This is a genomic window from Parabacteroides goldsteinii DSM 19448 = WAL 12034, from assembly GCF_000969835.1.
GTDB classification, from domain to species: Bacteria; Bacteroidota; Bacteroidia; order Bacteroidales; family Tannerellaceae; genus Parabacteroides; species Parabacteroides goldsteinii.
Genome location: NZ_KQ033912.1, coordinates 1,249,558 through 1,307,228, shown reverse-complemented (window position 1 = coordinate 1,307,228; position 57,671 = coordinate 1,249,558). Strand labels below are relative to the sequence as shown.

The following is a 57,671-nucleotide window of genomic DNA, read 5'->3' as shown; positions in this document are numbered from 1 at the left end:
AAAGAAGGTAAGATCAAGCGTACAAACAAGATTCGCCTGATCCGCGACGGTATCGTTATCTATGCCGGCGAACTCGGATCGTTGAAACGCTTCAAGGACGACGTAAAAGAGGTTGTGGCCGGATTGGATTGCGGTTTGAACATTACGAACTTTAATGATATCCAGGTAGGCGATGTGATCGAGTCGTACGAAGAAACTGAAATAAAGAAAACTTTATAAACATGAACTGGTTAGACATTATACTAGTATGTCTGGCAGGAATTGGATTTGTGAAAGGCCTGTTTGATGGAGTCATCAAACAGGTTGTTTCGCTTATAGCCCTGGTTGTTGCCATCTTTTTTTGTTCGAAGGCGGCAGCCTGGTTGAAGGGATATATCGTTGCCCTGAACTGGTTTCCGCCTGAAGGGGTGACCATACTTAGTTATGTGGCCGGTTTCCTGCTGATCGTGGGAGTGATCATGCTGGCAGGTGAAATCATGAGCCGGGTTGTCGGAGTTACGCCCCTCAGTGTGCTGAACCATCTGGGAGGAGGAGTGGTCGGGCTTTGTTTTATGTTAGGATTTGTCAGTCTTATACTGAATGCACTCGAAGGCATAGATAGGGGATCCGTGCTGATCCCGCGTCAGGCTAAGGTGGAATCCCATTATTATAACCCGGTTAAAGAGATTATTCCAACCATTTACTTCGATAAATTGTTTTGGGGAAAAGAGTAAATATCTTGAAGGTTTGTTATCCGGCAAGATGTATAATATATATAAATGTATATGGAAGATTCGAATAAGATAATAAATGAGGTAACGAGCAGCGACTATAAGTATGGTTTTGTTACTGATATAGATACGGAGATGATCCATCGCGGTCTGGATGAGGAGACCGTCCGTATCATCTCGGCCAAGAAGAATGAGCCTGACTGGCTGCTTCAATTCCGCCTGAAGGCTTTTCGCCACTGGCAGACGCTGGAGATGCCCACATGGCCTCATCTGACGATTCCGCCGATCGATTATCAGGATATAATCTATTACGCCGCTCCGAAGAAAAAGGAAGGCCCGAAAAGCCTGGACGAAGTAGACCCGGAGTTATTGAAGACTTTCGATAAGCTGGGTATTCCTTTGCACGAACGTGCCCAACTGGCCGGTATGGCGGTCGATGCCGTTATGGACAGTGTTTCTGTAAAGACAACCTTTAAGGAAACGCTGGCAGAGAAAGGGATCATCTTCTGTTCGTTCAGTGAAGCGGTGTTGCATCATCCGGATCTGGTACAACAGTATCTGGGAAGTGTAGTGAGCTATCGTGATAATTTCTTTGCGGCATTGAACTCGGCAGTCTTTTCTGACGGTTCGTTCGTTTATATACCGAAAGGCGTACGTTGCCCGATGGAGTTGTCCACCTATTTCCGTATCAATGCGGCCAATACGGGACAGTTCGAACGTACACTGATCGTGGCCGACGATGAGGCATATGTAAGTTATCTGGAAGGATGTACCGCCCCGATGCGCGACGAGAACCAGTTGCATGCCGCTATCGTTGAGATTGTAGCCAAAGAACGTGCGGAGGTGAAATACTCGACCGTACAAAACTGGTATCCGGGTGATAAAGAAGGTAAAGGCGGTATCTATAACTTCGTGACCAAGCGCGGCCTGTGCAAAGGCGAAGGCAGCAAGATTTCGTGGACACAGGTGGAAACCGGTTCGGCCATTACCTGGAAATACCCGAGTTGTATCCTGGCCGGCGATAATTCTGTCGGTGAGTTCTATTCGGTTGCTGTAACCAACAATTACCAGCAGGCGGATACCGGAACGAAGATGATCCACCTGGGTAAGAATACGAAAAGTACGATTGTGTCGAAAGGTATTTCGGCCGGTCATAGCCAGAACAGTTACCGTGGCCTGGTGAAAGTATCTCCGCGTGCGGAAGGTGCCCGTAACCATAGCCAGTGCGACAGTCTGCTGCTGAGTTCTACCTGTGGCGCCCATACGTTCCCTTATGCCGATATACAGAATGAAACGGCCGTGGTGGAGCACGAAGCTACAACAAGCAAAATCAGCGAAGAACAATTGTTCTATTGCCAGCAACGCGGTATCTCTGTCGAAGAGGCCGTCGGCCTGATCGTAAACGGCTATGCCCGTGAGGTAATGAACAAGCTCCCGATGGAGTTTGCCGTCGAAGCACAGAAGCTGCTGACTATCTCGCTTGAAGGTAGCGTTGGCTAGGTGCCTGTGATCCTTAGGCAGAGGTGCCTGCGATGTGTAGGCAGAAGTGTCTACAGCGATGAGTATTGGATGAATATAAAGAAAAAGAAATAATATATGTTAGATATAAAGAACTTACATGCTAATATCAATGGCAAAGAGATATTGAAAGGTATCAACCTTTCTGTAAAGGCCGGTGAGGTACATGCCATCATGGGGCCGAACGGTTCGGGAAAGAGTACACTTAGCAGTGTGCTGGTAGGTAATCCGGCTTTTGAGGTAACTCAGGGCGAGGTGATCTTCAATGGAAAGAACCTGCTGGAGTTGGAACCCGAAGACCGCAGCCGTGAAGGTATTTTCCTGAGTTTCCAGTATCCGGTGGAGATCCCGGGCGTAAGCATGGTGAATTTTATGCGTGCCGCCTTGAATGAGCACCGTAAATATAACGGTCTTGAACCGGTTTCCGCAACCGATTTCCTGAAACTGATGCGTGAGAAACGTGCTATCGTTGAACTGGATAACAAACTGGCGAGTCGTAGCGTGAACGAGGGTTTCTCCGGTGGTGAAAAGAAACGCAACGAGATTTTCCAGATGGCTATGCTCGAACCGAAACTGGCTATCCTGGATGAAACGGACAGCGGTTTGGATATCGATGCCCTCCGTATCGTGGCAAACGGTGTGAACCAATTGCGTACGCCTGAAAATGCAGCGATCGTAATTACTCACTACCAGCGTTTGCTGGATTATATCAAACCCGATGTGGTACATGTATTATACAAAGGGCGTATCGTAAAAACAGCCGGTCCGGAACTGGCCCTCGAACTGGAAGAAAAAGGCTACGACTGGATCAAGAAAGAAATGGGAGATGAGTGAGATGAGAGCCGAACAACAATATATCGATCTTTTTACCAGATATGAGGACCTGGTGTGTCGTCATAGCGCAGCGGTGATGAATGCTCCGCGTGCTGAGGCACTGGTCGATTTCGATCGCCTGGGTTTTCCTTCGGTAAAGAGTGAAGATTATAAATATACAGATGTAGCGCAGGCTTTTGCCCCCGACTATGGGGTGAATATCAATCGCTTGGCTATTCCGGTCAATCCGTATGACGTGTTCCGTTGCGATGTCCCGAACCTGAGTACTTCCCTCTATTTTGTCGTGAACGACACGTTCTACGATAAGATGATGCCGAAAGCGCATCTGCCGGAAGGAGTATACGCCGGTGGCTTGAAAAACTTTGCGGAGCAATATCCGGAAGTGGCAGCCCGTTATTATGGTAAAGCGGCAAAAAGCAACCATGACGGTATCATCGCATTGAATACGATGCTGGCGCAGGACGGTTTCGTGCTTTATGTGCCGGAAGGTGTGGCTGTGGAACGTCCTATCCAGCTGATTAATATATTCCGCAGTGACGTGGATGCTATGGCAAACCGCCGTATCCTGGTTATTATGGAACCGCGTTCGGAAGCCAAATTGCTCATCTGCGATCATAGCATCGACGATGTGAAATTCCTGGCTACCCAGGTCGTTGAGATATTTGCCGGCGAAGGTGCTTATTTCGATTACTATGATCTGGAAGAAAGCAGCATTTCCACTTCCCGCTTTGCTTCGGTCCATGTGAAACAGGAGGCTTCCAGCAATGTCCTGGTAAACGGTATAACCTTGAACAACGGTCTTACGCGTAACAACTATTATATTGAACTGAACGGCGAATATGCAGAAACAACCCTTTGCGGAATGTCCGTTATGGACCGTGAGCAACAGGTGGATACGTATAGCCATATTACGCATGCCGTGCCGAATTGTACGAGCAATGAGTTATTCAAGAATGTTCTGGATGACCATGCAGTCGGTGCATTCAGCGGCCGTATCCTGGTAAAGGAAGGTGCCCAGAAAACGGCTGCTTTTCAGACAAATCGCAACCTCTGTGCTACCCGTGAAGCCCGTATGTACAGTAAGCCGCAATTGGAGATTTATGCGGATGATGTGAAATGTTCGCACGGTATGACGACCGGGCAGTTGGATGAGAATGCTTTGTTCTATATGCGTAGCCGTGGTATTCCATTGAGCGAAGCCCGTATGATGCTGAGTGTGGCATTTACGTCGGATGTGATCGACCATGTGCGTCTGGATGCCTTGAAAGACCGTTTACATAAACTAGTGGAAAAACGTTTTCGTGGAGAACTGGCACGTTGTGCCAATTGCCGTATCTGCAAATAAGATATTATCTGATTTTAGAAAGGCCCGGATGGAGATTATGTCTGTCCGGGCTTTTTGTTTATCTTTGCATTTCACCAATCATTTATTTAATTATGCAGTTGACTCATATTGCTATCTGGACCAATGAACTTGAACGTTCCAGAGATTTTTATGTGAAGTATTTCGGTGGGAAGAGTAATGAAAAGTATGTAAACCCGAAGAAGGGATTCGCCTCTTATTTTGTTACCTTCGAGGGTGCTGCTTCTCTGGAGATCATGCAGCGGACAGATATTACCGTTGAAAATGACGGAGTATATATCGGTCTGGCCCATTTCGCTTTTTCTGCCGGATCAAAAGAGGGAGTGGATCAAAAGATTGAACAATTCCGCCGGGATGGTTACACGATCCTGGGTGAGCCTCGTACTACCGGAGACGGTTTTTATGAAGGTTCTGTAGCAGATCCGGATGGCAATATCATAGAAATAGTTGCCTGATATGGAAATACGCATCGAACATACAACAGACTACCCCTGGGATCTGCTCTTGCTGGCAGATCCCAGCCGTGAACTGGTTGACTGCTATCTGAAGACTTCGGATTGTTTCGCCGCTTTTTCAGGAGACAAACCGGTTGGGGTGATCGTGGTGCAGAAGGAAACGGAGGAAATGGCAGAGGTGATGAACCTGGCAGTAGACGAGTCTTTCCAGCGGAGGGGGATCGCCCGCCTTCTGCTTCGTTTTGTCTCGGATGAATGGGCGGTAACCAATCATATCACCCGTTTGAAAGTCTGTACCGGCACTTCTGCTCCGGGTCCGTTGATGCTTTACCAGCAGGAAGGCTTCGATCTGAAGGTATTGGATCGTGATTATTTTGTCCGTAATTATCCTGAACCGATCTGGGAAAACGGTGTCCAGTGCCGGCACCGGCTGATTCTGGAAAAAGAATTATCCTGAAAGAAGCTCTATTTTAGTTAGAAAAGTCTATTTTTGTGCAACCTTGAATCACAAGAATGGACTAATAATGGAGTTAATCAGCGAACAAAGAGAGAAAATATTACTTTCACGTTTAAAAGAGGGCGATCCTTTCGCTTTCAAGGAATTATATTCTCTTTACAGTTCTCCTATCTATTATTTTGTTTATGCTATCTTATCTGATAAGTCGTTGGCTGAAGATATAACTCAAAGTTGTTTTGTGAAAGTGTGGGAGAGAAGGACTGAGTTGGATCTTTCGAAGAAGTTTTCCGCCTATTTATATACGATCGCTAAAAATTTGGTTTATCGTGAGTCTGAGCGGCAGGTACGGGATGCTCGATACCTGGAATTTGTAAAGGGAGCGGGAGGGGAAAAATCACAGACCGTAGAGGAAGCCATTCATCTGAAATTTATACAAGAGGAAATTAATAACATGATTAATGAACTGCCTCCGGCCCGAAAAAAGATATTTGTCCTGAGTAGGTTCAAAGGATATTCTAATAAAAAAATTGCTGAAGAATTATCGGTCTCGGAAAGAACAGTCGAGACACAGATTTACCGGACTTTACTTTATTTGAAAGAAAGGTTGAAGCATTATTTATTACTGTTTGTATTGGTCTTTATTTCTTGAAAGGTTAATGACTGTTAAACATGCTTTTGGTTGTAAGTACTAAAAACGAGTTACTGATATTATTAATACAGTTATGGAAGAGACAAATTATATACAGTTGTTGGAACGTTTCCTAAAAGGTGAGGCTTCGGAAGCAGAAGAAGCAATCCTTTTCAGTTGGTTCGGGACCGAAGTCGCGAAGGAGGAAATTTATGCTTCGTATGATGAGAAACTGAATCATATTACAAACCGTTTACCGGAAGATATTCAGCAGAAAATATACTGGAGGATTGAAGAAGAGGCGAACCTGAAGCTGGTTGCAGGGAAAAAGCATTTCTTTTTGCAAGGAATATCTCGTTATGTCGCTGTTGCATGCGTCTGTGTTTTTCTAGGGATAGCACTGGCATTTTGGGGGAGTAGGTATTTTTTGAGTACAGACTTTGTCGTTTCTGCCGGTGAAGGAATGAAGTCTACTGTTGAGTTGCCTGATGGTACGATTGTGTGGCTTAACTCTGGTTCCAGGTTACAATACAGCAATGCTTACAATCTGTGGAACCGTACCGTCATTTTGGAAGGAGAAGGCTATTTTGAGGTGAAACCGAATCAGCGCAAAAAGTTTATTGTCCAGGCAAACGGAGTGGAGGTGAAAGCCTTGGGTACCAAATTTAATGTGAAAGCTTATAGTGAGGAAGGAAAGATAACTACAACTTTGCTAGAGGGGAAAGTCAGTGTAAAGAACGATAAGCAGGAACAACTTCTGACCTCTGACCAGCAACTGGAGTTTAACTGTTGCTCCGGTTTATTCTCGGAAGTAAAAAGTTGCGATGCCAGCCGGTATATGCTTTGGAAGAACAATGAGTTGTATTTTAATTGTGAATCGTTGGATGAAATCGGAAAAACACTGGAACGGCTTTATTCGGTAGATGTCGTATTTATGTCTGAATCGGCAAAGAAATATACATTCTGCGGGGCGATCAGTAATACCAACCTGATCAATGTGCTTGAATGCATCAGCCTGACGGCTCCTGTTACGTACAACATGAAAAATAATGTATTGTATTTTAGTGATAGTGATAAAGAAAAGTAAGTTAAATCATCTAATTTGTTAGCCTATGGATAGAAAAAGAAGATAAACTGATCAATGAATGAAGTGAAAATAAAAATGGGATAAGTTTGCGACCCCATCCCATTTTATAAACAAGTTGTTCAAATATTCCAAAGACAAATTACTAAATCCTTTGCAGAGGATAGAATGTAATATCCTGTCTTTATGATTATTTGGGCGTGAAGTTACAAAAACTTTGTATCATTTTAATACTAAGAATATGAAAAAAATAATAATGGTATCACGCGTCCTGTTTGTGCTTATCGCCTTGTTATGTAACGGGGTGTTACTCTCTGCACAAATAAGTATTTCTGTGAAAAATCAAACGATTCGTGAGATTATTCCCCAACTGGAAAAGGCTAGTGGACATAATTTCTTTTTCGGCAATGACTTGCCTGACCTGAATACGAAGAAAGACTTGTCGGTGAAAAATGCTTCTTTGAAAAATGTATTGGATAATTTATTAGAGAATACCTCTATTTCCTATCAGATAAAAGGTAATAACCAGGTTGTATTGATTCGTGGTCATAATCAAAAGACGGCAAATGCTTTTTCGATGGAAGCAAAAAGAGTAACCGGAGTTGTTTTAGATGAAACCGGCGGACCGGTTATCGGTGCCAACATTGTAGTAAGGGGCTTTAATAATGGCGTTATTACTGATATGGAAGGACATTTTATGATAGATGTTCCTGAAGGTGCTGTTTTACAAATCTCTTATATCGGGTATGTGGATAAAATACTCCCGATAGGCAAGGATTCGAATTACAAGGTTGTCTTGTCCGAAAATGTGGAAACATTGAATGAAGTGGTGGTTACAGCTTTAGGTATTACCCGCGAAAAGAAAGGGTTGGGTTATGCTACCCAGCAGATAAAGTCGGAAGCCTTAGATAACCCGAACAGTAACCTGGTCAGCATGCTGAGCGGAAAGGTGGCTGGTTTGAATATTAATTCGGGAGCTGTAGTCGGTGGAGGTAGCCGTATTTCTATTCGTGGTGACAGGGCATTGAGTTCCGGTCCTTCTTCCCCATTATTTGTGATAGATGGTATTCCTATCGGTTCAGGGGCCGGTTCGCAGACCGGTAGTGCAGGAATCAATGAACTGAGTTCGAACGATATTGAGAGTATGAACGTTTTGAAAGGGGCGGCTGCTTCTGCTTTATATGGTTCAAGAGCGGCTAACGGTGCTATCATTATTACAACAAAGACCGGTAAAAAAGCGAATGGACTGGGAGTTTCTTATAGTGGAACATTCTCCAGGGAAACTCCGCTGATTTTACCGCAATTGCAGGATCAATTCGGCCAGGGTAAAGACGGTATTTATGAAGGAGGAAACTTCGGTAGCTCCAGTGGTTATTATCCTTCCGGATTGAATGATAATTATGATGAGAGTTGGGGACCTCGTTTCATGGGACAGAAAATGGTACAATTCGATTCCCCTACGACAAACGGTTATCGTGCCGGCGATACTTATTTACCCCCTGAAATTCGAGGTGAAGCTATACCAAGCGAGTGGATAGGGCATCCGGATAATATGCGTGACTTCTTTGATCATGGTAGTACACGTATTAATAATGTGGCATTGAGTAACAGTGTGAACAGATTAAATTTCCGTGTTTCCTATACGAATACGAAGCAGGAAGGTCTGACTCCGAATAATGATATAAACAGGCACGTGTTCAATCTGAACAATTCGATTGATCTGAATAAATGGATCAGTGTGGATGTCGTAGCCAATTATACGAAAACCAAACGTTCCAATGTCCCTAATCTAGGGTATGGAGGTATTTCTCCTATTTACTTTTTTTGTTGGATGCCCCTAAGCCATAATATTAACAGTTTGAAAGAATACTGGCAAAGGGGGGGATTGGAAGGAACCCGTCAGTTCCAGAATATGGCTTCCTATAACAATCTCTATTTTGTCATGCATGAGATGACTACACAGGATGATATGAACCGTTTCTTTGGAAAGTTGGCAGTGAACATAAAGCCCGTTGAAGGGGTAACAGTCATGTTACGTGGTGGTTCTGATAATAGTTGGGGGACATCTACCCGCAATGAGAGTTACTATAAGAATGGAGGAAACGGTTATTTCAGGCAGGGAACAACCAACTATCAGGAAAATAACTTCGACTTTCTGGTAAGCTATAATCCGGATTTAGGAAAGATATTCGGACTGACAGCAAACTTTGGCGGAAATCGGATGGAACAGTTCAGTAAAGCAATGACCGGTGAGACGAACAGTCTGGTAGTACCTAATATTTACTCTTTCGCTAATGCAAAAGAAAAACCGTCGGTCACTAATTCAACCAGTAAAAAAATTGTGAATAGTTTATTCGGCAGTGTGTTGTTGGATTATAAACGTATGCTGTTCGCTGAGTTTACCGGTCGTAACGATTGGTCGAGTACATTACCTGAATCTACGAATTCTTATTTTTATCCGTCGGTAACATTAAGTGCTTTATTCAGTGAAATGTTCAAATTACCACCTGTTATCAGCTATGCAAAATTAAGAGGTAGTTATGCTTCTGTAGGTAATGATACAGATCCGTACAGTTTACTCAATACCTATTCGTTGGGTGGTTATTGGAATGGGATACCCATGTTGCAGAATTCTCCAGATTTACTTAACAGTGGATTAAAACCTGCGATGTCAGATACTTGGGAAATAGGGGCAGAACTGAACTTCTTTAAGAATCGGTTGAGTATAGATTTCAGCTATTATAATACAAAAACAAAAGATCAGATCATCAGTTTACAGAATGCTTTAACTTCCGGTTATGGTAGCAGAAAGATCAATTCCGGCAAGACGGAAAATAAAGGTTTCGAACTGATGGTGAATGCTACGCCCATTCAATTAGCTAACAGTTTTAAATGGGATATCGGGTTCAATTTCTCCCGTTCGAGAACGAATGTGCTCTATTTGGCTGAGGGAATGGAAGAGTTGATTCTGACCAACCAAAACCTGGAAGATGCCAAAGTGGTTGCCCGTGTAGGTGAAAGAATGGGGCAGTTGTATGGTACAGCTTATCAACGCGTAGAAGAAGGTCCGTTAAAAGGACAACCAATTCTGAATAGTTCCGGTCAATATGTCGCGGAGAGTGATGTGTATCTGGGTAATGTAAATCCGGACTGGACGGCGGGTGTACATACCGGATTATCATTCAAAGGATTCAGTATTAATGTGTTGTTCGATATTCGTCAGGGCGGTTATTTCATATCCAGAACATTGAATAAGTTCGTGGGAGCCGGTATGACAATTGAATCTTTAGAGGGACGCGGTACCCGTGAACCGGGAAAAGAATATGAAGGTCTTTATTACAGGGAAGGAGCTATTATGGTTGACGGCGAATATCAACAAAATCTGCAGATCTTTGATGGAACATTCAGCCAAGGTATAGTAGGAAACGATGCACGGCGCTTCATAAAAACAAAATATGATCATATTTCCGAGGCGCAGTTGACAGATGCTTCTTTTGTGAAACTTCGTGAATTACGGGTCGGTTACTCTCTACCGGCTAAATGGGCCAGAAAAATTTATCTGCAGAATATCAATGTCGCATTTGTAGGTCGTGATTTGTTCTTATGGACAAAAAATCCTCATGTGGATCCTGAGAGTGGCGGAATGGATAACCTGAATCTGGGTATCGATGCATTTTCCGTACCAGCATCAAAGAGTCTTGGTTTTCAGGTAAATGTCAGTTTCTAACCTTTAAATCTACGAATCGTATGAAGAAAATAAATAAATTAATATGGGTAACAGGTCTAATCGTTTTAACTTTTATTGGTTGTACCCATAATTTTGAAGAGATCAATACGAATCCGGATAGACCGGATAAGATCGATCAACCGAAGTTATTGCTGGGAGGAGTAATAAAGAATATCTCTTATCTGGCTTTATCAAGAGGAACAGCTGCGGTTTTGGGCGATTATTATGTGGATCAATATGTCAGTATGTTTAATGATGCATTTAATAATACACAGACTAAGGAATTTTATTATGATGGACGAGATGTGCAGGATATGATTAATCTGGCAGAAGAACAGAACCAACCTCATATTCAAGGTATGGGACTTATCATAAAATCTTTCATGTTCCAGCAAATGACGGATGCTTTTGGAGATTTTCCTTACTCAGAAGCTTTAAAAGGAAAAACGGATGAGATGTTTACCCCTCGTTATGATACGCAGGAAGATATTTATGCGGATTTGCTGGTTCAACTGGAAAAAGCGAATGACTTGCTGAGTCAGAGTAGTGTCGAAGATATCGGTTCGTACGATAATCTTTATGGAGGAGATGTTTTGAAGTGGCGTAAATTTGCAAATAGCTTGAGACTTCGTTTGTTGATGCGTATATCCGGTAAAACCGATGTCTCATCAAGGATCATGGCAATGTTGAACCAGTCGGATAAATATCCGCTGATGACGAATAATGATGACAATGCTTTATTCTCTTATTCGGATGATCAGCAGAGCAGTTGGTCGCCGCTCTATACAGCATCCCAGGAAAAATATGATGGGACGGAGTTTATGTCGACGACTATAGGAATGCACTTCAAGGCAATGAATGATCCGCGTATGAAAGTATATTTCAGTCCGACGGTGAAAGGAGTGGAGGATGGCGAATTTATTTATGCAGCTGTACCTAATTGTATCCGTGATGCGGACGAGTCTGCCTATAATGGTGGGGACAGTTACAATTCCCGCAAAGGCTATATTTTTGTTCCACAGAAAATCGATGTAAAATATGCATCGCCAACAGTGGCCCAGGGAATTTTATTAACTTATGCAGAAGTACAATTCAATCTGGCAGAAGCTCGCGAGAAAGGGATTATCTCTGTGGGAGATGCCGGTACTTACTATAAAAACGGTATTATTGCTAGTTTTGATTACTGGGCAAGCCGAATTCCTGCAAATTTCATAGAGATGAAGTCGATGACAAATCCTCCGACAGAGGTATTCGAAGCTGCCGATGTGATTCCTGATCCCGCTTATTATGAACAGGAAAAAGTGGCTTATACCGGGACACAGGCTGAAAAGTTGGAAAAGATAGGAGTTCAGAAATGGATTGCTTTATATTTATGTGGTATTGAAGGTTGGTCGGAATGGCGACGGACCGGTTTCCCAAAAGAAATATCTGTGATACCTCCGAATGGATTACCCTCTTCGAGTAATATAAATGAATGGCCTCGTCGTATTCCTTATCCTCAGAACGAGCAGGTTTATAATGTCGATCAATATCAGATAGCTGTTGGTCGTCAAGGCGCAGATAATTTATTGACAAGGGTGTGGTGGAATAAATAAACAAAAATAAAATGGAAAATAGATTGAATAAAATAGTTATATTGTTGTGTGCTTCCCTATTTCTGTTTGCTTGTCGGCAAGGAAATGATAGGACACCAACAGGTATCAAACATATTTTTGTAGTAGGTATCGATGCAATGAGTACGCAAGGTTTGGAGAAAGCCAATACCCCGAATATGGACTATATGATAAAAAATGGAGCAGTCTGTCGTAGTGTACGGACTGTAATTCCTTCGAGTAGCTCATCAAACTGGGCTTCCATGTTGGCAGGTGCCGGTGTAGAGGTTCATGGAGTTACTTCCAACGATTGGGAGCCTGATAATTACTCAGTAAAACCGGTTGGTATAACTGAGTATGGCATTTTCCCGACAGTTGTAAATGTAGTCCATAAACAACTGCCGGATGCTAAAATAGGAATGATTTACCATTGGAGTGGTTTCGGACGTTTGTTTGAGAAGAATGTCGCAACCGTTGATAAGTCTTATGAAACGGAAATAAAAACGGCCGAAGCGTTAGCAGAGTATATCCGTACAGAGAAACCCGCGTTTACATTTACCCAGTTGGATGATGTGGATCATTACGGGCATGCATACGGGCATATGACAGAAAAATACCTGGAAAGTATCCATAATGCAGATAAATGTGTCGGGATGGTTTTGCAGGCAGTGAAAGACGCCGGAATAGAAAATGAATCTGTGGTCATGGTCGTAGCCGATCATGGTGGTATCGGTTATGGACATGGCGGACAATCTTGGGAGGAAATGACTGTTCCTTTTATTTTGTATGGAAAAGGTATCAAGAAAGGATATGAGATACAAGAACAAACATATATGTACGATGTAGGGCCGACAATTGTATTTGCATTAGGTTTGGAAGCTCCGTATGCATGGACCGGACGTCCGATGAAGACTGCTTTTGAAGGTTTTGAGAGTAAGCCGGATCCGGTTATCGTAAAAAAACTGTCTTATGGGCCGTTGATTAATGGGGGACGACATCTGTTTGCGCAAGCCGGAGGTTTATTTATCGATAAGGATGTGGAAGTGGTTATCGAACCTTACAATGCCGGTGATAGAGTGTATTATACATTAGACGGTTCTATGCCAACAAAACAATCTACCTTATATGAAACTCCTTTTAATCTGAACAAAACAACAGTGGTCAGGGCAAAATCATATAGTGACGGTGGTAATGAAAGTCTGATCTCAGATGGTTATTTCCGTATCTTGAAGAAGAATCCGGATAATGGGATTAACGTTTCTTTCTATCGGGGCAAAAACTGGAGTGTTTTGCCGATCTTTAAGAATGAAAAAGTAGTGAGCCAATGGGTCACAGATGAAATACAGGCAGATACAGAACAGATACAGAAGTTGTTGATACCAGGGGAGCGTCCTACTTTTGGTTTGGTTTATACGACTTATTTACAGATTGATAAGATTGGAAAATATAGTTTTTATCTTCAATCGGATGATGGAAGTAAATTATATGTTGATGGTCAAAAAGTCGTAGATAACGATGGTGGACATGGTGTAATAGAAAAAGAAGGTAGTATAGAGTTAACTGAGGGACGTCATATCCTGACTGTCGAATTCTTTAATAATGGAGGTGGTTTTTGGATTGATGCATTCTATAAAGGTCCGGGTATTCCCAAGCAGATTATACCGGCAGATAAGTTATTCAGGAAAGCAAATTAAACTTGTTTTTAATTGATATAAAATAAATACAGAAAGACCGGGTAATAATCTTTCAGACTGGTATGTAGCTTTTTCAAGGCTTTGGAAATGTGATACTCGACACCTTTGGTGGTTATTCCTAATGTTTCTGCAATATCTTTATGAGATTTGTTTTCGTAACGGCTCATAATAAATACAGCCCTGGTCTGTTCCGGTAAACCGGCCAGGGTTTTATTTACTATTTCCTGTGCTTCGGCTGTGAATAGTTCGCCTGGATCACAGGCCTCCAAAGTAGATATACGGGTATTCAACTCCCATTCGGCATGATTCAGTAATTGTTCGTTCACATCTTCCCTTACCTGAAGATGCTGAAGGTAATTGAGACATTTGTTTTTTATGACGGTAAGAATATAGGCCGGTACATTCGAATCCTCTTCCAGTGAATGGCGGTTTTCCCAGTAATACATCAGTGCTTCGATCGTAAAATCTTCGGCGACAGCAACATCTCTTACATACGTATTCGCAAAGCGGATAAATCGGCCTTGATAATCAGTAAATAGTTGATTGAATGCTTTTAAATCTGTTGTATTCTCCATATCCTCCCTAGGCATAACAGGTTGTAAATATAATAATATTTATACAATACTGTCATTTATTTAACACAATAGTGTTACTTATTATAGGACTATTGTATCACTATAGGTAGCACTATTGTGCTGGAGAGGTAATACTACTGTGTCATTCAAGCTGTTTTACATACTTGGCGGCAGAGAGGCGGGGGAGGATGCCCATTCTTTATTGGGAGTATTGCCCATTATAAAAGAAAGTTTCCCTCCATTCATGATATCTTCGTGCAGAATATAGCTTTTATCATATGGTTTGCCGTTGAGGTTTGCCGACTGGATATAGATATTCTCACTGGAAATATCTTTTGCTTCAATAATGAACTTTTTGCCGTTTTCAAGTGTAATGACGCATTCTTCAAAAGCCGGACTTCCGATCACATAATAAGGCATTCCCGGACATACCGGATAAAAACCTACCATACTGAATACCAGCCACGCCGACATCTGTCCGGCGTCGTCATTTCCGGAAAGTCCGTCGGGAGTTGTAAAATATTCATGGTTGATGATGTTGTGGACCCATTTCTGTGTTTTCCAGGGTTCACCGGCATAGGCATACATATAGGCGATGTGATGTCCCGGTTCATTACCGTGCCAGTAATAGGCCCCTTCGAAGAATGTATCCAGACGTGAGATAAATATCTCTTTGCCTCCCATCTGATCTATCAGTCCAGACACATCTTGGGGTACATACCAAGTATAATGATAGGGAGTCCCTTCACAAATGAACGGGGTGAAAGCAAACGGATCGAACGGTTCTGCCCAGCTACCGTCGGTATACCGTCCACGAGCATAACCTGTTTCCGGGTCGATTACATACCGATAGTTTTCAGCGCGTTTGATCAGGGCGTTGTAATCATCCGTCTTGTTCAGCTTTTTAGCCACTTGTGCAAGGACAAAATCGTCGTATGCATATTCTAATGTGCGTGAGACCTGCTCTCGACGATGAAATGCCTCCATGACCGGGTCCTCCAGTGGAATATAGTTATATTTCAGATAAGATTCCATAGCCCGGCGTCCTTTGCCATCCCGGTAGCTGACCGAATCAGTATTCATTTCAAATGCATTTTTACGCATTAGTGCGTATGCCTCCTCATAATCGAATCCCGGTATGTTCTTTATGATCGCATCCCCTATCATGGCGATGCAATGGTCACCGATCATGGCTGCCGTATAACTGTTCCAGGATGGAAAAATCGGTAGCCAGCCGCCTTGTTGCCCTTTTAACACAAGCGAGTGAACCATATCGCCATTGTGTGACGGATTGAGTATGGTAAACAGGGGATGGACGGCCCGGTAAGTATCCCATTGGGAAAAGTCACAATAGTAGGTTCCTTGTTCCATTTTCATGATTCTTTCGCCTCCGTCAAATTTAGGGTATGATCCGTCTGTGTCGCTGAAGGCACGCGGCAGGAAATGTGCGTTGTACAAGGCCGAATAGAATTTGATCTTATCTTCTTCATTCTTTCCTTTTACAGCCATCTGCCCCAGTGCTTCATTCCAGATGGAAGAAGATTGCTTGTGCACGGCCTCGAAATCCCAACCGGGAATTTCAGCTTGGAGATTTTTGCGTGCATTCTCTATGCTGGTGAAAGATGTTCCTATTTTTATCAGTTTATCTCCTGCTTTACTAGAAGATAGCCTGATCCATGCAACCGGATGATTCAGACTGGTACTGTCGATGCCGAACCGGGTAAATTCCTCGTTCAATTGGATAACAAAATGGCCGCTGAAACCTGCTTCTTTTCCATGTCCTTGGTAGATGCGGTGGACCGGATTGTATCCTGTGATCTCTTTTTTTTCCGGGTCGATCCGGAGAGAGGCTTTTCCTTCATCGCTGTTCGGTTCGATCACGATGTAATGCTCACCATCCTGTTGGAAACCAAATCTCATAATTCCGGCGCGGGACAGACCGGTGATTTCTGCTTGGATGTTATAATCTTTTAGTAAGACGTTGTAATAAGATGGGGTGGAAGTCTCTTCTGTATGGCTATAGGCTGAGGCCCGTTTTTGGGGATCAACTTCCAGCTTGTTGTTTAGGGGCATGATTGTCACACTTCCGTAATCCTGTGTGCAAGAGCCGTTCATCCAATGGCTGGCACGGAATCCCTGGATTGCATCCTGAAAATAGTAATAAGGAGGGAGACATTTTTGCTCTGTTGCTTGTGTCTGGGCTACCCAGCTGGTCATTCCGTGAGGTACACCTACAGCCGGCATGATCTGTCCACGTTCTTCTGTTGAATTTTTATCCTTCCCCTGTACGATACGGATATCCGTACCGATGAGCGGGTTTACATATTTCTCAAAATTCTTTTCTTGTTGACTGCATGAGAATAAACACAACAAACTTAATAAGACGGTCCAGGCTTTCATTCGGTATTATTTTATTTAATAATATTACAAAGTTAATTATAAATTGTTACTTATTACATAAGCTGGTGATGTTCATTGGATTCTGGCAGAAAACCAGTCCAATGAACACCCCAAAGGAATCAATTATCTGGGTTCGATAATATATTGATTTTGTGTCAGATCTGGATTTACATCTATTTGTTTCTGCGGTATTGGGCAGGTCAGGTTTGTCTCATTCAAGGAAAATCCCTTGCCTTTCATGACTTCAACTGCACGACCTGTACGGATTAGGTCAAACCACCGATGATTTTCGAAGGCCAGTTCAACTCTGCGTTCCTGTTCTACCATCAGGGCGAATGTAGCTTTATCCGTAGTATGGAGATCGACGGGTGTTGTTTCTGTGGTCTGATAGCCAAAGCCACGGCGACGTGTCATATTCAGGTATTTACAGGCTTCTGACGTTTTCCCGTTCTGATTTAATGCTTCGGCATACATAAGAAGTATGTCTGCATAACGGAATACGGGATAGTTGTTGCTGGCATCGTTACTTTGATATGGAACATCCATGAACTTACAGATATAACGTGATTCTATCCATTCTCCGTTTTTTCGGTTGTCGTAATATCCCAGTGACATGGAGAAATCTCTGCGAAGATCGCCTTCTTCGTAAGCATTGTAAATATCCATTTCCGGAATATTGTTTCCGCCGGTACTACCGACAGTGACAACATTAGTTCCGGAATTTTCAGGTGCGAAATTGTTGGCAAAGTTCGACCCTTCGCCGTATCCTCCTTTTAGGAATTGGATTTCAAAGATTCCTTCTTTGTTGTTATGGTTGACAGGACTGAATACATTTTTGTAGCCGTCAATGTTGAGAGTTCCCGCTGTATTCTCCAATAGAGAATAACGGCCACTGCTGATTATTTCTCCCAAAATGCTTTCGGCTTCTGAATACTTATGCAGTGTCATATAGATTTCTCCCAACAATGCTTTGGCTGCCCCTTTTGTTGCGCGACCGTCATCTGTTGTCGGATAGCTGTCAGGGAGACCTTCTGCAGCTTCTTTCAGGTCGGAGATGATAAGGTTATATATATTGTCTTTCGGTTCGCGGAGGATATCATATGCTTCTGAGATTGTTATTTCCTTTAATACCAGCGGAACGTCACCATAAACCCGTACAAGATTGAAATACATCAGGGAACGGATAAATTTGCATTCCAGTTTATAACGGACTGCCAGGTTTGCATCGATATCGATACCGTCAATGCGTCCCAGCACTGTGTTGGTCCTGTTTATAGTCAGGTAGGCGGCTGTCCAGAAATCTTTAATATAGCTGTTTTGCGTGTCGATGTAGAATTTATCGAATTCATCCTGACTGGTTACCGACCCGGATAATTGGTTGCGTGTATTGTCGGATGGTATTTCCGCAAATACATACCAGTTACCGAATATATTAGATTCCTGCAAGGCTGAATAAGCCCCGTTTACGGCGGAAGTAAAATCATCAGCCGTTTTATAGAAATCATTTTCACTCAAATCTGTTTGCGGATTCTGATTGAGAAAATCATTACAGGATGAAAAGCCGACCCCAAGCAATGCAATTGCGATTATATTATATTTTAGTCTCATAATTTGTCTGCTGTTTAAAATGTTACGTTAATACCAAATGTACAAGTACGGTACAGCGGATACATACCGTAGTCTGTTCCGGAGGCTGTCACGTTATCTTCCTTGAAACTTGTTTCAGGGTTATAGCCGCTGTAATTGCTTATCGTCAGGAGATTCTGTGTGGATACATAGATACGTGCACGCTGCATGCCACATTTTTTAGAGATAACATCGGGCAATGTATAACCGATCGTCAGGTTATTGACACGCAGGAAAGAACCGCTTTCCACCCAGCGGGAGGATATGGCATTATTCTGCCCTGTCGGTTGTGAATTAGCTCTGGGAATCCATCCTGTTCCCGGATTTTCTTCTGATTGCCAGCGCCCTAGCATTTCACGTAATTGATTTTGGTTGCCTTCACCTTGTGTATAGAAACGTCTGCCCAAGTGGAGGACATCATTACCGACAACTCCCTGAAGTGAAAAACTGGCATCGAAGTTTTTTAAAATGAAAGTATGCGTCATCCCCCAGGTGAAGTCCGGCATGTTGTTTCCGATGATCGTACGGTCGTCTGCATCAATAACTTTGTCTCCGTTTACATCTTCAAACATGACATCGCCGACTTGCGTATCTGCAAAATGAGGATAATTATCCAGTTCTTCTTTTGTTTTGAAGATACCTGTCATTTTGTATCCGTAGAAAGAACCGATCGGTTCGCCTATCATGGTTATATGGGTTGTACCTGCACCGCCATCACTGAAAATCGGGTCTCCTGTGGGACCTAATGCAAGAACTTTGTTTCGGTTGACAGAAATATTTCCTGTGGCTTCCCATGTGAATTGTTCTTTTTTGAACGGTATGCCGGTTACGGTAATTTCAAGTCCTTTGTTACGCATCTTACCAATGTTTTGCATCGCATTACTAAAACCGGTAATAGTAGGTATGTCTACATTCATCAATAAATCAGTTGTTTTGCGATAATACAAATCCAGGGAGAGTGACAGGCGGCTATCTAAAACCGATACTTCAAGTCCCAGGTCAGTTTGACGAGTTTTTTCCCAGGTCAGGTCTGCATTGGAGAAACTCTTTTGTGCAGCTCCGTTAACGATATTTCCTGTACCTGTACCTAAAACATAGTTTGCATTTTCCATGATACCTATAGATGCATAGTCACCAATATTGTTATTACCCGTAATACCGTAGCTGGCACGAATTTTCATATCTGACAGCCATTTGATATTTTTAAGGAAGTCTTCTTGGGATAAACGCCAGGCGACAGAGCCTGAAGGGAAATAGCCATATCGGTTATTTTTACCGAAACGAGATGAACCGTCTGCACGGACAGATGCAGTGAGGTAATATTTATTGTTATAACGGTAGTTTACGCGTGCCAGATAAGACAATAATGTCCATGTTTTGCGTTCAGACTTACTACTTTTTACAGTCGCATTATTGATTGTCTGGATTTTATCATTAGGAAAATCGGAGCCGCTGGCTTCCGTGTAACGGTAGATATTCTTTTGGGCGGTAAACCCGGCAACGGCATCTATTTCATGTTTATTCCAGGTGTTGAAATAGGTAACTGTATTTTCATTCAGCCAGTTGACTGTTTCGGCTGATTTCTCTGTCGCTTTTCTTTCCGTAGAAGGAAGAGGGGCGACATTTCCGTTGTTCGGGATTGTGGATGGACGGAAGTATTCATTTCTATATTCGCGGATGTCTGCACCGATCGTTGATTTTATTTTCAGGTTTTTCAGAGGTGACAATTCAATATAACCGTTACTGAACAGTCGCAGGTCTGTATCGTAATTATGGATATAGGTGCAGGCCAGTGCATTGGGTACCCCTGTCAACCCGTCACTGGCAACTGCGTACATAGATTGAGATGCCCATGTTCCGTCTTCATTGTACACCGGTGTGACAGGCGCAGTAGCCAGAGCTGCATTGATTACGCCGTCGCTGGCCCAGTGTCCCTGGGTTGTCCTGTTGGCATTCATGTAGGTCGGGGCCAGATTTACACCTATCTTCAGCCACTGATTTAGTTCGCTGTCTATTTTGGCCCTGGCCGAGAAACGTTCGTAATCACTGTTGACTATCACTCCCTGCTGGTTGAAATAACCTGCGGAGAACATATATTTGGTTCGTTCATCTCCACCTGTAACTGTCAGTTGGTAGTTCTGTACCGGGGAGGTGCGGAATATTTCATCCTGCCAGTCTGTCCCTTTACCTAAAGAGGCTACATAGTTCGCATCATCATAAAAGGCCGGGTAACGATAACGGTTTCCTGAAGGCCGTGAACTAACCGGGTCATTGACGGAGGCGCCCGAAACTTTGTCCAGATAATTGTTGTTGAATGCTTCCCGGCTAAATTCTACAAATTCCTGGGCATTCATCAGGTCTAATTTCTTGGTTACATTTTGGAAACCGGCATAAATATCCAGATTTACACTGATCTTTCCTGTTTTACCAGACTTTGTTGTGACCAGTACAACACCATTTGCAGCACGTGAACCATAGATAGCGGCAGCAGAAGCGTCTTTCAGAACTTCGATCGATTCGATGTCGTTAGGATTGATCGCGTTGAGGTTTTGTTCACCGAGCGGATATCCGTCTACCACATATAAGGGAGCACTTGATGCTGTAATGGAACCGGAGCCGCGAACCCTGATCGTTGCTGCTTGCCCTGGTTGTCCTCCTACTTGCTGAACCTGGACTCCTGCCAGTTTTCCAGCCATGGCTTCTGTAGGATGCGACACTTTCAAATCTTTTAAAGCATTGCTTCCTACCTGAGACACAGCTCCGGTCAGGTCTTTCTTTTTCATGACTCCATATCCGACTACAACCACTTCACCCAGTGATTCGGAATCTTCTTTCAGAATAACATTGATTATGGCTTGATTTCCGACAGAAATTTCTTGGGATATGTATCCGATAAAGGAGACAACAATTGTTGCGTTGGCGGACACATTGTCTATTGTAAATTTACCGTCCATATCGGTGATATTACCATTAGTCGTTCCTTTTACTATTATATTCGCTCCGGCAATAGGACCCATCGCATCTTGTACTATGCCACTGATTGTCCGTTTTTCTTGCTGTGGATTTTCCGGGAACGAAGTTAGTTTTTCTTTTGAAAGGATAATTTGCCGATCTGAGATGTAATAGCGAACATTAGTCCCGGTAAAAATTTGTTCTAGTATCTTTTCTACATTTTCTTTCTGTGCTTTCACAGATACTTTACGGTTCAAATCGATAGACTTGTCCATATAAAAGAAAATGTATTCACTTTCTTTTTCGATCTTGCTGATCACTTCCTTGATTGTCTGATTATTCGACTCAATGGTGAAAAATGTGCGTTGCGAATACATTTCAGATGCAAAGCATATTTTTATCCCCATGAATAAGAAGAACAGACATTGACTAAATCTGATGCTTTTTTTCATTTTCTGTAATGATTTAAGTTAGTAAATAATGAAGAACTTTGTAATTGCAGTTTTTGAGAATGGCATGATTTAAGGATCCATAATACAATGATTTTAATGTTTGACTTTAATTTCTATGCTCTCGTGTTTCTTTTCTATTTCAATGGGCATCGCTTTTTTCAGAGAAATCAACACATCTTCCAGATTCTCTTTTAAGTCCAGTTTGCCACTGCAACTCACAGTACTGGCTTCTTCTCCGCAATAAAGTTGTACTCCGTAATATCGGGATAGCTTTTTTAGGATAACTTTCAGTGATTGTTGTTTGAATTGGTAATATCCGTCTTTCCATGCTACATGATCGTTTATGTCTACATGGCTGATTGTCCCTTTATTTATTTCTTTATCATAACGGAACATTTCGTTTGGAGATAAGATATCCTTATGTTTGTTTCCAGATTTAACTTCAACCTTTCCGCAGACCAGTACAACTTGCATATCTTTTTCATTTTCATATGCTGTAACATTAAATTGAGTACCTAATACTTTGATATCCATCTGTCTGGTTTTAACAAAAAAGGGTCTCTTTTCGTCTTTGCTGACTTCCAGATAAATTTCACCTTCTACGAATATTTCTCTTTTCTCTTTGGAAAATGTGACCGGATAGATTACTTTGGAATCAGAGTTGACCCATATTTTTGTTCCGTCAGAGAAGGTGATGGTGGAACGCTTGCCGACAGGAACGATCAGTTGGTTAAATGTTGTTTTCTGTTCCTCCCTATCGGTTTGTTCTACTTTTTGTGAGTTTACGTTGATTGTTCCTCCCGGCTTATATTCAAGTTGGCTTTCTTCTCCGTCGATAGTCAGTTTTTCGTTGTTTGCTAGTACGAGCTGTACTTTTTGTGAGGAACTGTCGGGTTCTGGTATGGCTTCTATTATTGCCAGATAATTTGTTTCCTGTTTATTGGGTTGGTAGGATATATATTTCCCCAATGAAAGTAGAATACAAATGGATGCTGCAATTCCTGCTACAGAAAGGAGTAGTTTTTTCTGCCTTTTCTTTTTATCGGTCCATTGGTTTTTCTGTTCAATCTGTTGCCATAAAATTTTGTTTTCATTATCAGGTAGTAATGTTTTATCGATATTTGCTCGGATCGCATTCAGAAAAAGACGAGCTGTTTCGATCTCGGCTGCTAACGATTTGTTTTTAGTCATAAGATTCTGCCAAAAAAATTGATTTTCTTTTGTCGGATGTGATTCTGACAGCAAAAAGAAATCATCGTTCAGCAGTTGATCGGCTGTATATTTTGTATAATCTTTATCCATTCAGTGAGTATATTTTATAAAGAGGACATGGCAGTCCTTTTTTTCTACTCACTAAAAAAGAGTTTTTTTGTATGAATTGTTTTTATCGTACTGAAATAGATAAAAGAAGAAGAAATACTTCTACCGATCCGTATGTATCCCTGATCTTTTTCAGAGAACGCTGGATGAGATTTTGAGCAGATTGGTAATTGATATCCATGATGACACAGATTTCATCGAAACTGAGTTCCTGGATATACCGGTAATAAATGATCTCTTTCTGACGCGGGGTTAACAGGGCGAGGATCTCTCGTATTCTTTTTAATTGATTTTGGTAATGTTCATTGTTTACATACTGCTCTTCAACGGTCAGTTCTAATGAAAAAGAGATCGTTTCACTATTATAACGCTCGTAGTGGGATTCCTGACAGATTGTGTTGATCAGACAATTTTTTAGTGATATGAGCAGATATAGTTTAATATTGTCTGGAATGACAAGGTGTTTTCTGTTGTTATATAATTTGGTGAAAACTTCTTGGATACAGTCTTTTATTAGCTCAGTATCCGAAGTGAAACGTTTACCATATTGGAAAAGCATTTGTATATATACTTTATATATCCAGCTGTAGGCTTCTTTGTCTCCAGCGATAAACTGACACCACTTTATTTTACTTTCATCTTCTTGCATATTGGTGATTTGTTTCGCAAATATAGAACAAATAAAGTAAAATAAAACCTTGAAGTAAGGGATTGCTGCAGTTCTTTTATAAAAATCATTCGATGCTTATGTCTGACAGAGGTAGGTCTAAACAAATTTAGAGGTAGGTGTAAATTGATTTAGACCTACCTCTGATATCAATTACACCTACCTCTTTTGGGAAAACATTTCGATAAAGCAAAAAAAAAATGTACTGTCTCTTTCGGAGATATTATTTAAATAGTTTCAAAAACTGAAAAGTTCATGATCAGGGGATCAGCTTTTGATTCGTCTACAACTAACTTGATTGCATCGAGCGTTTGTGCCTCAAACCTGTTTATATGTTTATGGCCGATGCAGGTACCAGAAGAAAGGTCAATCCATTCATTATTCTTTTTACCTTTCAGGGTATATTTCAGAACCCGTTCTCCTTTTGAGATATCTTCCTGCAAGATGACACGGTTGATGCTGACCGGCTTGTCGAAAGATATGACAAATTCCGATCCGGTGCCCGATGTTTGTTGCAGCGGACTACCATATTGGCGTGCAATCTCTTTGCCCAGCGCTTCCACCTGGCGGACGTCGGCATCCGGAATAAGTCCCCTGTCGTCGATAACTAATCCCAGCAGCATATTCGTGTTTCTTCCTACACTGGTCTCATATTTTGTTAGTAGTTCGGGGAGAGTGAACATCATGCTATCCTGTCCGGCCGTCCAGAACCAGCCTCCCTGGAATGAACGGTTCCAGCGCAGGGTGAAATCTGATTCCCCCGGACACCAGAACGGGGCGAAAGGATCGCCGTTCAAGCCATTTATAACACGCGTGCCGTCGGCATTGGTTGTCGAATCGGCAGTAGACCAACACGGATAAGGGGCGACACCTTCCTCATTGCCTACCCATCTGATCAGGTTTGGATGACCGTACGGGCCCTGGAAAGCGATGGCATTGGGTTGTAGTTTCTGTACCAGGGATAGTACGTCTGCACCGCCCTGGTCTTTGGAGAGCACGCCGCCGTCAAACCATATTTCAAATAATTCCCCGTAATTGCTCCATAACTCGGTCAATTGCTGCGTTACGATTTTGTTGTATTCTTCCTGAGTGACCGGACCGCCTTCCTGGACAACGCCGGGATTGTCTACATACAGATAACCGTTTGCTGTTGTGCTGGCGTAGATTCCCGGTTTGATGTTATACTTTTTGCAGGAAGCGATAAAATCGGCAACAATATCACCTTCGCCGTTTTTCCAGGGGGATTGTTTGATACTGTAATCATGTGCTTCCGTTGGCCACAGGCTGAAGCCGCTGCAATGCTTGGCTACCAGTACGGCATATTGGGCTCCCAGTTTGTGCGCGGTTTCCAGCCATTGGTCAGTATTCAATTCTGTCGGGTTGAAAATGGATGCGTCCGGATGCGTTCCCCATTTCCTGAAATTGTAGTCCGGTTGGTAAACAGGCATATCAAAATGGATCAATACGCCAACTTCGGCATCGGCCCAGGCCAGTTGCCGTGCGTTTGGGGTGACAACGTTCGTCGGTTCGTTGGATGAACAGGAAACAAGAACTGACAAGGCTGCCAGTAATCCTACAAATGTTTTTTTCATGATTGAGTCAGATTATATTTCAGATGCAAGTATAGTGAAAAATAATATGCCAATATGCTAATGTGTCAATATGCCAATAAAATACCGTGGATCTAAAATTCTTAAAACTGGTACATTAGCATATTGCCTTATTGGCATATTGGCACATTAGCTCATTGGCACATTATTAGTTTGTCCAACCCGGATTCTGCGGTAACAGATTAGGATTGTAAGTAAACTCGTCTGTCGGGATCGGATACAGGTATAAACGATCGTACCATGTGCGGGTCATACCCGGATAAACAACACGATATTCACCTGTTGCCGGATCGCGCGGACCTAAATAAGTTTTTATGTTTTCCAGTAACTTCCCTGCTTTCCATCTGCACAAATCGTTCCAACGGAGGCCTTCGCAAGCCAGTTCTACACGACGTTCGCGACGAATTTCGTTTAATAGCGGAGAGATGGGAACTTCCCAGTTCGGCCAGTTCGGATCGGTAAATCCTACATCTGTTGTCAGATGTTTCATGCCTACACGGTCACGCAGTTTATTGATCGTTTTGTCCAGAACCGCCTGGTCGCATTCACCCAATTCGGCTTTTGCTTCAGCATAATTCAGAAGAACTTCACCGTATCGGTAGATCAGGTCATCCAGCGTACATTTAATAAATTCGTTATCTTCCGCTAACGGAGAATACATTTTGTATAAGCGGTAGCCTGTATTTGAGAGATTACTGAATACCGGAGAATTTTCATATTCTTCAGAACCATCTGCCAATATAGCGATAGGACGTTCTGGTGTATATATGCATTGTTTCAAACGCGGGTCACGATTTTCAAACTCATCAGTGAATTTTACGTCACCTTTATACCGGTCGCTTAGAGCAATAGGTTTACCATCATCGCATAAGAATGATTCTACAAAGTCCTTGGTCATACCAGTTTTTGCTTCACGGACTGTACGAGGTCTGTTATTCATGCGTTTATCTGTCACATAGGCAGCAAAAAAGATTGCTTCCTTATTGTTTGAATAATCTTGTTGGTTGAACAGTGCATGATAGTCATCTTCAATATTACCGGTAGAGTAAACAGTAAAATTACCACTATTGATAATTTTTTCGGCAGCATCTACACTAATACGTAGATACTTATCTGCATTTTCAAGATTTCTGTATTTTCTCCAGGTTCCTTCAAACAGACATACCCTGGATTTCAGAGTCAATGCAGCATATTTACTTAGACGTGAGTCTTGCATTGTTTCCGGCAACCATTCGCTGGCTTTGTCCAGGCAAGCACAGATAGAGTCGATAACAGCTCCGCGATCATTACGTGGATTGTATAGTTCTTCGGAAGAAGTAGTCAGGTCTGTTGTCAACCAGGGTACATCACCGAATCGAAGAACTTTTTCGTAATAGAACTTGGCTTTAAAGAAGTAAATCTCCCCTACATACTGGTTGATCTTTTCAGCATTCCCCTCAACGGTATGATAACGGCTCAAAAAATAATTACAACTTCTGATATTAGCCCAATCGCCTTTAGCCCAACCCCCTCCGGCTGTAGGGATGGTGTAATCACTCCAAACAAAGTCATCCTTAGATTGAGGTGCCTGATTGTCTGAGGCATTGTCACTGTTATATATACCGGTATTATCCAGTGTTGTATAGAACTGGTTGGCAAAGTTTTTCAAGTCGCTTTCTGTCTTCCAATAAGTCTCGTCGTTGATTTTATCTTCCGGATACAAGTCCATAAAGTCGTTATTACATGCGGAAAATCCGAGTAATAAAGACAAGCTCGCTATATAATATACTTTTTTCATTCTGTTTTTAATTTTAATTATTCTACAATGTTTCATCTTAGAATGTCAGGTTAGCACCAAAAGAGAATGACCGGATAAATGGATAAGCATTTACTGTAGCCAATTCAGGATCGAAAGTGTCAGGCATTCCGGAGAATTCAAACAAGTTGTCTGCATTGAAGTAAACTCTCAGCTTGGAGATTTTAGCCTTTTCCGTGATATATTTAGGAATAGTATAACCAAGAGCGAGCTGTTTACAACGGATATAAGCACCATTCAACATGAAACGGGTCTGGTTTTCATTTACAGCAGAACCGTTCATACGGGCACGTGGAAAGAACGCATCGCGGTTATCTTCTCTCCAATAGTCATAATTCATCTTTTGGGGAACAGACCACTCAGATGTATAATGAGACAGATAGAATGTCTTTGACGGTATAATATCACGTTTCATAGTACCCTGGAAGAATAACGTGAAATCGAAGCCTTTATACTCGGCTGTACCACGGATACCGAAGTTATAACGCGGTGTTTCATTACCGATGATCTTTAGGTCACCAGAGTTGTTGACCGTGTTTTCACCTCTTGTAACTTCTCCGTCACCATTCAGGTCGGCAAATTTGATATCACCGGCATATTGCGTATAACCGACTATTTTTGACTGGTTCCATGAAGAGGCTTCTTCGTCGGACTGGAATAAACCATCTGTTACGAATCCCCAGATTTCACCCAACTTCTTGCCTTCATAATAATTGTCTGACAAGTTCTTTGTCGGATTATCATATTTGGTGATTTCAGCCTGATAGTCTGATAAAGATAGTGTTGCACTATAGGCGAAACCATTCTGTAAGGCCGATTTCCAGGTTAAAGCTACTTCCCATCCACTGGTTCTCAAATCGGCAGCATTCATCTGAGGTTCAGAAACACCTAAAATGGAAGGTAATGTTTTTGATTTTGTCAACATGTCTTCTGTTGTTCGAACGTAATAGTCGAATTCTCCGGTCAGTTTGCTGTCAAACATTGAGAAGTTAAAACCTAAGTCCCATTGTTTAACTGTTTCCCAGGTTAGCTGGTCGCTTACCAATCCCGGAGCATATACTCCCATCTGTTTTTCACCGCTAAACAGGTAACCTACTTCACCTGTGGTATAGGTAGAAATATAGGGATAATACATGTCATTACCACCTTGCAGTAGTACCTGGTTTCCTAAAGCCCCGTAAGAACCTCTGATCTTGAAGTCATTTACGATATGGGCGATCGGTTTCCAGAATTTTTCCTGTGAAAGTCTCCAACCCAATGAGAATGTCGGGAAGAATGCAAAACGGTCATCTTTCGGGAAACGTGAAGAACCGTCGTAACGGCCATTTACCTGTACCAGATATTTGTCGTCGTAAGCGTAGAACAGACGGAAGAAAGCACCACGGATGGCCCACTGGTTCATATAATCACTGGTCGAACGGTCGCCGGTTGCCAAGTTCAGAAATGGAATATCGTTGGCGATCAGATTGTTTCTACTCAGACCCACACCTTTATAAGTCGCATTTTCCTGGTTGAAACCGATCATGCCTTCCAAAGCATGTACTTTGTTGATTTTCTTCTTATAGGTAGCATATGCATTGAATACGTCGTACTGCGATTCTCTTTTGTTATAAGAGACCTGATTCGGAGAAGTATGCGGGAAGATTGAACCCTGATTTCCGTCGGCATCATAGTCGATGTATTCACGTACATGGTTCTTGAAAGAATAGTTATAGTAGTTATATGTATAATCGAAGTTGATTTCCAATCCTTCGAACGGGTTCAGTTTAGCGAATGCCGTTGCATACATATTATTGTTTCTCATTTCGGCAGAACCTCCTTGTGATAACCAGGCAGCCTGGTTCGTAAAGTAACCGTCACCACAGTAACCGGCAAAATGTCCGTCCGGATGGTAAACCGGCATCAAGGGACGGCTGTCGCCCGGAATCGTAGCTCCCAAAGAGTTGCTACCATATTTATTTTGTGGACCGGTATTCATTTTTACCATTGACAGAGTTGCTCTCAAGCCAACCTGCAACCAGTTGTTCACCTTGTAGTTTACGTGTTGCAATACATTGAAACGTTTGTAATCTTCGTCTGTCCATTTAGAGATACCGTCCTGCTGGAACATACCGGCCGATGTCATATATTTGGCTGTTTCGCTACCGCCTTGTACACTGATGTTGTACTGTTGCATCGGATAACTTTTCTTATTCAAGGCTTCATACCAGTCGGTATTGCCGCAATAACGGTATTTGCTGGCTGCATCGTCCGGATGATGGAATACCGGAAGATTATTGACCGGATCGTTGTAATAATTTCTGACATGCTCCATGGTGATGTCATCGAAATAGTTACTACCGTTGCTTGTTGTGTTGGCATCATTCATCCATTGTGTATATTCCATGGAGTTCATATAATTGGCATGAACGGTCGGAACGTTGATGGAATAGTTTGCGCTCAGTGAAACGACCGGTTTTTGTGATACGAAACCTGTCTTAGTGGTGATCAGGATTACACCGAAAGCGGCACGTGCGCCATAGATAGACGCGGAAGCCGCATCTTTCAGTACGGTTACATCCTTCACATCCTGCGGGTTAATCAGGTTCGGGTCCATTTCGATACCGTCCACCAGTACCAGCGGACCTCCGCCGGATAAGTTTGTCGTACCACGAATATTGAAGGAAGAACCTGTTCCCGGCGCACCGCTGGAAGAAGTGATATTCAAGTTGGCGATTGCGCCCTGCAAACCGGCTCCCAGGTTGGTCAACGGGCGGTCTTCGATCACTTCCGAACCGACAGTTGCCACAGAACCTGTCAAGTCTGCTTTTTTCATGGTACCGTATCCTACGACAACGACTTCTTCCAATGTCTCGGAGTCTTCCTGTAAGATGATTTCCATTCTTCTTCCGGCGTTAGCTTTCACTTCTTCTCTGACATAGCCGATGAAAGTGATTACCAGTGTAGAGCCTGATTTTGCGTTAATAGAGAAATTCCCTTCTACGTCCGTTGTAGTTCCGTTGGTTGTCCCTTTTTCGACAATGTTGGCACCGATAACGGGGTCTCCATTGGTGTCGATTACTTTACCTCTGATTGTACTACTTTGTTGCGGAGCGGCAGCCATAGTCTGTTTGCCAAGTACGATATGGTTTCCTTCTACAGAATATGTGATACCCGAATCAGCCAACAATTCTTCCAGTACTTTGGAGACAGGCTGGTTTTTAGCCTTTAGCGACACCTTCTTGTTTACGTTTACCTGGTTGTTGTAGATAAACAGGTAATCAGTCTGGTGTTCTATCTCGTTCAGTACTGTTTCCAGTTGAACATTTTTCTTGTTAATACTGACCCTCGCATTTTGTGAATGTGTATTTTCTGCAAAAGTGCAGAACACACATACTAAGAGCAGGAATGTCGTGATTCTCATAATTCTGAAAATTTTTAAGGGTCGCGGTGCCCGATAATTACACCTCGACAAAGTGTTTTCTTTCATACTTTGTTGTGATTTGAAATTAATAAATTAATAATTTAGTTTGTGTTAATTGGATGCCTGCCGGCTATTGCCCCCCAGCTTTCACCGGCATTACGGTTAACAAATTTTTTATCCCATAAGCATTTTAATTTAGGTGAAACATATTGTTAAAATCATTTGATATAAATAATGTGATTGTCGTCATCCCGTTCATAGGCAAACTTTATATCTTTTTGTAAAACCCTCAATGCATAATCAACACCGTCGGTTTGTCTGAACTTTCCTGTATACAAGTATTTTTGTACTTGTTTGTTTGTGATATAGATGTTTATCCCATAGTATTTCTCAAAATCTTTCATGATCGATGCAAATGTCTCGTTTTTGAAACAGATCAGGCCTTCCCGCCAGCGGTAAGGCGTATAATCGTCTACCGGTTTCACCCGCAGTTTGCCATCATGCAGATAGGCTTTATTGTGTGGTGTGAGCATCAGGCTTTCGTTTGCATCGGTCAGGGAAGAAATTCTCACACTTCCTTCCATCAGGGTTGTTTCAAATATTTCTGTTTCCGAATAAGAGTCGACATCGAATTTAGTTCCCAATACCTCTACGTTATAATTATTTGTTTGCACGATGAACGGTTTGCTTTTATCTTTTGTCACATCGAAATAGGCTTCGCCGTCCAGTTTGACCAGACGTTCCTTTTCGTTAAAGGTGATTGGGTATTGAATGGTAGTCCGTGCGTTCAGCCAGACATTTGTTCCGTCAGCTAATGTAATATTGATGCGTTGTCCTGCCGGGACAGTGATTGTTTGCAATGCTATCGGAGTCTGTTCCGTTTGCATTTGCCGGTAGATAAAACTCCCGCCAAGCGTAAGGGCGATGACTGCGGCTATTTTGATTAACTCAGTTCTAAGAGAACTAAGGTTTATCTATTTCTCTAGAAAGAGTTTTAATATTTCTTTGGAAGGATTCAAAAACAGGCCCGGCAGGATAAAAAAAGAAATAAAATGTAAAGTATCATTTTATTTCAGCTCTATTGGGCGGATCGGATTTCTACCGCAGAATGTTTCTTTCGCTAAAATTCCCCACTGTTTTTGTTAATGTGGGGAATTTTCCCCATTACAAAGGGGAATAATCCCCACAGCAATGGGGAAAAATACCCACTGCAATGGGGTGAGAGTTAGACTTCACAAACAAATTTGATAAAATCAGAGCTGTCTCTCTCTCTTTATTGACACCACTGGAGACAATATCATATAAAGGAAAAATTGAGTTTGTAATATTTTTTTTATATTTTTACTAGGGATATGCAAGTCTGAACTGCTATTAGTATAGAAGGGTAATCCTAAACGATATAAAATGAACAAAGATATATTATATAAATTTTTTGAAGGCAACGCATCATTTGAGGAGGAAGCGGCTGTAAAACAGTGGATGGAAGAGTCTGCTGAGAACCGCCTGGCCTTTTTGAAAGAACGGAAATTGTTTGATGCCATGTTGCTTTTGGGGAATGAAGAAATAATTAAGAACGGTAAGAAAAGATTTTCTATAAACCTTAGTTCTCTTAGAACTGAGTTAATCAAAATAGCCGCAGTTGTCGCAATCACTTTGGGAGGAAGTTATTTTTATTATCAGTCTTCGTTGGAAAAAGAATTGATGGCGATGCAGACAATCACTGTCCCGGCAGGCCAACGTATCAATATCACATTGGTCGATGGCACAAATGTCTGGCTAAATGCCAGGACTTCACTGTCATATCCGGTGAAATTCGGTAAAAATAATCGCCAGGTGGTCTTGGATGGCGAAGCCTATTTCGATGTGACAAAAGATAAAAGCAAACCGTTCATCGTGCAAACGGATAATTATAACGTAGAGGTATTGGGTACCCAATTTGATGTAAATGCCTATTCAGAAACAGGCGAGTTTGAAACAACGTTAATGTCGGGTAGCGTAAAGGTAGCTTCAGCAAGCGACTCCACGCAAAAAATAACTCTGAAACCGAACAATAAGGTTTTTCTGCAAGACGGTAAATTGCATGTAACCGCTGTGGACGACTATAATCCTTACCGCTGGAAGGAAGGCTTGATTTGCTTTAAGAATGAAACATTTACATCCATTATGAAAGATTTTGAAAAATACTATGGATTAACAATTCAGGTAAAAAACAAGAATGTCTTTAAATACGTTTACACGGGTAAATTCCGACAGACAGACGGTATCGATTATGCGCTGAGGGTATTGCAGAAGGATATAAAGTTTACTTATCAGCGGGATGACGAGAACCAGATAATTTATATAGAATAAGATTGTAATTAATGATATTATTAACTTTAAAAGAATGCTTATGAATAATATACATGATCACTAGCTGAAAAATGCCGGCAAACGCTGGGGGGCAATTACCGGCATTCAATCAACACAATTCAATTAAAAACTGTATTAACTTCAAATCATCAACAAAGGTATGAAAAAAAACTCTTTGTCGGGTAGGTATTATCCTAAAAGCCCGAAACTTAAACAAATCTTTAGAATTATGCGAATCACCACGTTCCTACTCTTAGTATGTGTGTTCTGCTCTTTCGCAGAAAATACACATTCACAAAATGCCCGGGTGAGTATTAGTAAACGTAATGCCCAGCTGGACGAAGTATTAGGCGAAATCGAAAAACAGACCGATTATCTGTTTATCTATAATAATCAGGTAGATGTGAACCGCAAGGTCTCTGTCAAAGTTAAAAATGAGCCGGTATCGGCAGTCCTTAGAAATATCCTGAAGGATTCGGAAATCGATTTTGATATGGAAGGTACGCATATCGTACTAACCAAAGTAACAGGAAAAACGGATGCTGAAATCCAGCAACAGGTAAGAAAAATCGATGGAACGATACTCGATTCAAACGGCGAACCGGTTATCGGGGCGAATGTGATAATTAAAGGTACGACTAACGGTACCGTGACAGATATCAATGGAGAATTTTCCATCGAGGCCCAATCCGGCTCAGTTTTGGAAGTTTCTTATATCGGTTATCTGACGAAAGAAATTACAATTACCAATCAGAATACGCTTCGTGTTATATTGGTGGAAGATACCAAGACTCTGGATGAAGTGGTCGTAATCGGATATGGTACACAGAAGAAAGCCGACCTTACCGGTTCCGTGGCAAATATCAGTACCGAGAAGCTGAGTACGCAGAGTAATGTGAATATCGGGCAGGCCCTTCAGGGTAAAATTGCCGGGGTCGATATCGTATCCCAGGGGGGGGCTCCGGGACAGAGTAGCCGTATCATGGTTCGTGGTATCGGAACCTTGAACAATGCCAGTCCGCTGTATATTGTGGATGGAATGTATATGAGCAGCATGGACCATCTGAATCCGAACGATATTGAAAGTATAGATGTACTGAAAGATGCCTCTTCTGCTGCCATCTACGGTTCACGTGCTGCCAATGGCGTTATTATTGTTACCACAAAATCCGGTTCCAATACGGAAGGAAAACCGATTATCGATGCTTCGGTGAATGTCGGTGTGCAAACTCCGTCCAAATATCTGGATATGCTGGGAGCGGAAGATTGGGCGCGCCTGACAACTGTTTCCCGTCAGGCTATCGGTGCCAGTCCGCTTGAAATGGCAACCGATATGAAAGAAAGTAATGACTGGCAGGATGAAATGATGGGACCTGCCTTGATGCAGAATTATAACCTGACGGTCAGAGGCGGCACAAAGTATTTTACTTATTATACAGGTCTTGGTTATGTCAATCAGGACGGAACAATAAAAGGTACGAATTATCAACGCTATAATGCCCAGTTTAAATCGGAATATAAGCGTGGTTGGTTTACTTTTGGAAACAATGTCGTGTTCAGTTCACAACAGAATAATCCTTTGTACGGTTTTGCACGCGGTGGTTATCTGGGTATTATCCTTCAGTCTATACCGACTCTTCAAAAATATGATCCGACCAACGAAAAGGGAGGCTATGGTAAAGTGTATGGTGATGCAACCGATATTCCTAATCCGTTGGGTATCCTGGATGAAAACCTGACGCGCAGGACATGGAATGCATATAATGCTTATATCAACCTGTATGCAGAGGTTAAATTGCCTTTAGGATTTAAATACCGTCTGAATGCAACTCCTGATCTCTCCTTTGAACGGAATACATCTTATGAAAATATCTATGATTTCGGTTTGCGTAATAACGCTGTATCCAATATGACCGAATATCGTTATCAAAAGAATAATTTCCTGATTGAAAATCTGTTGACGTTTGATCAGACATTCGGCAAACATAAGATCAGTGCTTTGTTGGGATATTCTTATCAGAATTATCATACCCGTTATATACTGGCTTCCGGTAAGGGGTTGCCTGAAGGAATAACTGAAGTAGGTGCTGCTACACAGGACCGTATGAATGATACATGGTCGAAAGAGAGCGCGTTGACCTCAATCATTTCCCGTGTATTCTATTCATATGATAATCGTTATTTGATTACAGCGACTTATCGCCGGGACGGTTCTTCCAAATTTGCCAAAGAGAATCGATACGGACATTTCCCCTCCGTTTCGGTCGGTTGGAATATCGCGGAAGAACATTTTATGGAACAGTCGAAGAGCTGGATGGACCAGTTGAAGTTGAGAGCGGGATATGGTATCCTGGGTAATCAGGAAATTGACGACTATATGTACACCAGTGTTATTACATCCAATATTAATTATCCGGATGGTAACGGCGGTTTGATCAGTGGTGCATTCCCGAAAGATTTTGCGAATCCGGCAATTAAATGGGAAGAAACGGAAATGACCAATATCGGTGTAGATATGGCTTTTATGAACTCACGGTTGATGATCACGGGTGACTGGTATCGTAAGAATACTAAAGATATATTGTTGACAGTGCCTATTCCTATTTCGACAGGTGGTGCAAACGACCCCGTCCGTAATGCCGGTAAAATTAAAAATACAGGTGTGGAATGGACTGTGGGTTGGAATGATGCCCCTTCAAAAGATTTTTCTTATGGAATTACCTGGACCGGTAATGCGATGAAAAATGAAGTTGTAGAAATGGGAGATGCCAACCAGGTGATTGAAGGTGGTAAAAACCGTACCAATGTAGCTACGACCCGTACGTTGGCCGGCTATCCGATCGGTGGTTTCTGGTTGATCCCAACAGAAGGTCTGTTCCAGAACCAGGCGGAGATAGATGCATATGTAAAGGATGGTAATTTGATTCAGCCGAATGCAAAACCCGGAGATATCCGTTTCAAGGATTCTAATGGTGACGGAAAAATTACGGATGACGATCGTGTCTATTGCGGCAGTCCGTTCCCGACACTGACTATGGGATTAAATCTGAATGCAAGCTACAAGGGATTTGACCTTTTATTGGGCATGCAGGGTGTTTTTGGCAATAAAGTGTATAATGGAACCCGTTTAGAGTTGGAAGGTGTAAATAAAGGAACGAACTTCCTGGCTTCTACGCTCGATTACTGGACTCCGGACAATCCCGGTGCATCGCATCCTCGTTTAGTTTGGGATGATCCGAACCAGAACACCCGGCCTCAGAGTGATCGTTTCCTTGAAAACGGTTCATTCTTCCGTCTGCGTAATGTCCAGTTAGGATATACATTCCCGAATCGTTGGTTCCAGGATAAAATACAAAAACTGCGTGTATATGTGAATGCGGAAAATTTGTTTACAATCACAGGATATAGTGGTTACACTCCTGATATCAATAATGCAGACAATGCAACGTCCCGTGGTTTCGATAACTTTGTTTATCCGACAAACAGAGTATTCATGTTGGGACTTAATCTTACATTCTAAAAAATCATGTCATTATGAAAACATTAAAATTAATCATATTCGTTTTTATTTCCATTGCACTTAATGGTTGTGAAGGCAAACTGGATCTGACTAATCCGAATAAGCCGACCGGAGAAACTTTCTGGAAGACGGAAGCCGACTTCAGACAGGCTATGGCCTCTTGTTATACACCGCTAAAAAACTGGAATGGCGGATATTATGGAACCCGTGGACTGATGACTCGCATTTCACGTGCGGATGATATTGAGTTCCGTAATGATATTCAGGAAATATATTCAATGCATCGTTTCACGAATGATCCGAACAATGCAGTGGCAAATAATATCTTTTATCAGTTCTACAATGCTATTTACAGGGCTAATTCTATTTTGCAAGAAATAGACGGTAAAGATTTTACAGAAGAGTTCATCGACCAGATTCGTGGTGAAGCTCTTTTTATCCGCGGCATGTATTATTTTCAGTTGGCAAAGGAGTTTGGTGATGTTCCTCTGCGGTTAACAGCTTCTCAGGACCCGGCTACTTTCCAGTTGGCTAAATCGAGCCAGGCAGAAGTGTACGGGCAAGCCGAAAAAGACTTTATCGAGTCAGCTTCTCTGCTGCCTTTGGCAAATGATAAAGGGAAGCCGACACGGGGAACTTCGTATGCTTATTTAGGTAAATTGTATGTGTATATGGAAAAATGGCAGGATGCTAAAAATACCCTGGAACCATTGACTAAAGCTCCGTATACGTATAAACTGGTAGATGATTTTACCTGGAATTTCGATGAGGAGCATGAAAACAATGCAGAAAGTATTTTTGAGATCCTCTATGAGCCGGTAGGCGGATCGGACCAGTGGGATAATGGTGAAACAGCCAATTCTGCCCAGTCGACCACCATTGCTGTTGAATATGCGGCAGGTGCTGTTGGCGGATGGTTTGAGGCAAAACCGACCCAGAAGATGATGGATATTTTCAGGAAAGAAAGAGCGGCAAACGGAGAGTATGATTATCGTACATTGACATCTGTTGCCTGGGATTATCCCGGCTGTATGTATTATATGAAGCCTATTCAGGAAGTATTATCCGGTGAAGACCTGGCTTCTTACTGGATTCTTAAATATCAGAATTCCAAAACCCGTGAACAGGAAGTGGAAACAATTCCTTCCTATATCAACGAACGTGCCATGCGTTTTGCCGATGTGATCTTGTTATTGGCTGAGTGTGAACTGAATCTGAATAATACGGCACAGGCAATCGGTTACATAGACCAGATACGTACACGTGGAGGTAACTTGCTTTCTTATTCCGGCAAGACAGATGCTGCATCGGTTAAGGAAGAACTGATCCATCAGCGTGCTATCGAGTTCTTTAAAGAGGGGGAACGTTTCTATGACCTTCGCCGTTGGGGGTTGCTTGAACAGGAGTTGAAAGCGCAGGACCCAATCCGTTTTGCCAGCTTCCAGAAACGTCATTATTATTTGCCCATACCGGCTAAAGAGATACAAACCAACTTGTTGTGTACTCAGAATGGTGACTGGTAATTGAATGGAATAAGTTGACAGGATAAGGCCGTTACCGTCTGGCAACGGCCTTATTTGTCTCTGATAACAACGTAAAAACATATTTGTATGAAATCGAATAAAATAATAGTTGCTATATTTTTAAGTATCAGTTTTAGTATACAGGGACAGGCGCAATCGACGGTAGGTGTCACTCATTCCGGCCAATCTACCGGGCAAACACCTTTTCCCGTAGATACATATGCAGAATTGCCTAATCCGGCAACAACGGATCCGGCATTATGGAAAAATGTAAAAGGGACAAGCGTAAGTTGGGGTTCTACCGATATACGGTATAAAAAAGAAGAACCGGCCCCTGTCAGTCGGATAAGTAAAGAGATCGAACTGACGGCATGGAAGGGAGAACGTGTTGCTTCCCAGTGGGTTGTATGGGGTGATCAACCTTTACATAGTCTATTCTTTTCTGTAACGGAACTGGTTCATAAAAATAAGAAAAGCAAGATTGGTCAGGATCGGTTGCTGTCAGGTTTTGTTTGTTATGTAATGACAGACGAACTGAATAAGGATGGAACGGGGGGATGTGGCTCCCGTCCGGATGCTGCTGCATTTGATTCGTCATTGGTTGCCGATCCGATAGATCACCTGACAAAAGTTCTTTCTTTACCGGAGCGTACTACTCAGGGAGGATGGGTGCGCGTATGGGTTCCTCAAGATAGTCCGGCTGGTATTTATGAGGGCAAAGTGATTTTGAAAGACGGGGATAAAACACTCGGGGAACTTATTTTAAAAATCAATGTGAAAGATCGCATCTTACCTATGCCGTCCGAGTGGACTTATCATCTTGACTTATGGCAAAATCCGTTCGCAATAGCACGTTATCATCAGGTTGAACCCTGGAGTAAGGCTCATTTTGATTGTATGCGTCCCTATATGGAGATGTATCGCCAGGCAGGAGGAAAGGTCATAACTGCCTCCATCATGCATAAACCCTGGAATGGGCAAACGTACGATTATTTTGAAACGATGATTACCTGGATGAAGAAGGCAGACGGCAGCTGGTCTTTTGATTACACTGTTTTCGACCGGTGGATAGAGTTTATGATGAGTGTCGGTGTAACGCAGGAAATAAACTGTTATTCGATGGTTCCCTGGAGGTTATCTTTTCAGTATTTCGACCAGGCAACCAATAGTCTGAAGTTTATAGAGATGAAACCCGGTGATCTGGAGTATGAAGATATATGGGAAACTATGCTGAGATCGTTTGCTGCTCATTTGAAAGAAAAAGGCTGGTTCGATATTACCCATATTTCTATGGATGAACGTCCTATGGCGGTTATGCAGGAAACATTGAAAGTGATACATAAGGCCGATCCGGACTTCAAGGTTTCTTTAGCCGGTGCTTTACATGAAGAATTGTCTGACGAACTGGATGATTACTGTGTGGCATTGCGGATGAAATATTCAGAAGAGATGAAGGCTAAACGTAGGGCTGAGGGTAAAGTCACTACCTTTTATACCAGTTGTGAAGAACCTCGTCCGAATACATTTACCTTTAATCCGCCTGCCGAATGTGAATGGTTCAGTTGGTATGCGGCGAAAGAAAATCTGGATGGTTATTCCCGCTGGGCATTGAACAGCTGGGTAATCGAACCGTTGCTTGACAGCCGCTTCTATACCTGGCCGGGAGGAGATACTTATTTTATCTATCCGGGTGCAAGAACCTCCATGCGTTTTGAGCGTCTGATTGTCGGTATTCAGGCATTTGAGAAAATCAGGATTTTGAGAGAGGAATTCAATTTGTCAGGAAATCGACAGGCAAAAGCTAAAATAGATAAGGCTTTGAGCCTGTTTGATGAAAATACATTGGAAAGTGTTCCCGCTTCGGCGGTTATATCAGAAGCGAATAAGATCATAAATGGTTATTGACTTGCCGGACATAATAATGAGAACTGTAAAGGGGAAGACAACGATTTTCCCCTTTACTTATTCTATAGTATAGAAACAAAATTTGAGCCCTTAACATTATAAACAAAAAAAAATCCCTATGTTTGTAAAGAACTTTATTTAGAGAGACGGGATATTTATTACTGCCTTAGGTATGAGATCTGTGATTATGGGAATGAATGTAGAGATTGAAGAAAAATATTTGAAAGAACTTGCAGGAGGCAGTCGTAAAGCCTTTGAAGTACTTTATATGACGTACGCTCCCCGTGTCGAGTATTTTTTGCGTGGCTTGCTTAAAAACGATCTTGAAGCGGAGGATATAACACAAGACATATTTTATAAGATATGGAGTAATCGTGAAACGATTGCCCAGATCGATTCGTTTAAGTCTTACCTGTTCCGTATGGCGAAAAATGCCGTATACAATCATTATTCCCATTTGCTGGTTAAAGAAAACTATATCGAGATCGAGAAGAACAAACAAGATTATGAGGATTTGATCGAGGAGAAAATACATGCTGAAGACCTGGAACTGCTCATCGTTATGTCAATAGAGAAAATGCCGCCTCAAAGAAAGAAAATATTTAAGATGAGCCGGTTCGAACATTTATCCAATGATGAAATCGCACAACAGTTGAATATTAGCAAACGTACTGTGGAATCTCACATCTCGCAGGCAATGAGTGATTTAAGGAAGCTTTTGGTTTTGTATGTGATCACTTTCATGTAAAAAAATATTTTTTTTTCAATAAGACTCCGTGTGCATAGCTACTTGGCTGTCTTATATATGTAACACCACTAAGAATGAGAACAAATTATATATATTCCATTATTACGAAATTTTTTGGCAACGATATGCCAAAGGAAGTTCAACTCCGTTTCCAGCACTGGTTTCTTCAAACTGAAGACAGCCTGGAAAAAGAGAAGGCTCTTCATAAAATATGGGATGGGATAGAGGTAAAAGCAGATGAGAAAACACGCAGAAAATATGCGAAACTGAATGCCCGTATCGATCTGGCGGAAGGGAATAGGAAATATTTTGCAGTGAAGCGGATGGCGGTTGTCGCTGCCATGTTCCTGCTGATGTTGGGATCGGCTTGGATGGCGTGGAATATGAAAGATATGCAGGATGAAGAATCTTTCTATATCGTAGAAGCGCCGCTGGGTGAAAAAAGTAAACTAACCTTGCCCGATGGAACAGTTGTTTGGTTGAATGCCGGTTCGCAATTGCGATATTCCAGTCATTTTAATAAAAACAACCGGGATGTCACTCTGGAAGGAGAAGGTTATTTTGAGGTCACCAGGCAACAGGAAAAAGAATTTATCGTTTATTCTGCCGGATGCGGGGTGCATGTCAAGGGGACGGTATTCAATGTAAAAGCATATCCGGAAGATCCGACCATGGAAGTCCGTCTTTATGAAGGTTCGGTTTGTTTATCCACACCTTCTGTCAGAGAAGAAGACGGAATTTATATGGAACCTGGTGAAAAGGTCCATTATAATAAAAAGAATAAGACCACCAGGAAAGAAAAATTGCTCTATCAGGATGATTTGTCCTGGAAAGACGGATATTACCATTTTGCAGATAATTCACTGAAAGAGATTGCTGCCGAACTGGAACGTATATTTAATGTCCGCATCAAAATAGAAGATGACGATATTGAAAAATATAGATACCATATATCCTTTGTAAATCATGAAGTGTTGCCTGATATGCTGGATGCGATCAACAATGATAAAAAGTTGATTATAACGTATAATAAGGATACGATTGAGATAAGAAAGAGAAGATAATAACTCAATTTATTTGATAGAGATATAGGTAGTAAGCTGGAGCGTACGGTCAGCTGACGGATATTTCTATGCATGAATGTAAACTTTGTATAAACAATTAAATTAATTAACATGAGAACAAGACAGTCCTTTTATGAAAAACCGCTTCTTCTGTTTTTCCTGTTGATGATCTTTGTTTCTTCTACAGTGACGGCACAGGGTGCTGAAAAGATTTCCATGAAGTTAACAAATCTCACGATAGAACAGGCATTGGAGCAGATCACTAAACAGAATGGCTATTCGTATGTGATAAAAAGTTCAGATCTGAATATGCAGAAAAAAACGTCTGTAGATGTCACGGATGAACCGATCAGGGAGGTCCTTTACAAGGTGTTTGAAGGGCAGCCGGTTTCGATAGAGATTGTAGGGAAGAGTATCCGTATTTCAAAGGAAAACCGGAATGCTCCGACAGGAACTTCGCAGAAGAAGGTGGTGAAAGGAACCGTTACCGATGAGACGAACCAGCCGGTAGCCGGAGTGAATGTCGTTGAACAGGGAACGACAAACGGAACGATTACGGATATGAACGGGAATTATTCCCTGGAGGTAAGCGGTCCGAATGCGATACTACAATATTCTTTTATCGGTTCCAGGACGATTACGCAAAAAGTAGGTAATCAAACTTCCATTAATGTTGTTTTGCAGGAAGATTCGCAGGCTTTGAGTGAAGTGGTTGTGGTTGGTTTCGGTACGCAGAAGAAAGTGAATCTTACAGGATCGGTTTCTACGGTTGCTTCAAAAGCCTTGGAATCGAGACCTGTTGCGAATGTCAGTCAGGCGCTTCAGGGATTGGTTCCGGGATTGAATTTCTCGTATGCCGGTTCCGGAAACGGAGGAGAACTGAATAATGATATGAAACTGAATATTCGTGGTGGTGGTACGATCGGCGATGGTTCGAAATCGTCTCCACTGGTATTGATCGATGGGATGGAAGGTGATATGAATGCGCTGAATCCCCAGGATATCGAGAGTGTTTCCGTTTTGAAAGATGCTGCGGCTTCTTCAATCTACGGGTCAAGAGCGCCTTTTGGAGTGATATTGATCACCACCAAGAAAGGGAGTGCCGGAAAAATATCGGTAAACTATAACAACAGCTTCCGCTGGTCTTCGGCAATCAATACGCCCGACATTGCAGATTCGTATACTTATGCCCAATATTTTAACCGAGCCGCAGAAAATATGGGAGAAACCGGACGTTTTACGCCGGAATGGCTTGAACGCATTAAAGCATATCAGGAAGGAACGTATCTTCCGACAACCGTACCGGATCCTAATAACCCGACCCGTTGGGATTGGCAGGGAAATTCCAATAACGACTGGTACGATATCTATTTTAATAATGCCGCGTTTTCACAGGAACATGCCGTCAGTGCCAATGGGGGAAGTGAGAAATATCAATTCTATGTATCTGCCAATTATCTGGACCAGAGCGGTCTGCTCAAATTTAATACGGATAAGATGCAACGTTATACCGTTACCGGTAAAATCAATGCCAAGCCGACAGATTGGTTAAGTTTCAATTACAGTTCGAAATTTATCCGGAATGATTATAAGAAACCCTCTGCGGTGGATGATAATGTTTTCTATCACAATATCGCAAAACGCTGGCCTATGGAACCGTTCCTCGATCCTAACGGACATGGAATGAGCATGGCTGAAAGTTTGTTGCAGGGTGGAGATTATAAGACTCAGAAAGACAACCTGTACCAGCAGTTCCAGCTTATCCTGGAGCCAATTAAGGACTGGAAGATTTTTGGAGAACTGAATTACAGGACTACAACGGAGTTTCTACATAAAGATGTGAATCAGGTAACCAAATATGACGTGAACAACAACCCGTGGACAAATCCGGCTGAACAGTCTTCCGTATTGGAACAGGCAACCAAGAATAACTTTTTCAACCCGAACGTTTATACGGAGTATTTCAAGGAACTTAATGGCGGTCACGCTTTTAAAGTAATGGTCGGTTTCCAGGCGGAACTGAATAAATACCGGGAACTGGGAGCTTCCAGAACGGATATGATCACTTCCAATTTACCGACCCTGAATACTTCCACCGGAACGGACAAGATCACGAAAGGCGGATATTCACATTGGGCTACAGCCGGTTTCTTCGGTCGTATCAATTACAATTATAAAGAACGTTATTTGCTGGAAGTAAATGCCCGTTACGACGGAACGTCCCGCTTCTCCCGCGATAACAGATGGAATGTTTTCCCTTCTGTGTCTGCCGGTTGGAATATTGCACGCGAAGCATTCTGGGAACCTTATACGGATGTTGTGAACAATCTAAAGTTTAGAGGCTCATGGGGTGAATTGGGAAATCAGAATACAACCAATTTGTATCCTTATTACCAGTTACTCAAGTTCGCAGCGAACGATGCAAACAGTCATTGGTTGCTGAATGGAATGAAACCCAATACCGCTAATGCTCCTGATCTGATCTCCACATTATTATCGTGGGAAACAATGCGTTCATGGAATATCGGTATCGATGTCGGCGCTTTGCAGAACCGCCTTACGTTCAGTTTTGACTATTTCAACCGTAAAACACTGGATATGGTAGGACCGGCACCTGAATTGCCTGTTATCCTGGGTGCCACCGTCCCTAAAACGAATAATGCCGATATGGAATCGAAAGGTTTTGAATTGGATATCGCATGGAGGGACCGGATCGGTAAAGTCGATTACGGTGCACATATCTTGCTGTCGGACGACCGTCAGCGGGTAACCCGGTATTCAAATCCGACAGGAACATTAAACACCTGGTATGAAGGACAGTATTCCGGAGAAATATGGGGATATGTAACTCATGGTATTGCAAAGACGGATGAAGAAATGCAGGACTGGCTTGCCAACCATAAGCAATCATTCGGAAATAGCTGGGCAGCCGGTGATATTATGTATGAGGACTTGAATGGCGACGGTGAAGTGAATGAGGGCAGTAATACGATTACCGATTCGGGTGATAAGAAAATCATCGGTAATTCCAGTCCGCGTTATAAATTCGGTATCGACCTGGATGCTTCCTGGAATGGATTTGATATCCGTATGTTTTTCCAGGGCGTAGCAAAACGGGATTACTGGTTAGGCGATAATATGTTTTGGGGGGCCAGTGGCGGATTGTGGCAGAGTACTTGCTTCACGGACCATCTGGATTTCTTCCGTTCTGAAGGTGACGACTGGGGAGCGAACCTGAATGCTTATTTTCCTCGTCCGATATTGGATGGCGGAAAGAATCAGAAGAAACAGACCCGTTACCTTCAGAATGCGGCTTATCTGCGTTTGAAGAACCTGCAGATAGGTTATACCTTGCCTGCCAGCCTGACGAATAAGGCGGGGCTGTCAAAGTTAAGAGTCTTCCTTTCGGTGGAGAACCTGTTTACGATCAGTGGCTTGCCGGATAGCTTTGATCCTGAAACATTAGGCTCGGGATACGGAAACTGGAATGGTGCGGTAACGGAGTCTGCCAAATCATATCCTTTGTCAAGAACGGTTTCGACCGGATTAAGTGTAACATTCTAAAATTAATACATTATGAAACTAAAATATATCTTACCCATACTGATAGGAGCATTTTCCTTCACATCATGTAATGATTTTCTGGATAGGGAACCTTTGGATAACGTCACGCCCGAAGCTTTCTTCTGGAGCGAGAGCGATCTGGCTGCTTATACAATCAAACAGTATAGTTTTGCGACTCATGACGGTTGGAATCTGGGCACATGGAAAGATGACAACAATACCGATAATCAAGTAACAGGTTCTTTCAATAACCGTTGGGTGCCGGGCGAATGGCGGGTAAACGAATCATTCTCCAGCCGGGGCGATGACCCGTGGAACTTCGATAAGATAAGAAATCTGAATTATTTCCTGGAGATTGCAGTGCCCCGCTGGCAGAACGGAGAAATAAAAGGGACTGATGCCAATATTAAGCATTATATCGGAGAAGCCTATTTTATGCGCGCCTGGCAATACTTGGGTAAGCTTCAGACCTTAGGAGATTTCCCGATTGTACGTAACACATTGCCGGATGAACAGGAGGCTTTGACCGAAGCCAGCCACCGTCGTCCGAGAAATGAAGTGGCCCATTTTATTATTTCAGACCTGGATTCGGCTATTATGTTATTGAATAACAATCCGGCTGGCGGTAAAAACCGTATAACACGCAATGCCGCCTTATTGGTGAAGTCGAGAACCGCCCTGTTTGAGGCAAGCTGGGAAACATATCATAAAGGTACGAACCGTGTACCGGGAGGTCCTGGATGGCCGGGTGCTTCCGCTGCTTATTTGAAGGATTATTCGATCAACATCGATAACGAGATCAATTATTTTCTGGACGAAGCGATGAAAGCTGCTGCCGAAGTTGCTGATAATGTTTCTTTGACTGCAAATAACTTCGGGAAGAAGATGGATAATCCCTATTATGCACAGTTTGCCGCAGAAAGTATGGAAGGATATGAGGAAATACTTCTTTGGCGGACATATGATATGGAGTATAAAGAGAAGCATTCCGCCGGCTATTATTTACAGCGTGGAGGAGGTAATTCCGGTTTTACCAGAGATTTTGTAGAAACATTCCTTTGTGAGGACGGCCTTCCGATTTATGCCTCTTCCAACTATGTGAGCGATAATACGATTGCCGAAGTGAAAGCAAACCGTGATTTCCGCCTGCAACTGTTCATGAAAGAACCGGGTGAGCTGTTAAGCGAACTGTTCGACGTCGATACGTTCGGATATCCGGATATCCTGGCAAAACAGGAAGTGCGCGCCGTAACAGGTTATTGCCTGCGTAAAGGAATGCCGCATACCTGGTATCGCGACGGTGACTATTGTGTGGAGGGATCACCTGTCTTTCGTGCGGTAGAAGCCTATCTTAATTATATAGAGGCTTCTTGCATGAAAAATGGCGGAAGCAGTATCGACAGTAAAGCCGATTCTTATTGGAAAGCGATTCGCGAACGTGTCGGTCTGCCGGCAGATTACCAGATGACAGTAGCAGCCACCGATCTGGCAAAGGAAAAAGACTGGGCTGTATACTCCGGGGGCCAGCCGGTATCCAAACTGTTATACAATATCCGTCGTGAACGTCGTTGTGAACTGATGGAAGAAGGTTTCCGTATGAACGACCTGAAACGTTGGAGAGCGCTGGATCAGATTAAGAATTATCAGGTGGAAGGATTCAAGTTGTGGGGGCCGATGCAGTACAACTATGTGGATAGCCAGGGCAACTCATCTTTGATTCCGGAGGGAACCGAAGGTAAAACAGCTAACGTGTCCAGCCCCAAGAACAGTGAATATCTGCGTCCATACCAGATCGTTAAAACATCGAACCTGGTCTATGACGGATACAACTGGTGTGATGCCCATTATTTAAGTCCGATCGCCATGCAGCATTTCCGTATTACGGCAACAGATCCGGAAAACGGGGAAACCTCTGTGATATATCAGAATCCGGGATGGCCTTTGAAAGCAAATGCCGGAGCAATCGGTTATTAAACGCGTAATCCGAAAAAAATATAGTACTTTAGCCAGCCTGGAGGACACAATTGTTGTGCCGGATTTCCAGGCTGGCTTTTCATTTTAAATCTTACATGCCATGAATACATATTTAAAGAAGTCTTGCTTGATTTTCATCTCTTTGTTTGGGATGTCCCTTTCTTTGTCATTTGCCCAGTTGAGTGAGCCGTTACCTTTTATGACTCACGCTAAACCTTTCTCAGCCGAGATAGTGGATATCGGGATGCTGGATACGGTGCCTTCTGCGGCTGCATTGGTTCGTTTACCTAATCGGAAAATCGTTTATATGGTAAAGGAACAAGGAAAATGGGAACCTTTCTATGTAAAGGCGATTGAAACTGGTTATTGGGATACCCGTTATGAAAAAGATACCGATTATGATTCGGTATTTGCCGATATGCGGGAGATGGGAGCCAACACAGCCTATGTCATGTTGCATTGGGAAGATATAGAGCCGGCTGACAACCGGTTTGATTATTCTTTTGCCGATTCGGTGGTTGCGGCGGCCGGAAGACAGGGCTTGAAGGTCGGATGGGTCTTGTTCCTGCATGCTCAGAAAGAGCGGGTTCCTTCATTAAAACCTGAAACGGCCTGGACGTTTCACCTGGATGACCGTGACTCGTCAAACTATACGATGCAGTGGGTGAAGCGGGACGGTAAGTTGTATTCGAATATCAAGGATATTTTAGATTATGGGGTACGTCCGCTACATGTATATGGTCATAAGGAAATCTTTTACAGGATGAGAAGAATGCTTTATCAGTTGGCCCGGCATTATAGGTTTGACGAAACGGTTATCGGTGTCCAGCTAGGAAATGAAGAAGGATTCAGCTTTTTGGATGAAAGCGATTTTAATCCGGTAACGGCTGAACTTTATAAAGAATGGATGCATAAAACCAATAAAACAGATTATGCCCAGTTTAAAAAAGAGGCAATGGATTGGTGGTGGCAACAATTTACTTCTGCTTATCATGAGGGTGATCCGTATAAAATAATATCGTTTAACCTGGATGCAGCACAAGCGGAAGCCGGAGATCTCGAACGGGTAGCTATGACCGGAACAAGCGCCTCTACCTATGCCGACGGAAACCTGGATGTGATAGGCACTATGTTCTATAAAGGATGGGGCTATAAAGCTATTCTGGGGTTAGACCACAGGTATAATAATTCATATAACTATCAGTTGCCCATATTGATCCCTTCTGAAATAGGTATCGGCCGTTTCAACTCACCTGTCTGGTTCCGTCATTTTATAGCGCATACCCTGGAAAGGGCGGCACAGGGATTCGGCATTTATTGTTACGGGGAAGTTCGTAAAGAATTGCCGGAACTGGGGGACGTACGGAATGAACTGATCCGGATACTGAAGAATATATCTCTGAATGAAGATATCATCTGGGAAGGATTACCCGGATCGGGTGCTGTGTCCTGTCTGGTGGATGAACCGGGGGTACAGGTGAGCCATCTGAACAAAAATGGGCAGGAGACATTGATCTTGATCTATTTCCCGGAAGCAAAAGAGATGACGGATAGTAGCCGGATAGCTCGCCTTCAATCCTTGAAGTTGAATTGCAAGGCGCAGAAGAAGGGGCATTATAAAGTGGATGTTTATAAGAATGGCGAATGCATAAAAAGCAATTCACTCTCATTGAAAGCTGGCATATCCCGGTCGATACCTATAGATGGAATAAGAATGGATGATATTGTATTTGTTTCTATCCGGCAAGATATCTGTAATAAAAATAATAATAAAGGCAAAGAATTATAAAAGTTAAATTAAAAGTAATATATTTGTAACTACTAACAGTAAATTATCTTCCTTAGTATTTATATTAAACTTTAAAACCATGACACAAATTAAAGCGATCGCGCATGTTAACAACCTTACAAAAGATGATTCTACTGACTATTATCTCATTCCGCAGATTTTAGCCACTCTAGGACCCGATGGCATTATTGAACGTTTAAGAAAACGTGAAATTGCTACCAAGAATGTTGATGGTAAAAGCTTTGTTGAGACATTCTTAGAAGAATGCTCTGTAGCATCGGCTGAAGGTTATAATATTGTAACCAGTTTCTTTAAAAGCTCCATCGGCCTCCAAGGCGTAGTTTACGCTGAGGACCTAGGCCATCCTATCGCTGCCAACCGGCTTAAAGTATTGGTTAATCTAACTCAGGGTGAAGGTGCTAAAAAGGCTATCGAAGGCACTTCTATCTTTGCGTATGAACAAACCGGTGCAGTCGGTCCTATCATTCAAGCTGTAATGGATCCGACAGAGATGGTCGCTTCCCATCTGAATCCTGGTTCAATGGTTCTTATACAAGGTATGCGGCTCGCTTTGAAGGGCGACGCAGAATCGGTCGGTATCTTATTTACTAATGCTGACGATTCATCCAAGACAGTATTTATTACTCCGGCTAAGGTATATCCGAATACTTCTACCAAACTTCAATTTGTACTTCCTCCGGAAGTAACTGAAGGTACATGGTTTATTACAGTAACAACACAAGCTAGCGGTAATAGCACCATTCTGACTAAAGAACCCCGGTCATATCAGTTTAATACTATATTAAAAGTAGGAAATGCAGGTAGTGGAGGCGGTGACCGTCCGGAGATCGAATAAAGCTTCTTCCATCACATGGAATAAGTAATGTAGCAGACACGGAAGTGGTAATGTAGCAGACACGGAAGTGGTAATGTAGCAAACACGGAAGTGGTAATGTAGCAAACACGGAAGTGGTAATGTAGCAGACATGGAAGTGGTAATGTAGCAAGCATGGAACAAATTAGTTCTTAAACTAAAATTTATAAGGATATGTGGATTTATACAATATATCTATAAATAATATATATGTATTTATCCACATATCTTTTTTATCACTACATTTGAACATATATAAATTATTAACAATGAATAAACTAATTATTTATCTTATATCGATTTTTTGCTGTCTTCCTTTATGGGCAGCACATCAACCGGAGTTCTCGACTTCCGGATTCTTTCGGATGGATCATTCCGGACGTGAGGTTTTCTCGATGAATCCTGCCTGGCGTTTCTATAAAGGAGGTCTGGCTGGTGCAGAAGCCAACGGTTTTAATGATAAAGACTGGACGGTGGTTTCCTTACCACATGGCATCGAATACCTGCCGACAGAAGCCAGCGGTTGTGTCAACTATCAGGGAGAATCCTGGTATCGCAAGCATTTCACACCAGATGTCGCTTTAAAAGGGAAAAAGCTGTTCCTGCATTTCGAAGCCATCATGGGTAAGAGTAAAGTGTTTGTGAACGGAAAACAGCTGACGGAGCATTTTGGCGGTTATCTGCCTGTAGTGGTGGATGTGACAGAGGCACTGGACTGGAACGGAGATAACGTAATTGCAGTCTGGACCGACAACAGCGACGATCCTTCCTATCCTCCCGGAAAGGCACAGGATGTATTGGATTATACTTATTTCGGAGGAATTTACCGCGACTGCTGGCTGGTAGCCCATAACAACATCTTTATCACAGACCCGAATTATGAGAATGAGATTGCCGGAGGCGGCTTGTTCGTCGCTTTTGACAAGGTCTCGGATGTTTCGGCCGAAGTTTTGTTGAAAATACAGGTTCGTAACGAAACGAAGAAAGCATTTACCGGTGTGGTAGAATATGAATTGCAACAACCGGATGGCAAACAGGTCGCTTTTCTGAATGATAAGATCAGGATAAAAGCAGGTAAGGCTGTGACTAGTTCAGATAAACTGCTGGTGAAGGATCCGTTGCTATGGAGTCCTTCTTCTCCTGCTTTATATAACCTGTTGGTTCGTATCCGTGATGAAGAAGGGAATGTGATTGATGGCTATCGACGCCGTATCGGTATCCGTAGCATTGAGTTTAAAGGGAAAGACGGCTTTTGGCTGAACGGCAAACCTTATGATAAACCGTTGATCGGGGCTAACCGTCATCAGGACTTTGCCGTTGTGGGCAATGCCGTGGCAAACAGTATCCATTGGCGTGATGCTAAAAAGCTGAAAGATACTGGTATGGAAGTGATCCGTAACGCCCATTGTCCGCAAGACCCGGCCTTTATGGATGCTTGCGACGAACTGGGGTTGTTCGTTATTGTGAATACGCCCGGCTGGCAGTTCTGGAACGATGCGCCTGAGTTTGCGCAACGTGTTTACAGTGACATACGTAATCTGGTGCGTCATGACCGTAACCATCCTTCGGTATGGCTTTGGGAACCGATCCTGAATGAGACCTGGTATCCGGCAGATTTTGCCAAGAACACCAATGATATCGTGCATGCCGAATACCCTTATCCTTCCTGCTATTGCGGCAGTGACAGCGAAGCACGCGGTCATGAAGTATTTCCGGTGCTCTTTACCCATCCCCGGAATGCAGATGCGGAATGGGCTTTGAAACAATCGGATGATTCGAAGACCTATTTCACCCGTGAATGGGGAGATAACGTAGACGACTGGAATTCACATAATTCACCCAGCCGTGTTGCCCGCAATTGGGGTGAACAGGCCATGCTGGTACAGGCACAACATTATGCTTCTCCGTCTTACCCTTATACCAGCTATGATGCTTTGTTCCAGACTTCCCGCCAGCATGTAGGTGGTTGTTTGTGGCATTCGTTCGATCATCAGCGTGGTTATCATCCGGATCCTTTCTACGGAGGAATCATGGATGTATTCCGCCAGCCTAAGTTCTCTTATTATATGTTTATGGCACAACGTCCGCCAGTGAAGACTGATCTGATAGCCGAAACAGGTCCGATGGTTTTTATAGCACACGAAATGACGCCGTTCTCAGGAAAAGACGTGGTTGTTTATTCCAATTGCGATGAGGTGCGGCTGACTTACAACAAAGGAGGAAAAACATATACTTATAAGAAGGATAAGAACCGTAAGGGAATGCCTTCGCCCGTTATCACTTTCCCCGATGTTTATGATTTTATGATAGATAAAGCCTTGTCGAGAGAACGGAAACAAGCCGATGTTTATCTGTTGGCTGAAGGGCTGATAGACGGAAAAGTAGTTGCTACCCATAAAGTAACACCTGCCCGCCGTCCTGAGAAACTATTGCTTTGGGTGGATAACGAAGGGATGAACCTGGAAGCAAACGGCTCTGATTTTGTAACAGTTATTGCCGCCGTAGCCGATAAGCAAGGCAACATCAAGCGGCTGAACAATTACTTCATCAAGTTCCATATCGAAGGTGAAGGGCGTATCCTGGGAGGAAGCGATGTGATGGCAAATCCGGCTCCGGTGAAATGGGGAACTGCTCCGGTACTGGTACAGTCTACCTTGAAACCGGGGAAGATCAAAGTCATAGCCAGTGTCCTGATGGAAGGCTCCCAGATGCCGATCAGTGCAGAACTTGAACTGGAAAGTACCCCGGCCGTTTATCCGTTACTCTATAACCAATCGGAGGCCGCTCTTATTCCTCTGACTGTAACCGGCAAGACAGATATGCAAATGAGCAAATCATCCGCCGAACGCGAAGTCGAACGTCTTCAAAAAGAAGTGAATGCCTTAAAACTGAAAGAGGTGGAAAGACAGCAGACTGAGTTCGGAGAACAGAGATAAGCAATTCTAATCCAAAAGAACGAATGAAACAGAATAAGATACCGCATACTTACACAATTATATCTGTTGTAATCCTGATCTGTGCCGCTCTTTCCTGGATCATTCCTGCCGGCGAATACTCCAGGGAGGTACGGGTTGTCAATGGTACCGAACGTACGGTTATTGTAGATAACTCCTTTCATGCAGTCGATCTCGCTCCGCAGAGCTGGCAGGTCTTCGGTGTGTTGCTGGAAGGATTCGAGAAACAGGCTGGCATCATAGCTTTCCTGCTGATTATCGGGGGAGCTTTCCATATTATGAACAGTAGCCGGGCGATTGATACCGGGATACTATCTTTCTTGCGTAGTTCGCGTAAGGTGGAGAAATATGGCTTTTTCCGGATGATTGGAGTGAATAATGTCGTGATATCCTTGATTATAATCCTGTTCAGTTTGTTCGGAGCCGTATTCGGCATGAGTGAGGAGACGCTTGCGTTTGTCATCATCATTGTGCCGCTTGCCATATCGATGGGGTATGATTCTATCACAGGACTCTGTATGGTTTATGTGGCGGCACATGTCGGTTTTTCAGGTGCTATACTGAATCCGTTTACAATCGGGATTGCGCAGGGATTGTCTGACTTGCCGCTGTTCTCCGGTTTCGGTTACCGGTTGTTTTGCTGGGTGGTACTTACTTCTATCCTGATCGTTATCGTTCTCCGTTATGCGGCGAAGGTGAAAAAGAATTCGAAGCTGTCTCCTATGTATGAGGCGGATGCCTACTGGCGGGAAAAGGGAGAAGTTGCTTCCGAAGAGATACAGGAAGAAAAGACGACGCGTTCCGCCTGGGTTGTCTACCTGTTGTTATTGCTTTCATTGACAGGCTTTTCGATCTATTACCCTTCTACCACATTTGAAGTAGGAGAGAGTGCTGTGAGTTTTCCGGCAGTACCGGTGTTTACCGCCCTTTTTGCTTTGACCGGTTGGTTGGGACTGCGCAAGTCAAATCAGTTTTTTATTTTGAACTTATTGGGCTATACTATTGTCTTTCTGGTAGTAGGAGTAATGGGGTATGGATGGTATCTGATGGAAATATCGGCTATCTTCCTGGCTATGGGACTGTTGTCCGGGTTTGCCAATAACGAGGGAGCCGACGGGATCATCAGCCAGTTCCTGACCGGAGCTAAAGATATGCTTTCGGCTGCACTGGTAGTCGGACTGGCGGGCGGGATTATCCAGATACTACAGGACGGGCGCATCATCGATCCGATCCTGCATAGTATGGCAACTTTGATGGGAGAGGCCGGAAAGATTGCTTCCCTCGGAGTTATGTACCTGATCCAGACTACGATCAATATTATTATCCCTTCCGGTTCGGCGAAGGCGGCATTGACTATGCCGATTATGGCACCATTCTCGGATGTGATCGGTATTTCCCGCCAGGCAACAGTGCTGGCGTTCCAGTTCGGTGACGGGTTTACCAATATGATCACACCTACTTCCGGTGTTTTGATGGGAGCGCTCGGATTGGCTCGTATACCTTATGAAATATGGGTGAAGTGGTTTTTCCGCATTCTTATCCTGTTTATTTTGCTGGGAATGTTATTGTTAATTCCCACAGTTTTAATACCTTTGGATGGATTCTAATCACTTATTCTAAAATACTGCGATATGAAAAAGAATTTTTTAGGGCTATTGGCCTGCTTGGGCATGATGATCGCCTTACCGTGTTGTAAACCCTCACCTGCTGAGTGGAAATTGGTTTGGGAAGATAACTTCGATCAGACCGGTAGTTTTGATCCCGCTTCATGGAGTAAGATCCCTCGTGGCAAATCCGACTGGAATAACTATATGTCCGATTTTGACTCCTGCTATGCTATGCGTGACGGGAAGTTGGTATTGCGCGGCTTAGTTAATCACAGTTTGCCGAACGATACGGCAGCCTATATAACTGGTGGTGTTTATACAAAGGATAAAGTAGGCTTTACTAACGGGCGTCTGGAAATTCATGCAAAGCTGAACGGAGCGACCGGCGCATGGCCTGCTTTCTGGCTACTGCCCCAGGATGGTAAATGGCCCGGCGGAGGTGAGATCGACATTATGGAGCGTCTGAACAATGATAGTATCGCTTATCAGACAGTCCATTCCCATTATACTTTCGATCTGGGCATTAAAGATAATCCGAAACAGGGGAGCACGGGACTTATCAACCCGGATGATTTTAATACCTACACAGTAGAAATGTATCCGGATAGTCTGGTGTTTTTCATAAATGAAACCCGTACGTTTGCCTATCCCCGGATTGAAACGGATAAGGAAGGGCAGTTCCCCTTTAATGACGGTAAATTCTATCTGTTGCTGGATATGCAGCTAGGCGGTAGCTGGGTAGGTGCCGTTGATCCGGAAGATCTGCCGGTAGAAATGGAGATCGACTGGGTTCGCTTCTATCAAAAGCAATAAAAATGACTTCATAGGGTACAAGAGAGCCTTTCGCATAGAAACGAAAGGCTTTTTTTATATTCTTATATCTGTATAAATGAATAAATCGCCGTTGTTAAAATAAACATCGTATCTTTGGCGTTTGTTATACGACTAAAGATACACGAGCTATGTTAGATATACAGTCTATCCGGAAAGATTTTCCAATACTGGAACATAAGATATACGATAAACCGCTCATTTACTTTGATAACGGTGCTACAACGCAGAAGCCCCGGTGTGTGGTTGAAAAGATAGAAAGCGGTTATTATAATGTAAATGCCAACATCCATCGCGGAGTGCATTTTCTGAGCCAGGCTGCAACCGAAGCGCATGAAGAGGCACGTAAAACCGTACAATCATTCCTGAATGCACGTTCTTCCAACGAAATCATTTTTACACGCGGAACGACGGAGGCGATCAATCTGATAGCTTCCAGCTTCACCGACGAGTGTATGTCGGCTGGCGATGAGGTGATTGTCTCTGTTATGGAGCATCATTCCAATATCGTCCCCTGGCAGATACAGGCGGCCCGCAAAGGAATAGCCTTGAAAGTGATCCCGATGAATGAAAAGGGGGAACTGGATATGGAGCAGTTCCGTGAACTTTTCTCGGAACGGACGAAGCTGGTTTCCGTAACCCATGTCTCGAATGTGCTGGGTACAATAAATCCGGTGAAAGAAATAATTGAGGAAGCGCATAATCATGATGTGCCGGTATTGATAGACGGTGCGCAGGCTGTGCCTCACCTGGCAGTCGATGTGCAGGATCTGGATGCTGAGTTCTATGTATTCTCCGGTCATAAAGTATACGGGCCTACCGGTATCGGTGTGTTGTACGGAAAAGAAGAATGGCTGGATAAACTGCCTCCTTACCAGGGGGGGGGCGAAATGATCGCGACTGTCTCGTTCGAGAAGACGACATTCAATGAATTACCGTTTAAATTTGAAGCCGGTACTCCTGATTATATCGGTAGTACGGCTTTGGCAGAAGCCTTGCGTTATGTCAATCGTTTGGGGATGGATAATATCGCTGTTTACGAAGACGAACTGTTACGTTATGCGACTGATAAGCTGAATGCAATCGAAGGGATGCGTATTTTCGGGCAGGCTGACCATAAGGGGGCGGTCCTTTCTTTTTTGGTTGGCAATATTCACCATTATGATATGGGGATGCTGCTCGACCGTTTGGGTATTGCCGTGCGTACCGGTCACCATTGTGCCCAACCGCTGATGCAGGCTTTAGGCATTGAAGGAACCGTGCGTGCTTCTTTCTCCTTTTATAATACGAAAGAGGAGATCGATACTTTTGCAGCCGGGGTAGAACGTGTAAGAAAAATGTTTTAATAAGTAGTCTATGTTATATTACCTGAAGAAATATCCAATATCCTTGACAATCATTCTGGTTGTTATTTATCTGTCGTTTTTCAAGCCGCCTTCAGTGGAGATCGGAAAGATCCCGGGAATAGACAAGGTAGTCCATATTTGTATGTATGCCGGATTGTCCGGTATGCTTTGGATCGAGTTTTTACGTAATCACCGGAAATATGATGAGGTCTTGTGGCATGCCTGGATAGGTGCCGTGCTTTGTCCGATCCTGATGAGCGGGGCGATTGAATTATTGCAGGAATATTGTACGTCATATCGGGGAGGCGACTGGTTTGACTTCCTGGCAAACATCACAGGAGTTGTACTGGCAACCTTATTCTCTTATTTCGTGTTGCGCCCCTGGATGATAAAAAAGAAGATAGTAAATTGATTCATACAAATAAAACGCTATGTTGTTACCTTATTTGGAAGCGAACCGGATAGAAGCCGGATGTGATGAAGCCGGACGCGGATGTTTGGCCGGATCGGTATTTGCCGCTGCTGTTATTTTACCGCCTGATTTCAAGAACGATGATTTGAATGACAGCAAACAGTTGAGCGAAAAGAAACGGTATGCCTTGCGTCCTGTTATAGAGAAAGAGGCAATAGCCTGGGCTGTCGGCATCGTTACTCCTGAAGAAATTGATAAGATAAACATACTGAAGGCTTCTTTTCTGGCTATGCACCGTGCCATTGACCAGTTGCAGGTAAGACCGGAGCATTTGTTGATCGATGGAAAT

38 protein-coding genes (2 of these 38 only partly in view) are annotated in these 57,671 nt (G+C 42.9%); 28 read left to right on the top strand and 10 right to left on the bottom strand.

The window, feature by feature from the left end:
- The 12 genes from infB to HMPREF1535_RS04950 form a co-directional block, all read left to right on the top strand.
- Nucleotides 1-219 carry the 3' end of a translation initiation factor IF-2 gene (gene infB, locus HMPREF1535_RS05005; RefSeq protein ID WP_010801821.1) on the top strand. It extends 2,823 nt beyond the left edge of the window, so 219 of the gene's 3,042 nt are visible here — the last part of the coding sequence; the start codon falls outside the window, past its left edge; its stop codon occupies nt 217-219.
- 2 nt (nt 220-221) lie between these two features.
- Nucleotides 222-713 (top strand): CvpA family protein, encoded by a 492-nt coding sequence (locus HMPREF1535_RS05000; protein ID WP_010801822.1) that lies wholly within the window; start codon nt 222-224, stop codon nt 711-713.
- A gap of 51 nt (nt 714-764) precedes the next feature.
- Complete coding sequence (gene sufB, locus HMPREF1535_RS04995) at nt 765-2,210, top strand: Fe-S cluster assembly protein SufB (protein WP_046146411.1); 1,446 nt, start codon at nt 765-767, stop codon at nt 2,208-2,210.
- A gap of 96 nt (nt 2,211-2,306) precedes the next feature.
- Entirely contained in the window at nt 2,307-3,062 is a 756-nt protein-coding gene (sufC, locus tag HMPREF1535_RS04990; RefSeq protein WP_046145466.1) for a Fe-S cluster assembly ATPase SufC, read from the top strand.
- Nucleotides 3,055-4,407 carry a Fe-S cluster assembly protein SufD gene (sufD, locus tag HMPREF1535_RS04985; RefSeq protein ID WP_082150440.1) on the top strand — a complete coding sequence of 451 codons (1,353 nt, stop codon included), beginning with the start codon at nt 3,055-3,057 and terminating at the stop codon, nt 4,405-4,407. The genes sufC and sufD overlap by 8 nt, the downstream gene beginning before the upstream one ends.
- Nucleotides 4,408-4,499: 92 nt before the next feature.
- A complete protein-coding gene (locus HMPREF1535_RS04980; RefSeq protein WP_046145465.1) occupies nt 4,500-4,880 on the top strand; it encodes a VOC family protein in 381 nt (126 codons plus the stop codon).
- Between the two features lies 1 nt (nt 4,881).
- Nucleotides 4,882-5,337 carry a GNAT family N-acetyltransferase gene (locus HMPREF1535_RS04975; RefSeq protein ID WP_046145464.1) on the top strand — a complete coding sequence of 152 codons (456 nt, stop codon included), beginning with the start codon at nt 4,882-4,884 and terminating at the stop codon, nt 5,335-5,337.
- 67 nt (nt 5,338-5,404) lie between these two features.
- Complete coding sequence (locus tag HMPREF1535_RS04970) at nt 5,405-5,986, top strand: RNA polymerase sigma factor (RefSeq protein ID WP_046145463.1); 582 nt, start codon at nt 5,405-5,407, stop codon at nt 5,984-5,986.
- A 73-nt stretch (nt 5,987-6,059) separates the two neighbouring features.
- Nucleotides 6,060-7,052, top strand: a complete 993-nt coding sequence (locus HMPREF1535_RS04965) for a FecR family protein (protein WP_046145462.1) — start codon at nt 6,060-6,062, stop codon at nt 7,050-7,052.
- A 238-nt stretch (nt 7,053-7,290) separates the two neighbouring features.
- Nucleotides 7,291-10,776 (top strand): SusC/RagA family TonB-linked outer membrane protein, encoded by a 3,486-nt coding sequence (locus HMPREF1535_RS04960; protein ID WP_082150439.1) that lies wholly within the window; start codon nt 7,291-7,293, stop codon nt 10,774-10,776.
- Nucleotides 10,777-10,796: 20 nt separating this feature from the next.
- Nucleotides 10,797-12,371, top strand: a complete 1,575-nt coding sequence (locus tag HMPREF1535_RS04955; protein WP_046145460.1) for a SusD/RagB family nutrient-binding outer membrane lipoprotein — start codon at nt 10,797-10,799, stop codon at nt 12,369-12,371.
- 11 nt (nt 12,372-12,382) lie between these two features.
- Entirely contained in the window at nt 12,383-14,062 is a 1,680-nt protein-coding gene (locus HMPREF1535_RS04950) for an alkaline phosphatase family protein (RefSeq protein WP_046145459.1), read from the top strand.
- An 8-nt stretch (nt 14,063-14,070) separates the two neighbouring features.
- Here HMPREF1535_RS04950 and HMPREF1535_RS04945 read toward each other — a convergent pair whose 3' ends face one another.
- The 10 genes from HMPREF1535_RS04945 to HMPREF1535_RS04900 all read right to left on the bottom strand — a co-directional run bounded on the left by HMPREF1535_RS04945 (nt 14,071) and on the right by HMPREF1535_RS04900 (nt 31,749).
- The gene (locus HMPREF1535_RS04945; protein ID WP_046145458.1) at nt 14,071-14,637 is read right to left on the bottom strand and encodes an RNA polymerase sigma-70 factor; all 567 of its coding nucleotides are present in this window, start codon (nt 14,635-14,637) and stop codon (nt 14,071-14,073) included.
- A 156-nt stretch (nt 14,638-14,793) separates the two neighbouring features.
- Nucleotides 14,794-17,037, bottom strand: a complete 2,244-nt coding sequence (locus tag HMPREF1535_RS04940; protein ID WP_046145457.1) for a GH92 family glycosyl hydrolase — start codon at nt 17,035-17,037, stop codon at nt 14,794-14,796.
- A 123-nt stretch (nt 17,038-17,160) separates the two neighbouring features.
- The gene (locus HMPREF1535_RS04935; RefSeq protein WP_046145456.1) at nt 17,161-18,645 is read right to left on the bottom strand and encodes a RagB/SusD family nutrient uptake outer membrane protein; all 1,485 of its coding nucleotides are present in this window, start codon (nt 18,643-18,645) and stop codon (nt 17,161-17,163) included.
- A 14-nt stretch (nt 18,646-18,659) separates the two neighbouring features.
- Nucleotides 18,660-22,067 (bottom strand): TonB-dependent receptor, encoded by a 3,408-nt coding sequence (locus tag HMPREF1535_RS04930; RefSeq protein ID WP_087880767.1) that lies wholly within the window; start codon nt 22,065-22,067, stop codon nt 18,660-18,662.
- A 93-nt stretch (nt 22,068-22,160) separates the two neighbouring features.
- On the bottom strand, nt 22,161-23,369 hold the full coding sequence (locus tag HMPREF1535_RS04925) for a FecR family protein (protein WP_046145455.1): 1,209 nt from the start codon (nt 23,367-23,369) through the stop codon (nt 22,161-22,163).
- Nucleotides 23,370-23,451: 82 nt separating this feature from the next.
- Nucleotides 23,452-24,036 (bottom strand): RNA polymerase sigma factor, encoded by a 585-nt coding sequence (locus HMPREF1535_RS04920; RefSeq protein WP_046145454.1) that lies wholly within the window; start codon nt 24,034-24,036, stop codon nt 23,452-23,454.
- A 245-nt stretch (nt 24,037-24,281) separates the two neighbouring features.
- The gene (locus HMPREF1535_RS04915; protein WP_046145453.1) at nt 24,282-25,646 is read right to left on the bottom strand and encodes an alpha-L-fucosidase; all 1,365 of its coding nucleotides are present in this window, start codon (nt 25,644-25,646) and stop codon (nt 24,282-24,284) included.
- 166 nt (nt 25,647-25,812) lie between these two features.
- Nucleotides 25,813-27,441: a RagB/SusD family nutrient uptake outer membrane protein gene (locus HMPREF1535_RS04910; protein ID WP_046145452.1), complete on the bottom strand. Its 1,629-nt coding sequence runs from the start codon at nt 27,439-27,441 to the stop codon at nt 25,813-25,815.
- A gap of 37 nt (nt 27,442-27,478) precedes the next feature.
- The gene (locus tag HMPREF1535_RS04905) at nt 27,479-30,862 is read right to left on the bottom strand and encodes a TonB-dependent receptor (protein ID WP_046145451.1); all 3,384 of its coding nucleotides are present in this window, start codon (nt 30,860-30,862) and stop codon (nt 27,479-27,481) included.
- Between the two features lie 218 nt (nt 30,863-31,080).
- Nucleotides 31,081-31,749 carry a FecR family protein gene (locus HMPREF1535_RS04900; RefSeq protein WP_007655237.1) on the bottom strand — a complete coding sequence of 223 codons (669 nt, stop codon included), beginning with the start codon at nt 31,747-31,749 and terminating at the stop codon, nt 31,081-31,083.
- Nucleotides 31,750-32,266: 517 nt separating this feature from the next.
- Between HMPREF1535_RS04900 and HMPREF1535_RS04895 the strand changes: the two genes are divergently transcribed.
- The 16 genes from HMPREF1535_RS04895 to HMPREF1535_RS04820 all read left to right on the top strand — a co-directional run.
- The gene (locus tag HMPREF1535_RS04895; protein ID WP_010801833.1) at nt 32,267-33,211 is read left to right on the top strand and encodes a FecR family protein; all 945 of its coding nucleotides are present in this window, start codon (nt 32,267-32,269) and stop codon (nt 33,209-33,211) included.
- A gap of 160 nt (nt 33,212-33,371) precedes the next feature.
- On the top strand, nt 33,372-36,731 hold the full coding sequence (locus HMPREF1535_RS04890) for a TonB-dependent receptor (RefSeq protein ID WP_007655235.1): 3,360 nt from the start codon (nt 33,372-33,374) through the stop codon (nt 36,729-36,731).
- 14 nt (nt 36,732-36,745) lie between these two features.
- Nucleotides 36,746-38,254: a RagB/SusD family nutrient uptake outer membrane protein gene (locus tag HMPREF1535_RS04885; protein WP_007655233.1), complete on the top strand. Its 1,509-nt coding sequence runs from the start codon at nt 36,746-36,748 to the stop codon at nt 38,252-38,254.
- A gap of 87 nt (nt 38,255-38,341) precedes the next feature.
- Nucleotides 38,342-40,159: a DUF4091 domain-containing protein gene (locus HMPREF1535_RS04880; RefSeq protein WP_052716652.1), complete on the top strand. Its 1,818-nt coding sequence runs from the start codon at nt 38,342-38,344 to the stop codon at nt 40,157-40,159.
- 172 nt (nt 40,160-40,331) lie between these two features.
- Nucleotides 40,332-40,907: an RNA polymerase sigma-70 factor gene (locus tag HMPREF1535_RS04875; protein WP_007655229.1), complete on the top strand. Its 576-nt coding sequence runs from the start codon at nt 40,332-40,334 to the stop codon at nt 40,905-40,907.
- Nucleotides 40,908-40,981: 74 nt separating this feature from the next.
- The gene (locus HMPREF1535_RS04870) at nt 40,982-41,971 is read left to right on the top strand and encodes a FecR family protein (protein ID WP_007655227.1); all 990 of its coding nucleotides are present in this window, start codon (nt 40,982-40,984) and stop codon (nt 41,969-41,971) included.
- Nucleotides 41,972-42,082: 111 nt separating this feature from the next.
- Nucleotides 42,083-45,535: a TonB-dependent receptor gene (locus tag HMPREF1535_RS04865; protein ID WP_010801842.1), complete on the top strand. Its 3,453-nt coding sequence runs from the start codon at nt 42,083-42,085 to the stop codon at nt 45,533-45,535.
- 12 nt (nt 45,536-45,547) lie between these two features.
- A complete protein-coding gene (locus HMPREF1535_RS04860) occupies nt 45,548-47,509 on the top strand; it encodes a RagB/SusD family nutrient uptake outer membrane protein (protein ID WP_046145450.1) in 1,962 nt (653 codons plus the stop codon).
- A 100-nt stretch (nt 47,510-47,609) separates the two neighbouring features.
- Complete coding sequence (locus tag HMPREF1535_RS04855) at nt 47,610-49,298, top strand: hypothetical protein (protein WP_046145449.1); 1,689 nt, start codon at nt 47,610-47,612, stop codon at nt 49,296-49,298.
- A 79-nt stretch (nt 49,299-49,377) separates the two neighbouring features.
- Nucleotides 49,378-50,154 (top strand): DUF4469 domain-containing protein, encoded by a 777-nt coding sequence (locus HMPREF1535_RS04850; protein WP_010801846.1) that lies wholly within the window; start codon nt 49,378-49,380, stop codon nt 50,152-50,154.
- Between the two features lie 287 nt (nt 50,155-50,441).
- Entirely contained in the window at nt 50,442-53,108 is a 2,667-nt protein-coding gene (locus HMPREF1535_RS04845) for a glycoside hydrolase family 2 protein (protein WP_046145448.1), read from the top strand.
- Nucleotides 53,109-53,131: 23 nt separating this feature from the next.
- The gene (locus tag HMPREF1535_RS04840; protein ID WP_046145447.1) at nt 53,132-54,733 is read left to right on the top strand and encodes a YfcC family protein; all 1,602 of its coding nucleotides are present in this window, start codon (nt 53,132-53,134) and stop codon (nt 54,731-54,733) included.
- A gap of 24 nt (nt 54,734-54,757) precedes the next feature.
- Nucleotides 54,758-55,546, top strand: coding sequence for a glycoside hydrolase family 16 protein (locus tag HMPREF1535_RS04835; protein ID WP_046145446.1), 789 nt, complete (start codon nt 54,758-54,760; stop codon nt 55,544-55,546).
- Between the two features lie 149 nt (nt 55,547-55,695).
- Nucleotides 55,696-56,910 (top strand): aminotransferase class V-fold PLP-dependent enzyme, encoded by a 1,215-nt coding sequence (locus HMPREF1535_RS04830; RefSeq protein ID WP_007655212.1) that lies wholly within the window; start codon nt 55,696-55,698, stop codon nt 56,908-56,910.
- Nucleotides 56,911-56,920: 10 nt separating this feature from the next.
- Nucleotides 56,921-57,322: a VanZ family protein gene (locus HMPREF1535_RS04825; protein WP_010801851.1), complete on the top strand. Its 402-nt coding sequence runs from the start codon at nt 56,921-56,923 to the stop codon at nt 57,320-57,322.
- 19 nt (nt 57,323-57,341) lie between these two features.
- Nucleotides 57,342-57,671: the 5' portion of a ribonuclease HII gene (locus HMPREF1535_RS04820; protein ID WP_010801852.1), read on the top strand. The gene runs 270 nt beyond the window's last position; the window shows 330 of its 600 coding nt (coding positions 1-330); it begins with the start codon at nt 57,342-57,344; the stop codon falls past the right edge of the window.

What these genes read in the sequence shown, in the direction of transcription:
- HMPREF1535_RS04825 (WP_010801851.1), top strand. Translation starts at nt 56,921, where the DNA reads ATGTTATATTACCTGAAGAAATATCCAATATCCTTGACAATCATTCTG.
- HMPREF1535_RS04925 (WP_046145455.1), bottom strand. Translation starts at nt 23,369, where the DNA reads ATGGATAAAGATTATACAAAATATACAGCCGATCAACTGCTGAACGAT.
- HMPREF1535_RS04930 (WP_087880767.1), bottom strand. Translation starts at nt 22,067, where the DNA reads ATGAAAAAAAGCATCAGATTTAGTCAATGTCTGTTCTTCTTATTCATG.
- HMPREF1535_RS04900 (WP_007655237.1), bottom strand. Translation starts at nt 31,749, where the DNA reads ATGCAAACGGAACAGACTCCGATAGCATTGCAAACAATCACTGTCCCG.
- HMPREF1535_RS04870 (WP_007655227.1), top strand. Translation starts at nt 40,982, where the DNA reads ATGAGAACAAATTATATATATTCCATTATTACGAAATTTTTTGGCAAC.
- HMPREF1535_RS04960 (WP_082150439.1), top strand. Translation starts at nt 7,291, where the DNA reads ATGAAAAAAATAATAATGGTATCACGCGTCCTGTTTGTGCTTATCGCC.
- HMPREF1535_RS04895 (WP_010801833.1), top strand. Translation starts at nt 32,267, where the DNA reads ATGAACAAAGATATATTATATAAATTTTTTGAAGGCAACGCATCATTT.
- HMPREF1535_RS04940 (WP_046145457.1), bottom strand. Translation starts at nt 17,037, where the DNA reads ATGAAAGCCTGGACCGTCTTATTAAGTTTGTTGTGTTTATTCTCATGC.
- HMPREF1535_RS04970 (WP_046145463.1), top strand. Translation starts at nt 5,405, where the DNA reads ATGGAGTTAATCAGCGAACAAAGAGAGAAAATATTACTTTCACGTTTA.
- HMPREF1535_RS04890 (WP_007655235.1), top strand. Translation starts at nt 33,372, where the DNA reads ATGAAAAAAAACTCTTTGTCGGGTAGGTATTATCCTAAAAGCCCGAAA.
- HMPREF1535_RS04935 (WP_046145456.1), bottom strand. Translation starts at nt 18,645, where the DNA reads ATGAGACTAAAATATAATATAATCGCAATTGCATTGCTTGGGGTCGGC.
- HMPREF1535_RS04920 (WP_046145454.1), bottom strand. Translation starts at nt 24,036, where the DNA reads ATGCAAGAAGATGAAAGTAAAATAAAGTGGTGTCAGTTTATCGCTGGA.
- HMPREF1535_RS04845 (WP_046145448.1), top strand. Translation starts at nt 50,442, where the DNA reads ATGAATAAACTAATTATTTATCTTATATCGATTTTTTGCTGTCTTCCT.
- HMPREF1535_RS04975 (WP_046145464.1), top strand. Translation starts at nt 4,882, where the DNA reads ATGGAAATACGCATCGAACATACAACAGACTACCCCTGGGATCTGCTC.
- HMPREF1535_RS04840 (WP_046145447.1), top strand. Translation starts at nt 53,132, where the DNA reads ATGAAACAGAATAAGATACCGCATACTTACACAATTATATCTGTTGTA.
- HMPREF1535_RS04860 (WP_046145450.1), top strand. Translation starts at nt 45,548, where the DNA reads ATGAAACTAAAATATATCTTACCCATACTGATAGGAGCATTTTCCTTC.
- HMPREF1535_RS04830 (WP_007655212.1), top strand. Translation starts at nt 55,696, where the DNA reads ATGTTAGATATACAGTCTATCCGGAAAGATTTTCCAATACTGGAACAT.
- HMPREF1535_RS04955 (WP_046145460.1), top strand. Translation starts at nt 10,797, where the DNA reads ATGAAGAAAATAAATAAATTAATATGGGTAACAGGTCTAATCGTTTTA.
- HMPREF1535_RS04905 (WP_046145451.1), bottom strand. Translation starts at nt 30,862, where the DNA reads ATGAGAATCACGACATTCCTGCTCTTAGTATGTGTGTTCTGCACTTTT.
- HMPREF1535_RS04945 (WP_046145458.1), bottom strand. Translation starts at nt 14,637, where the DNA reads ATGGAGAATACAACAGATTTAAAAGCATTCAATCAACTATTTACTGAT.
- HMPREF1535_RS04950 (WP_046145459.1), top strand. Translation starts at nt 12,383, where the DNA reads ATGGAAAATAGATTGAATAAAATAGTTATATTGTTGTGTGCTTCCCTA.
- HMPREF1535_RS04835 (WP_046145446.1), top strand. Translation starts at nt 54,758, where the DNA reads ATGAAAAAGAATTTTTTAGGGCTATTGGCCTGCTTGGGCATGATGATC.
- HMPREF1535_RS04855 (WP_046145449.1), top strand. Translation starts at nt 47,610, where the DNA reads ATGAATACATATTTAAAGAAGTCTTGCTTGATTTTCATCTCTTTGTTT.
- HMPREF1535_RS04885 (WP_007655233.1), top strand. Translation starts at nt 36,746, where the DNA reads ATGAAAACATTAAAATTAATCATATTCGTTTTTATTTCCATTGCACTT.
- HMPREF1535_RS04915 (WP_046145453.1), bottom strand. Translation starts at nt 25,646, where the DNA reads ATGAAAAAAACATTTGTAGGATTACTGGCAGCCTTGTCAGTTCTTGTT.
- HMPREF1535_RS04875 (WP_007655229.1), top strand. Translation starts at nt 40,332, where the DNA reads ATGAGATCTGTGATTATGGGAATGAATGTAGAGATTGAAGAAAAATAT.
- sufB (WP_046146411.1), top strand. Translation starts at nt 765, where the DNA reads ATGGAAGATTCGAATAAGATAATAAATGAGGTAACGAGCAGCGACTAT.
- HMPREF1535_RS04880 (WP_052716652.1), top strand. Translation starts at nt 38,342, where the DNA reads ATGAAATCGAATAAAATAATAGTTGCTATATTTTTAAGTATCAGTTTT.
- HMPREF1535_RS04965 (WP_046145462.1), top strand. Translation starts at nt 6,060, where the DNA reads ATGGAAGAGACAAATTATATACAGTTGTTGGAACGTTTCCTAAAAGGT.
- HMPREF1535_RS04910 (WP_046145452.1), bottom strand. Translation starts at nt 27,441, where the DNA reads ATGAAAAAAGTATATTATATAGCGAGCTTGTCTTTATTACTCGGATTT.
- HMPREF1535_RS04850 (WP_010801846.1), top strand. Translation starts at nt 49,378, where the DNA reads ATGACACAAATTAAAGCGATCGCGCATGTTAACAACCTTACAAAAGAT.
- sufD (WP_082150440.1), top strand. Translation starts at nt 3,055, where the DNA reads ATGAGTGAGATGAGAGCCGAACAACAATATATCGATCTTTTTACCAGA.
- HMPREF1535_RS04980 (WP_046145465.1), top strand. Translation starts at nt 4,500, where the DNA reads ATGCAGTTGACTCATATTGCTATCTGGACCAATGAACTTGAACGTTCC.
- HMPREF1535_RS04865 (WP_010801842.1), top strand. Translation starts at nt 42,083, where the DNA reads ATGAGAACAAGACAGTCCTTTTATGAAAAACCGCTTCTTCTGTTTTTC.
- sufC (WP_046145466.1), top strand. Translation starts at nt 2,307, where the DNA reads ATGTTAGATATAAAGAACTTACATGCTAATATCAATGGCAAAGAGATA.
- HMPREF1535_RS05000 (WP_010801822.1), top strand. Translation starts at nt 222, where the DNA reads ATGAACTGGTTAGACATTATACTAGTATGTCTGGCAGGAATTGGATTT.